Here is a 52,851-nt window from a genome sequence, read left to right as displayed (position 1 = left end):
GTCGGGGTTCTGGAGGATCTCGACCGACGTCTTGTCGATCGGGCTGGCCACGTTGGCGATGTCCAGGTTCTTGTTCGCGCTGACGAAGCCACCGTTGGTAGTGGCCTTGCCCTTCTCGTTGACCCACTCCGGACCGGAGATGTAGGTCATCAGCGCCTGGACGGCGGTGTCGTCGGAGAACGCGGTGACGAACTCACCGCCACCGAGGACCGGGCTGCCGAAGTCCTCGCTGATCGGCGGGAGGTAGAACGCGAACACGTCGCCGTCCTCGCCGACCTTCGTGCCCTCCGGCCAGTTGGCGGCGTAGAAGCTCGCCTGCCGGTGCAGCGCGCACTTGCCGTCGACGATCGGCAGACCACCGTCGGTGAACTCGGTGCTCGCGATCGACTTCGGGTCACCGAAGCCGCCGTTGACGTAGTCGGCGTTCTTGAGGATGCCGCCGACGGTGTCGAGCGCCTCGACCACGGCGGGGTCGTTGAACGGGATCTCGTGGTTGACCCACTGGTCGTAGACGTCCGGGCCGGCGGAGCGCAGCAGCACGTCCTCGAGCCAGTCGGTCGCCGGCCAGCCCGTGGCCTCGCCCGAGCCGATGCCCGCGCACCACGGCTTGATGCCGCTCGCCGCGATGTCGTCGGAGAGCGCGAGCATGTCGTCCCAGGTGGTCGGGATGTCCCAGCCGTTCTCCTGGAACATCTTCGGGGAGTACCAGACGAAGGACTTCACGTTGGCGGTGAGCGGCGGCGCGTAGAACTTGCCGTCGACGGTGCCGTACGCCTTCCAGTCCTCGCCGTAGTACTCGTCGACGTTGTCGGACACCGACTGCGGCGCCTCTACGACCTTGCCGGTGTCCTCCACCAGGGTCTTGAGCAGGCCCGGCTGCGGGACGAACGCGATGTCCGGCGGGTTGCCGCTCTTGACGCGCACGACCAGCTGGGCCTCGAACTCCTTGGAGCCTTCGTACGCGACCTTCGCGCCGGTGCACTCCTCGAAGAGCTTGAACGAGTCGATGTAGGGCTGGTCCTCGGGCGCGACGATGGAGGTGTAGATGCTGACCTCTTCGCCGGTGAGGTCACCGAACTCCGTCAGGTCGGCGCACTCGGCCTTGCCCTCACCCGGGGACGTGCCTCCGGCGCTGCCGCCTTCGTCGTCGTCGCCGCCACAGCCGGCGAGAACGAGTCCCGCAGTCACGAGGGCGGCGGCAGCTGCCATCCCCCTGCGCGTGTTGCGTGATCGCATTCGTGGATTCCTCTCTGGGTTGTCAGCAGGTCCGCTTAGGTCCGCGCGCCTTTGAAACCCGCTCCGTCGAGGAACGATGCAAACGTTTACGCGCGCGTCCGTCAAGGGACCCCGGTCACGATTCTGTAACGCGGGTCACATTTCAATGGGAACGCTCCCACCGCCGGATGATAGCGCCGCGACCAGCGGGTGCGCCGCAGGATCTCCAGCATTTGATCCGGGTTGATGACGCGCGGTCTGCACCACCCGGCGCGCGCGGTCGCTGTCCCGCGTCGGGGCCGGATCCCAGGAGATCTTGCGGCGATCCGGGGTGATTCGACCACATCAAGGGTTATCCCCCTTGGTCTAGACCAGGTCGCGTCGGCAGGGTCGGGAGCGGCGGCCGATCCGCGTGCCGCCCGTCTCCGGCCCGGCGCCGGCGGCGCCGCACGGCCGGGCGGTTCCGGCCAGGACGGAAGGTTCCCGATGTTGCTCGACCTCTCGAAGAAGGCAGCACTCCCCGCCGTGGCCACCATGGTCGTCGGCTCGCTCGGCGCCCTGGCGGCGAGTGCCCCCGCAGACGCCGCGCCCGGGCGGGACGGCCAACGCGCGCCCCTGGTCCGGGCCGCCGACGCCGTGCCCGGCCAGTACGTCGTCGTGCTGGACCCGGGAGCCTCGACCACCGACCTGAGGTCGACCCGGCAGGACGTCCGCGCGGAGGGCGGCGCCGTCACCGACAGCTACCGCCACGTGGGAGCGTTCTCCGCGACGCTCGACTCCGCCGAGCTCGCGGCCGTCCGCTCGGACCCGGACGTCGCCTTCGTCCAGGAGAACGGCGTGCTGTCGATCGAAGACACCCAGACCGACGCCACCTGGGGGCTGGACCGCATCGACCAGGCCGAGCTGCCACTCGACGGCAGCTACACCTACGACGCGACCGGTGCCGGCGTCACGGCGTACATCATCGACACCGGCATCAACTCCTCGCACCGCGACTACGCCGACCGCCTCGCGGGCGGGTACGACGCCGTCGGGGACGGCAACGGGACCGAGGACTGCAACGGACACGGGTCGCACGTCGCGGGCACCGTCGGCGGCACGACGTACGGCGTCGCCAAGGACGTGACGCTCGTGGCGGTGCGGGTGCTCGACTGCAACGGCAGCGGGACCACGGCCGGCGTCGTCGACGGCATGGACTGGGTGGCGGCCCGGGGCGGGCCCGCCGTCGCGAACATGAGCCTCGGCGGCGGCGCCGACTCCGCCATCGACTCCGCGATCGACGCGATGACCGGCGCGGGCGTGACCGTCGCGGTGGCGGCCGGCAACGAGACCTCCGATGCCTGCCTGGGCTCGCCCAGCCGCGCGGCCTCCGCCATCACGGTGGCGGCGTCGAACAGCTCGGACGCGGCGGCGTACTTCTCCAACTACGGCGACTGCGTCGACCTCTACGCACCCGGGGAGGACATCACGTCCGACTGGATCGGCAGCAGCACGGCGACCAACACCATCTCGGGCACCTCGATGGCCACGCCGCACGTGGCCGGCGCCGCCGCGCTCTACCTCGAGGCGCACCCCGGCGCGTCGCCCGCCGCGGTCACCGACGTCCTCCTCGCCGCGGCCACCCCGGGCGTCCTCTCCGGCACGAACGGGTCGCCGAACCTGCTGCTGAACACCGGGTTCTGACTCGCCGGATCCGCCTTGCCCCGGTCCGTCAGGGCCGGGGCGAGGCGGAGGCTCAGGCGAAGTCCTGCGCGGTGAACTCCCGCGGCTCGACGAGCACGATCCAGTTCCCGGAGTTGTCGCGACACAGCGCCTCGACGCCGTACGGGCGCTCCTCGGGCTTCTGGAGGAACTCCACGCCCCTGGCGCTCAGCTCCTCGTAGGTCTTCTGGCAGTCGTCGACGCTCATCCCGAGCCCGTTGAGGCCGCCGCTGGCGCGCTCACGCTGCATCGCGGCGACGAACTCGTCGGAGAAGGGTGGGCCGGGCGTCGTGAGGTGGACGGCGAGCTCTGGCTGGCTGGGGTGGTTGACGGTGCACCAGCGGTAGCCCCCGCCCAGGGTGATGTCGTCCTTGAGCTCGAACCCGAGGACGTCGACGTAGAAGTCGCGGGAGACGTCGACGTCGTCGACGAAGACCGAGGCGATGGAGATGTGGGTGATCATGCGTCCACGCTAGGAGCCCCCGGTGCCGCCCCGCTTCTCCTGGCTTGCGCGTTCGGACGCAGAGCGTTCGGCCAGCCCCCACTGGAAGATGTAGCACCCCGGGATGCGTGGCGCGCCGCCGGCGGCGTACCGCCTCTGGAAGTCGCTCGGCGTCTCGCCGACCAGCTCGCGGAAGCGGCTGCTGAACGACCCGAGGCTGGAGAAGCCGACCGCGTGGCAGACCTCGGTGACCGTGAGGTTGGTGGCGCGCAGCAGGTCCTGGGCGCGCTCGACGCGGCGCTCGGTCAGGTACGTCGCGGGCGTGCGACCGTAGGTCGCCTTGAACAGCCGCTGGAAGTGGAACTTGCTCAGACCGGCGATGCCCGCGAGCGTCTCGAGGTCGAGCGGCTCGGTGTAGTGGCGGTCGACGTGGTCGCGGACGCGGCGCAGGTGGACCAGCACGTCGCCGGGTGCGCGCAGGGTCATCGGCTCGCCAGGCGGCGCCGCAGGTCGGCCTCGCGGGCCAGCCGGCGGGCGTCGCGGTCGCGGCGCTCGGCGACGACGGCGGCGAGATAGGCCTCGGGAGGCGTGCCGGACGGCGGGGGTGGCGAGACGTGCCGCCCCACCGCGGTCGCGAGCCGCTCGCCGAGGTCGGCGCGCGCGTGCGGCTCGATCTGGTGGGAGCGTCCGAGGTACTGCCGCACCGCCATCGCCAGGCCGGTCGGCAGTGCCGTCATGTCGGCGCCGGCGGCCCACGCGGCCAGCGCCGGCGGCATCGGGACGGGAGGGGCGAGGGTCAGCCGGACCCGGTCGCGCACGACGTACGTGCCGGCGGCGTAGTCGCCGAGCCGCTTGCCGCGCGGGCTGAGCAACGCGCAGAAGAAGGCGGGGCTGCCGAGGAACGCGTAGATCTCGACGACTCCGACCAGCGCGCGGACGAACGCGTGGTGGAAGGAGATCGGTCCGGCGTCGTCGCGCACGGCGCGCAGCCCCATCGCGAGCTTGCCGAGGGACCTGCCACGAGTCAGGGTCTCGATGGCGGTCGGGAAGACGACCACCGACACGATGATCGCGGCGAGCATCGCCACCGCAGCCAGCGCCTCGTCGGCCTGCAGCGCCGCGATCGTGAGGCCGAGGACCAGCGCCACGAGCAGCGCGGAGGTGGCCACGACGTCGATGAGGCCCGAGGTGATCCGGGCGCCGAGGCTGGCCGGCGGCAGGTCGAGGGCGACCGCCTCGCCGGTGACGAGGTCGTCGGTCGTGAGCGTCGCGAACTCCGGGGCCGGCATCGCTGGAAAGTCTAGGGTGCTCGCATGGACCTCGACGCGTACGTCGCGGCGCACCTCGCGGAGTGGGGCCGGCTCGAGGAGCTCACGCGACGTCGCCGGCTGTCGGGGGCCGAGGCCGACGAGCTCGTCGAGCGCTACCAGCGGGTGGCGACGCACCTGTCGGTCGTGCGCACGTCGGCGCCGGACGCGACGCTGGTCGCCTACCTCTCCTCGCTGCTCTCGCGGGCGCGCAACCGCGCGAGCTGCGCGCGCACGACCACGTGGGGCGGGGTGCGGCGGTTCTTCGTCGATCGCCTCCCCGCCGCCCTCTACCGCCTGCGCTGGTGGTGGATCGGCACGCTGGTGGCGAACGTCGCCGCGACCGGCGTGATGATCGCCTGGCTGCTCGGCCACCCCGACGTGGAGCAGGGCCTGCTGTCGCAGGCGGACGTCGAGCAGCTGGTCAGCCACGACTTCGAGGACTACTACAGCGAGTACGCCGCGAGTCACTTCGCCGCCCAGGTCTGGGTCAACAACGCCTGGGTCTCCGCGCTCTGCATCGCGTTGGGCGTGCTGGGCCTGCCGGTGGTGTGGCTGCTGTTCCAGAACGTCGCCAACCTGGCGATCATCGGCTCGATCATGATCCGCCACGATCACGGAGCCCACTTCTGGGGCCTGATCCTGCCGCACGGCCTGCTCGAGCTCACGGCCGTCTTCGTCGCCGGTGGCGTCGGCCTGCGGCTCTTCTGGTCGTGGGTGGAGCCGGGTGAGCTGACCCGCACGCAGTCGCTCGCCCGGGAGGGCCGGACCGCCGGGACGGTCGCCCTCGGCCTGGTCGCGGTGCTGCTGGTCAGCGGCGTCATCGAGGCGTTCGTGACCCCCTCCGGGCTGCCGACGTGGGCGCGGGTGGGCATCGGCATCCTCGCCGAGGCGGTCTTCTTCGCCTACGTGTTCGTGCTCGGCCGGCAGGCGTTCGTGCGCGGCCACACCGGCGACCTCGACGCCGCGCTGCTCGAGGACCGGGTCGCCACGCAGGTGTAGCGGTTGAGTCCGGACTTTTTGCCGCTCGAGTCGGGAGTTCTGGCCAGTTGAGTCCGGAGGACCGTGGCCGGAAGTCCCGATTCGACTGGCAGAAAGTCCCGATTCGACGTCAGAGGAGGCCGCGGGCCTTGAGCGACAGGTAGTGGTCGGCGAGCACGGGCGGCAGGTCGCCGGCGTCGAGGACGTCGACGCCGAGCGCGCGCAGCAGCCCGGCCGTGTGCCGACGGCGTGCGATCACCTGCTCCGCGGCCGCGGCGTCGTAGACCTGGTCCAGCCCGTCCCGCGTGGTCGCGAGCCGCTCGAGCTCGGGGTCGCGCACCGACGCCAGCACGACCCGGTGACGGCGGGTCAGCGTCGGCAGGACAGGCAGCAGCCCCTCCTCGACGGCCGCCGGCTCCAGCGGCGTCAGCAGTACGACGAGCGCCCGCTGTCGCCCGAACCCGGTGACGGCCCCCGCCAGCCCGTCCCAGTCGGCCTCCGCGATCACGGGCTCGAGATCGGCCATCGCCTCCTGGAGCCGCGCCGCGATGTCGCGGGCGCCCGCGAAGCGCAGGCGGCCGCGCACGCGGCGGTCGCCGGCGACGAAGTCGACCCGGTCACCGGCCCGCGACGCCAGCGAGGCGAGCAGCAGGGCGGCGTCCATCGCCGAGTCGAGACGCGGCACGTCGCCGATCCGGCCGGCCGACGTACGCGACGTGTCGAGCACCAGCACCACGCGCCGATCGCGCTCCGGCTGCCACGTGCGTACGACGACGTTGCGGCTGCGGGCGCTCGCCCGCCAGTCGATCGAGCGGACGTCGTCGCCGCGGACGTACTCGCGCAGCGAGTCGAACTCCGTGCCCTGGCCTCGGACGCGGACCGCGGCGCGGCCGTCGAGGTCGCGCAGTCGGGCGAGTCGGCTCGGGAGGTGCTTGCGGGCCTCGAAGGGCGGCAGCGCCCGGACCGTCCCGTCGACCCGGCGGGTGCCCTGGCGCGACGCGAGGCCGAGCGGGCCGCGCAGCCGCACGGTGACGCCGACGGCGCGCAGGTCGCCGCGTCGTCGGGGGAGGAGGGGCGTCCGGAGCAGCACCCGGTCGCCCGGCGCGAGCGCGAGGCGGTGCCGGTTGTCGCGGGCGCCGGCGGTCGGCTGCCAGGCGTCCCGGGCGACGCCGGTGAGGCGCCGGCGGGTGCCGTTCGTGGCGACGAGCACGCTGGTGGCCGGGTCGCCGAGCCGGAGCGAGCCGATCGGGCGGCGGTCCACCGACAGCGACGTCGGCGCCGGCGCGAGCAGCACGTCGACGCCGACCAGGATCCCGACGGCGAGGACCCACAGCCACGCCGTGCTCGCCTCCGGGCGCAGCAGCACCGCCACCACTCCGAGCAGAAGCAGCAGCGGGACGCGTCCGGTGATCGCCATCGCCGTGGCCGGGCTACCGGGGGACCGGCACCGAGCCGAGGGCGGAGGCGAGCACCTGGGCGACGTCGACGCCCTCGAGCTCGGCCTCGGGCCTGAGCCCCAGCCGGTGCACGAGCGTCGCGTGCGCGAGCGCCTTGACGTCGTCGGGGGTGACGAAGTCGCGGCCGGTCAGCCAGGCCCAGGCCCGCGCCGACTTCAGCAGCGCGGTGGCGCCGCGCGGGCTGACGCCCAGGCTGAGCGACGGTGACTCGCGCGTCGCGCGGGCGATGTCGACGACGTACCCGGCGACCTCCGGGCCGACCTGCACCTGCCCGACGGCCTCGCGTCCGGCGGCGATGTCGGCCGCGCCGGCGACCGGTCGTACGCCGGCCGCGGCGACGTCGCGCGGGTCGAAGCCGCTCGCGTGCCGGCGCAGGATCTCCAGCTCGGCCGCCCGGTCCGGCACCGGCAGCACCACCTTGAGCAGGAAGCGGTCGAGCTGTGCCTCCGGGAGCGGGTAGGTGCCTTCGTACTCGATCGGGTTCTGGGTCGCCGCCACCAGGAACGGCCTCGGCAGCGGGCGCGAGACGCCGTCGACCGACACCTGGCCCTCCTCCATCGCCTCCAGCAGCGCCGACTGGGTCTTCGGCGGTGTCCGGTTGATCTCGTCGGCGAGCAGCAGGTGGGTGAAGAGGGGACCCTCGCGGAACGACAGCTCGCCCTGCCGGCTGTCGATCACCATCGAGCCCGTGATGTCGCCGGGCATCAGGTCCGGGGTGAACTGCACCCGGCGGGTGTCGACCGCGAGCGCCTCGGCCAAGGTGCGCACGAGCAGCGTCTTCGCCACCCCGGGCACCCCCTCCATCAGCACGTGTCCGCCGCACAGCATCGCGACCAGCAGCCCCGAGACGGCGGCGTCCTGGCCGACGACGGCCTTGGCGACCTCGGTGCGTACGGCGCCGAGCCGCTCGCGCGCCTCGTCCCCGCTCACGTGTGTCTTCATGGACGGCGTACCTCTCTGTCGAGCCCGGCCAGCCGGTCGGCCAGCGTGATCAGGTCGTGGTCGGTGGTCGGCGGCACCGCGTGCGGCCCGAGGAGCGCGTCGATCTCGGCTTCGGGGCGCCCGGTGTGGCGCGCGAGATCGCGGACGAGGCCCGCCGGGTCCGGGTGCGATCCCAGGCGGAGCCGGTCGGCGGCACGCACGCGCGCCGCGGCGCGCAGCACCTCGGCGGCGTGTGCCCGGTCGCCCGCCCTGCGATAGAGCCGGCCGCGACTGCGGGTGGTCTCGATGGCCTTGACGGCGACCGGCAGCGGCTCGACCGCGAGCGGCCCGAGCCGGCGGGCCCGCCACAGCAGCAGGGCGAGCGTCGCGACCGCGGCCAGCAGCAGCGCGGGCCGCAGCCAGTCCGGCAGCAGCGACGACAGGCTCACCCCGTCGCCCGCGCGCAGGTCGTCGAGCGACGGCACGTACCAGATGAGGTGCTCGGACCCGCCGAGCAGCCGCAGCGCCAGCGCCGCGTTGTCGGCCCGCAGCACCTGGTCGTTGGTCAGCGCCTCGCCAGCCCCCAGCAGCGCCAGGCCCGGTCGGGGCTCGGCGAGCAGCGCGGCACCGCCGGCCGTCGTGAAGCAGCCCGTTGTCGGATAGCCGAGGGCTCGGTCGACGTCGACGGACAGGTCGGCGTACCTCGCGTCCGCGCAGTCGGCCGCGATCGGGTCCTCGGGCACCACCTCGTTCGGAGCAGGTACGCCGAGCACGTCGGCCAGCCCGGGCTCCGCCTCGACGAGCACGAGCCGGGCGTCGCCGGTATGGTCGAGCAGCCGCTGGCTCGTGCTGCGGCCGAGCCGCGTGGTCGAGGTGACGACGACCGTCGTGCCGGCCCCGACCTCGGTGCGCTCGAGGTCGTCCGCTCCGCGCACCACCTCGACGTCGACGCCCTCGTCGTCGAGCACCTCCGCGACGGCCCGCGCCCCCTCGGGGTCGGCGTTGTCGGGGTCGAGGTAGCCGGCGCGCCGGTCGTCCGAGGCGGTGAGCAGGACGACCGCCACCGCGGCGAGCAGCCCGAGGGCGACCACCAGCGTCGCGCGGTGGCGGCGCAGGCGGCCCCGCGGCTCGCTCGCGATGGTCGCGCTCATCGGTGGGCTCCCGCGAGCGCGTCGTCGACGGCGAGCACGGCGGCGGCCTGGTCGTGGGTGGCCGGGCGGCCGCCGTAGAGAACGGCGTCGAACACCTCGGCGCTGCCCGCGACCTCGTGGCGCAGGTCGGGGTGCGCCGCCGCCAGCGCGACCGCCACCTCGCGTGCCGTGGCCCCGGGCCGGTCCTCGAGCCACCCACGCTCGATCTGGCGGACGGTCAGGGCACGGAAGCCGTCGACCGCCGCCGCGGCCGCCCGGCCCTCGGCGAGGGCGCGCTCGGCGGCCGCGCGCAGCTCGGCGGCGCTCGCCGTGCGGTCACCGACCACGGGCCCGGGCCCACCTGCCACCCGCGGCGTACGCCGGGCGCGCGAGACCAGCCACGCGAGCGCGAGCCCGAGCAGCAGGAACGCCACGATCGCGAGGAACGTCGAGAGCGGCGGGGCGTCGGCCGCGGCGTCGATCGTGCCGCCGATCATCCGGTCGAGCCAGTCCAGGAGCTGCTCGATCGGGTTGTGCTCGTGGTAGTCCGGGTGGAGGAGCTCGCGGCCGAGCAGCGACCGCGCCTCCTCCCCGGACGGGTCGAGCGGCGGCTCCGCCAACGCCGGCACGAGGCTCACGGGGCGGTGATCCCCGCCTGGGTCATCAGCTCGACGTCGTACGCCTCCTTGCGGATCCGCTGGTCGAGGTACTGCAGGGAGGTCACCGCGGCGGTGAACGGCGCGACGAAGGCGGTCGAGACGACGGTGCCGAGCGCGTTGGCCAGCATCAGCAGCAGGAACGCGACGCCGGCGTCGTCGACGACGAGGCCGAGCACGGAGCCGAGGATGCCGAACGGCACGGTCAGGACCTGCGCGGCGACCGAGGTGACGACGAGCGTGAGCAGCGCGATGCCGAACGTGCGCCAGAACTGCCGCCGGGTCAGCGCGACCGCGCGACCGAGGCCGGCGAGGACACGGGTCCGCTCGACCATCAGCGCCGGCACGGCGAGGTAGGTGAGCCGGATCCACAGCCAGGCCGCCAGCGCGATGCCCACCGGCGCCGTCAGCACGAACCACACGGCAGGCAGCACCCACGAGCTGGTGCTCATGATGACCACGACCGAGGCGACGACGTACGCCGCGAGGAGGACGAGCCAGATCAGCGCGATCAGCAGGGTGAGCCCGACCAGCCGCCAGCGGCAGCCGCGGGTGGCCGCCCACGCCTCACCGAGGGTCAGCCGCCGGCCGATCGCGGCGGCCGCGGTGACGTGGGCGATCATCCCGGTCACGAAGATGAGGCCCACGTACTGCAGGACCGCTCCGGTCCCGAGGGCGGCGAGCGCGGTCAGCCCGCCGACCGCGTCGGCCGTGTCCTCGGACATCTCGGCGGAGAGGTCGACGGTCAGGGTGAGCGCCGCGGTCGCCAGGAGCGGGATCGCCATCGCGACGGCGGCCACCAGCACCGCGGAGCCGACGGTCGCGCGTGGGTTGAACCGGATGATCCGGAACGCCGCGTCGTAGACGTCGCCGAGCCCGAGCGGTCGCAGCGGCATCGCACCGGGCTTGTGGGCGGCGCCGAGCATCCCGGGTGCCCAACCCGGCGGCGCGGGCGGCCCGGCGGTCGGCGACGGCCGCCATCCGGGCGGCGGGGGCCGGCCCGACGGGTCGTGTCCGGGCGGCGGGTACCACTGGCTGCCCGACATGGGCACATCCTGTCAGCCCGACTGCGGAGAGGCCGGGTGGCTGGGCAACACGCAGGCCGCGTCGAGGCCGAGGACGTGGTTGAGGCGTCCGAACGCCAGCCACGAGCCCAGGCACATCGAGAGCTCGACGATCTCGCGGTCGGCGTAGCACGCCTTCATCCGCGCCCAGAACCCGTCGTCGAGGCCGTGGTGGTCGAGGGCGTACCGCTCGGCGTACTCCGCGGCGAGTCGGGTGCGCTCGTCGAAGGCCGACGTCGAGCGCCAGTCGGTGACGGCGTCGGCGAAGGTGTCCTCGACCCGTACGCCGTCGCGCTCGGTGCGCCAGTCCTGGCAGAAGAGACAGCCGTTGATCTGCGCGATCCGCAGCCTGGCCGCCTCGAACTCGCGGAGCCCGAGCGTGGTGTGCTCGTAGACGCTGGTGGCGAAGCGGGAGGCTGCGGTCCCGATGCCGGGCACCATCTCTCCCCAGACGTAGAGGATCGGGTCCTTGTCGTCGGGCAGGTCGACGATCACGAGGTGCTCCTTCCGGGGAGGCGTCCGCTCGCGGGGGCGAGGGGTACGTCGAGCCCGTCGTACAGACCGGGCGGGGCCGCGGTCAACCAGGGGATCGCGTTGACCAGACGGTTCGCGGCGGTCGCGTTGCCGCCGGCGGCGCGGTTGCCGCCCTCGTCGGTGGCCTCGACGCTCACCTCGATGCGCGGGCGCCCCTCGATGACGACCCGGTGGGCGCCCGCGCCACCGTCGGGCGGGATCGGCCAGTCCGGGGCGCAGCCGGGGTCGATCCGGGTGACGTGCTCGACGACGACGCGGGGGACCCCGTCGACGATGCCCTGGACCTCGAAACGCAGCGCGCCCTGGCTGCCCGCCTCGAACAGCCCCATCGCGTTGGTCGTGTCGGCGTCGAGGGGGCGCCGCTCGAGCGTCTCCCGGATCTCGTCGAGGTCGACGCCGAGCGCCCGCGCGATCATCCGGACCTGGCCGCCCCACACCATGGTCGGCACACCGGCCGCCACCATCGGCGGCTCGTAGTCCATCGGCTGCCCCATGCCGACGAGGAAGCGCACCGAGTCGGGCTGGTCGTAGGTGGTGTAGTCGAAGATCTCCTGGCAGCGCACCTCGTCGACGGTGCCGGCCATGGCGCTCACCAGCACCGGCAGCACGTCGTTGCCCCAGCCCGGGTCGACCCCGCTGGCGAAGAGCGCGCTCGACCCCTCCTCGGCGGCGGCCCGCAGCGGGCCGGTCAGCTCCGCCGGGGCATGGCGCGGATCGTAGAGCGCGTAGAGCGCCGGGGTGACGACGACCGCCCCCGAGCGCAGGGAGCGGGCGACGTCGGCGAGGGCGGCGTCGGGCCGGACGTCGCCGGACGCCATGTAGGCGACTGCGCCGCCCGCGCCGAGCGTGGCCAGCGCGGCGTCCACGTCGGAGGTGGCCGGCACGCCGAGCGTGCGGTCGAGCCCGGCCAGCTCCCCGGCGTCGCGGCCGCGCTTCGCGCGGGAGGCGACGACGACGCCGGACAGCACCAGCCCCGGGTGGGCGTCGACGGCGCGGATCGCCGCGCGACCCATGTTCCCCGTCCCCCACACCACGACCGGTACGCTCGTCGCAGCGCCGGAGGCGCCGGGTCCGGCCCCGAAGTGGAACGTGTTCTCGCCGGCCATGATGAGAACCTAGCGGAGTCTCCCCGCGCGATTTTGACTGTCGTGGGATCTCTGCCAAGATAGTCCGGTTGCTTCGGCGGGTTGCCGGGGTGCACCGCACATCTTGACTTCTGAATCGCGTCTCCTGGAGAGCCTCGGTGGTCGGCGTGTGCGGCAGCACCGAACCTGGAGACCCGATCTGCTCGACGAACCGTCGGGCGTCACCAACAGCGAGAGCGAGACCCCGGTCTCGTGTTGCGTCCCAACTGCGCGACACGCCCGACCGCGGGGGTCGGAGCTGGAGCGGTGGGAAGCACGGGCGGGGCCGACTCAAGCCGGAGGACGCCCCGGGACACGCACGCGGTTACAGAACGAGTGAGGACGAGAGAGACCTATGGCGGGACAGAAGATCCGCATCAGGCTCAAGGCCTATGACCACGAGGTGATCGACACCTCGGCGCGCAAGATCGTGGACACGGTCACCCGCACGGGTGCCAAGGTCGCCGGCCCGGTGCCGCTGCCGACCGAGAAGAACGTGTACTGCGTCATCCGCTCGCCCCACAAGTACAAGGACTCCCGCGAGCACTTCGAGATGCGCACCCACAAGCGCCTCATCGACATCATCGACCCCACGCCGAAGACCGTCGACTCGCTCATGCGGCTCGACCTTCCCGCCGGCGTCGACATCGAGATCAAGCTCTGAGGTCGAGGACATGAGTACTTTCGAACGCAACGTGAAGGGCCTGCTGGGCACCAAGCTCGGCATGACCCAGGTCTGGGACGAGAACAACCGCGTCGTCCCCGTGACCGTGATCGACGCCGGTGCGAACGTCGTCACCCTGGTCCGCACGCCCGACAGCGACGGCTACAACGCCATCCAGGTCGGCTACGGCGAGATCGACGGCCGCAAGGTGACCAAGCCGATGGCCGGACAGTTCACGAAGGCCGGCACCACCCCGCGTCGCCACCTCGTCGAGATCCGCACCGCCCTCGCCGCCGAGTTCACGGTCGGCCAGGAACTGCCCGTCGACACCTTCGCCGCGGGCGACGACATCGACGTGACCGGCACCAGCAAGGGCAAGGGCTTCGCGGGCACGATGAAGCGCCACGGCTTCGCGGGCGTCTCCGCCTCGCACGGTGCGCACCGCAACCACCGCAAGCCGGGCTCCATCGGCGCGTGCGCCACCCCGGGTCGCGTGTTCAAGGGTGTGCGGATGGCGGGCCGGATGGGCTCCGACACGGTCACCACCCAGAACGTCACCGTCCACGCCGTCGACGTGGAGAAGGGCCTGATCCTCCTCAAGGGCGCCGTCCCCGGCCCCAAGGGCGGTCTCGTGGTCCTCCGCTCGGCCGCCAAGCAGTCCGTCACTTCCGGCAAGGAGGTCTGAGCATGGCTACCACGAAGAAGGCTGCGGCCGCGAAGGTCGCCAAGGTCGACCTTCCCGCCGAGATCTTCGACGTCGAGGTCAACGTCCCCCTGATCCACCAGGTCGTCGTCGCCCAGCAGGCCGCTGCGCGCCAGGGCACCCACGCCACCAAGACCCGCGGCGAGGTCCGCGGCGGTGGCCGGAAGCCCTACAAGCAGAAGGGCACCGGCCGCGCCCGCCAGGGCTCGACCCGCGCCCCGCAGTTCGCCGGCGGTGGCACCGTGCACGGCCCGCAGCCGCGCAAGTACGACCAGCGCACCCCCAAGAAGATGAAGGCCGCCGCGCTCCGTGGCGCCCTCTCCGACCGGGCGCGCAACGACCGGATCCACGTCGTCGAGTCGCTGATCAGCGCCGAGACCCCGTCGACCAAGGCCGCGCTGGCCGCGCTGGCGAGCGTCTCCGACCGCGGCAACTTCCTCGTCGTGCTCGAGCGCACCGACTCCGTCACCTGGCTCTCGCTGCGCAACGCGCCGCAGGTGCACATCGTGGCGGTCGACCAGCTCAACACCTACGACGTGCTCGCCTCGGACGACATCGTCTTCACGCAGGGGTCCTACGACGCCTTCGTGAACGCGGCCCAGGGCAAGAACGTCGCCGCTGAGGAGGCTGCCAAGTGAGCACCCTGCACAAGGACCACCGCGACATCCTGCTCGCGCCGGTCGTGTCCGAGAAGAGCTACGGCCTCCTCGACGCGAACAAGTACACCTTCCTGGTGCACCCCGACGCGAACAAGACCGAGATCAAGATCGCGGTCGAGAAGGTGTTCAACGTCAAGGTGACCTCGGTCAACACGATCAACCGTCCCGGCAAGACGCGTCGTACGCGCAACGGCCTGGGCAAGCGCAAGGACACCAAGCGCGCGATCGTCAGCCTGGCCGAGGGCCACCGGATCGACATCTTCGGAGGCCCGGTCTCCTGACCGGCGTCGGACTAGAGGACTGAAGACACATGGCAATCCGCAAGTACAAGCCGACCACCCCGGGCCGTCGTGGCTCGTCGGTCGCTGACTTCGTCGAGATCACCCGGACCACGCCGGAGAAGTCGCTGACGCGTCCGCTGCCCAAGAAGGGCGGCCGCAACAACCAGGGTCGGATCACCACCCGGCACCAGGGCGGCGGCCACAAGCGCGCCTACCGCATCGTCGACTTCCGTCGCTACGACAAGGACGGCGTGCCGGCCAAGGTCGCTCACATCGAGTACGACCCCAACCGCACCGCGCGCATCGCGCTGCTGCACTACGTCGACGGCGAGAAGCGCTACATCATCGCGCCGAGGGACCTGGCGCAGGGCACCCGCGTGGAGTCCGGTCCGAACGCCGACATCAAGCCCGGCAACAACCTGCCGCTGCGCAACATCCCGGTCGGTACCACCATCCACTGCGTGGAGCTGCGTCCGGGCGGTGGCGCGAAGATCGCCCGCTCGGCCGGCAACTCCGCCCAGCTCGTCGCTCGCGAGGGAAGTCGCGCGACGCTGCGCATGCCGTCCGGCGAGATGCGCTTCGTCGACGTGCGCTGCCGCGCCACCGTCGGCGAGGTCGGCAACGCCGAGCAGTCGAACATCAACTGGGGCAAGGCCGGCCGCATGCGGTGGAAGGGCAAGCGCCCGACCGTCCGTGGTGTCGTCATGAACCCGGTCGACCACCCGCACGGTGGTGGTGAGGGCAAGACCTCCGGTGGTCGTCACCCGGTCTCGCCCTGGGGCAAGCCCGAGGGTCGCACGCGCAAGCGCAAGGCCTCCGACTCCCAGATCATCCGCCGTCGCAAGTCCGGCAAGGGTAGGAAGTAACCAAAGATGCCTCGCAGCCTGAAGAAGGGTCCCTTCGTCGACGACCACCTGCAGAAGAAGGTGGACGCGGAGAACGAGAAGGGCAGCCACAACGTCATCAAGACCTGGTCGCGCCGCTCGATGATCGTCCCGGACATGATCGGTCACACGATCGCGGTCCACGACGGTCGCAAGCACGTGCCGGTCTTCGTGACCGACGCGATGGTCGGCCACAAGCTCGGGGAGTTCGCTCCCACCCGCACCTACCGCGGGCACGTCAAGGAAGACCGGAAGGGGCGCCGTCGATGAGCGCAGGAGACCGCCAGCGCGTCAGCGCGCGCCGCGAGTCGCTGCTCGGCGACCAGCCGGGTGCGTTCGCCAGCGCCCGCTACACGCGGATCACCCCGATGAAGGCCCGCCGTGTCGTCGACATGGTGCGCGGTCTGCCCGTCGAGGAGGCCTCGGCCCTGCTGCAGTTCGCGCCGCAGGCCGCCTCCGAGACCGTCCTGAAGGTGCTGGAGAGCGCCGTCGCGAACGCCGAGACCACCGAGGGCCTCGACGCGAACGACCTGGTCGTCTCCGTCGCCCAGGTCGACGAGGGTCCGACCATGAAGCGTTGGCGTCCGCGTGCGCAGGGTCGTGCGACCCGGATCAACAAGCGCACCAGCCACATCACGCTGGTCGTCCAGCCGGCCGACGTGGTGGAGAAGAAGGCGACCGCCAAGAAGAGGAAGAGTGCCTGATGGGCCAGAAGATCAACCCGAACGGTTTCCGTCTGGGCATCTCGACGGACCACAAGAGCCGTTGGTACGCCGACAAGCTCTACAAGTCGTACGTCGGCGAGGACGTCGCCATCCGCAAGCTGCTCTCCAAGGGCATGGAGCGGGCCGGCATCGCCAAGGTCGAGATCGAGCGCACCCGTGACCGCGTCCGCGTGGACATCCACACGGCGCGCCCGGGCATCGTCATCGGCCGCCGCGGCGCCGAGGCCGACCGCATCCGCGGCGAGCTCGAGAAGCTCACCGGCAAGCAGGTCCAGCTGAACATCCTCGAGGTCAAGAACCCCGAGATCGACGCGCAGCTGGTCGCCCAGGGCGTCGCCGAGCAGCTTTCGGGCCGGGTGCAGTTCCGTCGCGCGATGCGCAAGGCGATGCAGACCTCGATGCGCTCCGGTGCCAAGGGCATCCGGATCCAGTGCTCCGGCCGCCTCAACGGCGCCGAGATGTCGCGCACCGAGTTCTACCGCGAGGGCCGCGTGCCGCTGCACACCCTCCGCGCCGACATCGACTACGGGTTCTACGAGGCCCGCACGACCTTCGGCCGCATCGGCGTGAAGGTCTGGATCTACAAGGGCGAGGTCGCCGGCACCCGTGCCGAGCGCCAGGCCCAGGCCGCCGCCCGTGCGGGCGTGCCCGGTCGCAGCGGTCGTCCGTCCCGTGGTGGCGACCGTCCGACCCGGGGCTCGCGCGGTGACCGTCCGTCGCGTGCGGACCGTGGCGCCGACGCCCCCGCCGCGACCGAGGCTCCGGCCGGTGGCGACACCGCGCAGGCCACCGCTCCGGCCGAGACCCAGGAGGGCTGACCCATGCTGATGCCCCGTCGTGTCAAGCACCGCAAGCAGCACCACCCGAAGCGGACCGGTGCGGCCAAGGGCGGCACCCGGCTCGCCTTCGGCGACTTCGGCATCCAGGCGGTCGAGGGTCACTACGTGACCAACCGCCAGATCGAGTCGGCCCGTATCGCGATGACCCGCCACATCAAGCGTGGCGGCAAGGTCTGGATCAACATCTACCCCGACCGCCCGCTCACCAAGAAGCCGGCCGAGACCCGCATGGGCTCCGGCAAGGGCTCGCCCGAGTGGTGGGTCGCCAACGTGAAGCCGGGCCGTGTCATGTTCGAACTCTCCGGCGTGGACGAGGGAACCGCTCGCGAGGCCATGCGCCGCGCGATGCACAAGCTCCCGATGAAGTGCCGCTTCGTCTCCCGTGAGGCAGGTGAATTCTGATGGCGACCAAGGCTCACGAGCTCGACGAGCTGAACGCCGTGGACCTCGAGTCGAAGCTGCGCGAGGCCAAGGAGGAGCTCTTCAACCTCCGCTTCCAGGCGGCCACCGGCCAGCTGGAGAGCCACGGCCGGCTCCGCACGGTCAAGAAGGACATCGCCCGGATCTACACCGTGGTGCGCGAGCGCGAGCTCGGCATCCGGCCGACCCCGGGCCAAGACACCGATGAGCAGCACAGCAACGAGGATGGTGACGCCTGATGAGCGAGCAGGCTCAGGCGAGCGCTGGTGAGCGGAACGCCCGGAAGGTCCGCGAGGGCCTGGTCGTCAGCGACAAGATGGACAAGACCGTGGTCGTGTCCGTCGAGGACCGCGTCAAGCACGCGCTCTACGGCAAGGTCTTGCGCCGCACGAGCAAGCTGAAGGCGCACGACGAGAAGAACGAGTGCGGCATCGGCGACCGGGTGCTCCTGATGGAGACCCGCCCGCTGTCGGCCACGAAGCGCTGGCGCGTGGTCGAGATCCTCGAGCGCGCCAAGTAGTTCCCCGATTTCGGCCCAGTTCGGCCAGGCTCACCGCCGCGTGCGGCGTGAGAACCGGCACGACAACCAGGAGAAGAAATGATTCAGCAGGAGTCGCGACTCAAGGTCGCCGACAACACCGGTGCGAAGGAGATCCTCTGCATCCGTGTTCTCGGTGGCTCGGGTCGCCGCTACGCCGGCATCGGCGACGTCATCGTCGCCACCGTGAAGGACGCGATCCCCGGTGGCAACGTGAAGAAGGGTGACGTCGTCAAGGCTGTCGTCGTGCGCACCGTCAAGGAGCGTCGTCGTCCCGACGGCTCGTACATCCGCTTCGACGAGAACGCCGCCGTCATCCTCAAGGCGGACGGCGAGCCGCGAGGCACCCGCATTTTCGGCCCCGTGGGCCGCGAGCTGCGCGAGAAGAAGTTCATGAAGATCATCTCGCTCGCGCCGGAGGTGCTCTGACTCATGGGCAAGAACAGCGTGAACATCAAGAAGGGCGACACCGTCAAGGTGATCGCCGGCAAGGACAAGGGTGCCGAGGGCAAGGTCATCCAGGTGCTCCGCGAGGAGCAGCGGGTGATCGTCGAGGGCGTCAACCGCGTCAAGCGGCACACCAAGGTCGTCAACCAGGGCGGCCGCGCCGGCACCACCGGCGGCATCATCACCACCGAGGCCCCGATCCACGTCTCCAACGTCATGCTCGTCGAGGGCGACGGCGTGACCCGGGTCGGCTTCCGGCGCGACGAGGTCACCAAGCGCCGCCCCGACGGCTCGACCTACCAGGCCGAGCGCAGCGTCCGCATCTCGCGCAAGACCGGCAAGGAAATCTGATGACCGAGACCACCACGACTGCGTCCGCCGCGGTCGCCCCGCGTCTGAAGACCCGCTACCGCGAGGAGATCCTCCCCGCGCTCAAGTCGGAGTTCGAGATCGCCAACGTCATGCAGGTGCCCGGCCTGACCAAGATCGTGGTCAACATGGGCGTCGGCGAGGCGGCACGCGACTCGAAGCTGATCGAGGGTGCGGTCCGCGACCTCACCGCGATCACCGGCCAGAAGCCGCTGGTCACCAAGGCCCGCAAGTCCATCGCACAGTTCAAGCTGCGTGAGGGCATGCCGATCGGTGCGCACACCACGCTGCGCGGCGACCGGATGTGGGAGTTCCTGGACCGTCTGCTGTCGCTGGCGCTGCCCCGGATCCGTGACTTCCGCGGTCTGAACCCGAACCAGTTCGACGGTCGCGGCAACTACACCTTCGGTCTCACCGAGCAGGTCATGTTCCACGAGATCGACCAGGACCGGATCGACCGGTCCCGCGGCATGGACATCACGATCGTCACGACCGCCACCAACGACGAGCAGGGCCGCGCGCTGCTCAAGCAGCTCGGGTTCCCGTTCAAGGAGGGCAACTGACATGGCGAAGACCGCTCTGAAGGTCAAGGCCGCTCGCAAGCCGAAGTTCGCGGTGCGGGGCTACACCCGCTGCCAGCGCTGCGGGCGTCCGAAGGCCGTCTACCGCAAGTTCGGCCTCTGCCGCATCTGCCTGCGGGAGATGGCGCACCGCGGCGAGCTGCCCGGCGTCACCAAGTCCTCCTGGTAACCACCTCAACACGTTGAAGGTCGTCTCGGCCGCCGGAGAACCGGGCGCAGCGGGCGAAACCACGACGAGAAAGAACTTCCATCATGACGATGACTGACCCGATCGCAGACATGCTCACCCGTCTGCGCAACGCCAACCAGGCGTACCACGACGCGGTGTCGATGCCCTACAGCAAGCTGAAGGCCGGCGTCGCGGAGATCCTCCGACAGGAGGGCTACATCACGTCGTACGACGTGCAGGAGCCGGCCGAGGGCGAGGTCGGCAAGACGCTGACCATCACCCTCAAGTACGGCCGCAACCGGGAGCGCTCGATCGCGGGCGTCCGCCGGATCAGCAAGCCCGGCCTCCGGGTCTACGCCAAGCACACGGGTCTCCCGAAGGTGCTCGGCGGCCTGGGCGTCGCGATCATCTCGACGAGCCAGGGTCTGCTGACCGACCGCCAGGCCAACCAGAAGGGCGTGGGTGGGGAAGTCCTCGCCTACGTCTGGTGACGACGAGTACTGCGAAGGAGTAGAAGAGCATGTCGCGCATTGGCAAGCTTCCGATCGCGGTCCCGTCGGGGGTCGACGTCGCGATCGACGGCCCCGTGGTGACGGTGAAGGGCCCGAAGGGCACCCTCTCGCACACGGTGGCGACCCCGATCACGATCGAGAAGACCGACGGCGTCCTCGACGTCCGGCGACCCGACGACGAGCGTGAGAGCAAGGCCCTGCACGGCCTGACGCGCACGCTGGTCAACAACATGGTCGTCGGCGTGACCGAGGGCTACGAGAAGAAGCTCGAGATCGTGGGCGTCGGCTACCGCGTCCTGTCCAAGGGCCCGACCCAGCTGGAGTTCCAGCTCGGGTACTCGCACCCGATCACGTTCAACGCCCCCGAGGGCATCACCTTCACCGTCGACGGCCCGACCAAGCTCGGTGTCCAGGGCATCGACAAGCAGCTCGTCGGCGAGGTTGCCGCCAACATCCGCAAGCTGCGCAAGCCGGAGCCCTACAAGGGCAAGGGCGTTCGCTACGCGGGTGAGCACATCCGCCGCAAGGTCGGAAAGGCTGGTAAGTGACCATGGCGATCTCGCTGTCGAACAACAAGCACACCGCAGCGCGCACGAAGTCGCGCCTGCGCCGCCAGGTCCGCGGTCGCAAGAAGGTCCACGGCACCGCCGAGCGTCCGCGCCTGGTGGTCACCCGCTCGTCGAAGCACATCACCGTCCAGGTCGTCGACGACCTGGTGGGCAAGACCCTCGCGTCGGCGTCCACCATGGAGGCGGACCTGCGCGGCTTCGAGGGCGACAAGACCGCGAAGGCCAAGAAGGTCGGCGAGCTCGTCGCCGAGCGGGCCAAGTCGGCCGGCGTCTCCGACGTCGTGTTCGACCGTGCCGGTAACAAGTACCACGGCCGCGTCGCGGCCCTGGCCGATGGCGCCCGCAGCGGCGGCCTGACCTTCTGATCGCGAAGACCTGAGAGAGAAGAGGAACAGTCTCATGAGCGGAGCCCAGCGCGGACAGCGCGGTGGCGAGCGCCGGGGCGGACGGGACGACCGTCGCGGCCAGGGCGCTGACAAGACCGCCTACATCGAGCGCGTCGTCGCGATCAACCGTGTCGCCAAGGTCGTGAAGGGTGGTCGTCGCTTCAGCTTCACCGCCCTCGTGGTCGTCGGCGACGGCGACGGTCTGGTCGGTGTCGGCTACGGCAAGGCCAAGGAGGTCCCGGCCGCGATCGCCAAGGGTGTCGAGGAGGCGAAGAAGCACTTCTTCCGCGTTCCCCGTATCCAGGGCACGATCCCGCACCCGGTCCAGGGCGAGAAGGCGGCCGGTGTCGTCCTCCTGCGTCCGGCCGCGCCCGGTACCGGCGTGATCGCCGGTGGTCCGGTGCGTGCGGTGCTGGAGTGCGCCGGCATCCACGACGTGCTGAGCAAGTCGCTCGGCTCGTCGAACCAGATCAACATCGTGCACGCGACGGTCGAGGCGCTCCGGATGCTGGAGCAGCCCGAGGCCGTGGCCGCCCGTCGCGGCCTGCCGGTCGAGCAGGTGACGCCGGCGGCGCTGCTGAAGGCTCGGGTCGAGGTCCCCGCGGGGGTCTCCGAGGAGGTGTCCTCCTGATGGCCCAGCTGAAGGTCCAGCAGAAGAAGTCCACGATCGGCTGCAAGGCCAACCAGCGCGAGACGCTGCGCACGCTCGGTCTCAAGCGGATCGGCGACGTGGTCGTCAAGGAGGACCGTCCGGAGATCCGCGGCATGGTCCACACCGTCCGTCACCTCGTGACGGTCGAGGAGGTCGACTGACATGACGCTCAAGCTGCACCACCTGCGTCCTGCCCCCGGCGCGAAGACCGCCAAGACCCGCGTGGGTCGCGGTGAGGGCTCCAAGGGCAAGACCGCGGGCCGCGGTACCAAGGGCACCAAGGCTCGCTACCAGGTCCCGGCCTCCTTCGAGGGTGGCCAGATGCCGATCCACATGCGGCTGCCGAAGCTCAAGGGCTTCAAGAACCCGTTCAAGGTGGAGTTCCAGGTCGTCAACCTCGACCGCATCAACGCGCTCTTCCCCGAGGGTGGCGCCATCGGGGTCGACGACCTCGTGGCCAAGGGTGCCGTCCGCGACGGCCACCCGGTCAAGGTCCTCGGCCAGGGCCAGCTGTCCGTGGCCGTCCAGGTGAGCGCCCAGGCGTTCTCCGCCTCGGCCAAGGAGAAGATCGAGGCCGCCGGCGGCACCGCGACGGTCCTGTGACTCCGGCTTGACCGCCACCAGCGTTCCGGGCGCGGTGATCCTGTCGTACGACAGGATCACCGCCCCCCCCCCCCCCCCCCCCCCCCCCCCCCCGACGCGCATCCAGCCTGCACCCGCCGATTTCCGCGCGCTGCGCGTCGCCGCGAGTCGGCGGATCCAGGCTCTGGCCCGTCCTGGTCGCCTGTTAGGCTTCCCCGGGTCCTTGCGAGGCGATCGCAGGGGCCGCTTCACGCTTGGAGAAAGAGGATCCCGTGCTGAGCGCGTTCGCGAACGCTTTCCGGACCCCGGACCTGCGGCGCAAGCTGCTGTTCGTCCTGCTGATCATCGCGATCTTCCGGCTCGGGTCCCAGATCCCGACTCCCGGGGTCGACGTCGCCAACGTCCGCGCCTGCGTGGACATCGCGCAGGAAGGTGACAGCGCCGGGCTCTACAACCTGGTGAACCTGTTCTCCGGCGGAGCGCTGCTCCAGCTGACGATCTTCGCGCTCGGCATCATGCCGTACATCACCGCGAGCATCATCCTGCAGCTCCTCGTGGTCGTCATCCCGCGTCTCGAGGCCCTCAAGAAGGAGGGCCAGTCCGGCCAGACCAAGATCACCCAGTACACCCGGTACCTGACGCTGGGCCTCGCGGTCCTCCAGGCGACCGGCATCGTGGCGCTGGCCCGCTCCGGCAACCTGCTCCAGGGCTGCGACCCCGAGACGTTCCCGCTGCTGCACGACGACGGCACCGCGACGTTCCTCGTCATGGTCGTCACGATGACCGCCGGCACCGCGATCATCATGTGGCTCGGCGAGCTGATCACCGAGCGCGGCGTCGGCAACGGCATGTCGCTGCTGATCTTCACCCAGATCATCTCGGGCTTCCCGGCGTCGCTGTGGGCCGTCCAGCAGTCCAAGGGCTGGTGGGTCTTCGGCGTCGTGATGGTCATCGGGCTGGTCGTCGTCGCCGCCGTCATCTTCGTCGAGCAGGCGCAGCGCCGGATCCCGGTGCAGTACGCCCGCCGCATGGTCGGCCGCAAGATGTTCGGCGGCAGCTCGACGTACATCCCCCTCAAGGTCAACCAGGCCGGCGTCATCCCGGTCATCTTCGCCTCGTCGCTGCTGTACCTCCCGGCGATGGTCGTGCAGTTCAACCAGACCTCCGACTCGGCGGTCCTGGACTGGATCAACGCCCACCTGGTGCGCGGGGACCACCCGATCTACATGATCGTGTTCTTCCTGCTCATCATGTTCTTCACCTACTTCTACGTCTCGATCACCTTCAACCCGCAGGAGGTCGCAGACAACATGAAGAAGTACGGCGGCTTCATCCCCGGGATCCGGGCGGGCAAGCCGACCGAGGAGTACCTCTCCTACGTCCTGTCCCGCATCACGCTGCCCGGTTCTCTCTACCTGGGCCTGGTCGCCCTCATCCCGCTCATCGCGTTCGCGCTGATCGAGGCCAACCAGAACTTCCCGTTCGGCGGCACCAGCATCCTGATCATGGTCGGTGTCGGCCTGGACACGGTGAAGCAGATCGAGAGCCAGCTCCAGCAGCGCAACTACGAAGGGTTCCTGCGGTAACTCAACATGCGTCTGATCATCATGGGCCCCCCTGGCGCCGGGAAGGGCACGCAGGCTCGCTTCATCGCCGAGCACTTCAAGATCCCCGCCATCTCGACCGGGGACATCTTCCGCGCCAACGTCTCGGAGGGCACCGAGCTCGGCCTCGAGGCCAAGCGCTACATGGACGCCGGTGAGTACGTCCCCGACGAAGTCACCAACCTGATGGTCCGCAACCGGATCGACGAGCCCGACGCCGTCTCCGGGTTCCTGCTCGACGGCTACCCGCGCACGCTCGCGCAGGTCGAGGAGCTCGACGGGATGATCCGGTTCACCGGGCACCGGCTCGACGCCGTCGTCTGCCTCACCGTCGACCAGGACGAGATCGTCGACCGCCTGCTGCAGCGCGCCCAGGTCGAGGGTCGCGCCGACGACACCGAGGACGTCGTCCGGCGCCGCCAGGAGGTCTACCTCGAGCAGACCGCCCCCCTGATCGAGGTCTACAAGAAGCGCGGCATCGTCCACGAGATCGACGGCCTCGGTGAGGTCGCCGACGTCACCCAGCGCATTTTCTCCGCTCTCGACGTCATCCCCGAGTCCTGAACCGTCATGGCGCACGCTGCCGGCGTTGTCGTCGCTCGACGGCCCGCTCCGCTTGAAGGCCGCCTTCGCTCCTCCGCCTGGGCATCGCACGCCCTGACGGTCCAGGAGCGCTGATGGGGCTCCTCGACCGCGGCGTCGAGATCAAGTCGCCGGAGCAGATCGACGGCATGCGGAAGGCCGGCATCGTGGTCGGCCGCACCCTCGAGCTGCTGCGCGGCCACGCGCGCGCGGGCATCTCAACCGCCGAGCTCGACGGCATCGCCGAGGACAGCATCCGATCGGCCGGCGCGACCCCGTCGTTCCTCGGCTACCACGGCTTCCCGGCCTCGATCTGCACGTCGGTCAACGACGAGGTCGTCCACGGCATCCCGGGCGACCGGGTGCTCGCCGACGGTGACGTGGTCTCGATCGACTGCGGCGCGATCGTCGAAGGCTGGCACGGCGACGCGGCGATCACCGTGCCGGTCGGCGAGGTGGCCGCCGAGCTGACGAACCTGATGCGGATCACCGAGGAGGCGATGTGGCGGGGCATCGCCGCAGCCCACCTCGGGGGCCGCGTCACCGACATCTCGCACGCCGTCGAGCGCCACGTCCGCTCGCAGGGACGCTACGGCATCGTCGAGGACTACACCGGGCACGGCATCGGCTCCGCGATGCACCAGCCGCCCAACGTCCCCAACTACGGGCGTCCCGGCAAGGGGCCCCGGCTGGTCGAGGGCTTGGCGCTCGCGGTCGAGCCGATGATCACCGGCGGGACCAAGGAGACCGACGTCCTCGAGGACGACTGGACCGTGGTCACGACCGACGGCAGCCGCGCCGCGCACTTCGAGCACACCTTCACCCTCACGTCCACCGGCACCTGGGTGCTCACCGCGCCGGACGGAGGCGAGGCGGCACTCACCGCGCTCGGTGTCCCGTTCGGCGGCCGCTGAGCGGGGTACTGCATCCGGTGTGACAGGATGGCCCCGCAGTGGGGAGTATCCCGTCGCTGCGGGTTCGTCAGCACGAGACGGGGACGTCTCCGGGCCCGCAGGCCGTCGTACGGCGGTGGGAGAGACCTCTGACGGTTTCTCGTCCCTACATTGCAGGAGAGTTCGTTGGAGATCACGACCCTCGAGTGGGCCATCACCATCATCGCGACCTGCGCGGTGCTCTTGTTCGACGTCGTCGTCATCGCGCGCAACCCGCACGAGCCGTCGTTCCGCGAGTGCGCGGTCGCGCTGAGCATCTACATCGGCGCCGCGGTCGCCTTCGGCGCCTGGATCTGGATCTCCCACGGGCACGACCTCGGCATCCAGTTCTACACCGGCTGGCTGACCGAGTACTCGCTCTCGATCGACAACCTCTTCGTCTTCATCATCCTGATGGCCGCACTCCGCGTCCCGCGCGAGTACCAGCAGGAAGCCCTGATGGTCGGCATCATCCTCGCGCTGGTCTTCCGCGGCGTCTTCATCGCGCTCGGCTACCAGCTGATCAACAACTTCAGCTGGGTCTTCTACATCTTCGGCGCATTCCTGGTCTACACCGCCTACGGCCTGATCAAGAGCTACCGCACCCACGAGGACGAGCACCCGGAGGAGAACCGCATCGTCCGGTTCGCCCAGACCCACCTCAACGTCGGCGACGAGTACCACGGCCTCAAGCTCTGGTACCGCAAGAACGGCACCCGCCTGGTCTCCCCGATGCTGATCGTGATCATCGCGCTCGGGACCACGGACCTGCTCTTCGCGCTCGACTCGATCCCGGCCATCTTCGGCATCACGCAGGAGCCCTACCTGGTCTTCACCGCCAACGTGTTCGCCCTGATGGGCCTGCGACAGCTCTACTTCCTGCTCGGCGGACTGCTCAAGAAGCTCGTCTACCTCTCGCTCGGCCTCGCGTTCATCCTCGCCTTCATCGGCGTCAAGCTCGTGCTGCACGCCCTCCACGAGAACGAGCTGTCCTTCATCAACGGCGGCGAGCACGTCGACGTCCCGGACATCTCCTCGCTGTTCAGCCTGGCCGTGATCATCGTGGCGCTGGTCGTCACCGGCGTGGCCAGCATCCTCGCGGCGCGCAAAATGTCGCCGCAGGAGATCGACGAGCGCACGAGCAACCTCGAGACGCCGGAGACGGGCGCCTCGGAATAGGCGACACCGCCGGACGGGTTCTGTGGAGGTGAACCAGCGTCATCCCGTCCTGTCGGTCCTCGACCTGGTGCCGGTGCGCACCGACCAGGCGACGGCGGACGCCGTGGCCGCCTCGCTCTCCCTAGCGCGGGTCGCCGACCGCCTCGGCTACGAGCGCTACTGGCTCGCCGAGCACCACAACATGCCGGCCGTCGCGGCCACCAACCCGCCGGTGCTGATGGCCCTGGTCGCCGGCGCGACCGAGCGGATCCGGGTCGGTTCAGGCGGGGTGATGCTCCCCAACCACGCGCCCCTCGTCGTGGCCGAGCAGTTCGCGCTGCTCGAGGCCGCGTACCCGGGTCGCATCGACCTCGGCATCGGCCGGGCGCCGGGCAGCGACCCGGTGACGTCGTACGCCCTGCGCCACGGCGCCGGGGGAGTCAGCGACGAGGCGGTCACCCGGTTCCCGGAGTACGTCGACAACGTCCTGGCGATGATGGAGCCGGACGGCGTCGGCCTGGGCATCCAGGGCCGCACCTATCCGCTGAAGGCGACGCCGGTGGCGCGCGGCGTGCCGACGATCTGGCTGCTCGGCTCCTCGGACTACTCGGCACGGCTGGCGGCCGAGAAGGGCATGCCCTACGTCTTCGCGCACCACTTCTCCGGCAGCGGTACCGCCGAGGCCCTCGCTCTCTACCGCGACGGCTTCCGGCCGTCGCCGGAGCTCGCGGAGCCCCGCACGTTCCTGACGGTCAACGCCGTCGTCGCCGACACCGACGAGGAGGCGCGGCGACTGGCGTTGCCCCAGCTCCAGGCGATGCTGACCCTGCGCACCGGCGGCGAGCTCGCGCCGCAGCGGCTCGTCGAGGAGGCCGAGAAGGTCGAGCTGCCCCAGCCGCACGTCGACCTCATCGACGCGATGGCGCGGCGGTGGGTGATCGGCTCCGTGGAGACCGCGCGGGCGCGGATCGAGGAGCTGGCCGCGACGTACGACGTGGACGAGGTGATGGTCCACCCGGTCGCCGGGGCCCACACCGGCACCGAGCCCGGGAGCAGTCCGGCCCGCGAGGAGACCCTCCGCCTCCTCAGTTCGTGTTTCGAGCCGGTTTCCTACTAGACTGGCGTGTCGGCCCAACGTGGGTCTGCTTTGTGGTGCCTCGCGGCTGCCCGAATCACCTGAGTGGATCGCTCTCCGAGCGCGTCGCTCCTGTGCGCGGGATGAGGTGCTCGAGCGGCCGCACGAGGTCCACCGTCGCGCTGAGCTCACAGTTCAGGGGCGGAGGTTCCCGGGCCACCCGGATCCGGCTCGCCGGGCCCGGTGCACGACACGGTAGACAACCGACCAACAGATTGTGGAGGACATGCCGAAGAAAGAAGGCGTGATCGAGATCGAGGGCACCGTCGTGGAGGCCCTGCCGAATGCCATGTTCCGCGTCGAGCTGAGCAACGGGCACAAGGTTCTCGCCCACATCAGCGGCAAGATGCGCCAGCACTACATCCGGATCCTCCCCGAGGACCGCGTGGTGGTGGAGCTCTCGCCGTACGACCTCACCCGAGGTCGGATCGTCTACCGGTACAAGTGAGCGATCCGCTCATCCAGCCGATACCGGAAAGGGCCTGACAGTGAAGGTCAAGCCGAGCGTCAAGCCGATCTGCGACAAGTGCAAGGTGATCCGTCGCCACGGCCGCGTCATGGTCATCTGCGAGAACCCGCGCCACAAGCAGCGCCAGGGCTGAGTCCCTGCTCGTAGAGCAACACAACTCAACATCTACAACGTGATCGCTTAGCCCGTCAGGGCGAACCACCTCCGGAGCAGCAGGCCGGAGCCCGGACAGCTAGAGGCGCCGGGGTGCGACACGACCGAAACCGCTGCGAACGAACAGAAGGACAAGCCACATGGCACGCCTCGTTGGTGTGGACCTCCCGCGCGACAAGCGCATCGAGGTCGCACTCACCTATATCTACGGCATCGGCCGTACCCGCGCCCAGCAGCTCCTGGCCGCCACCGGGGTCAACCCCGACCTGCGCGTCCACCAGCTGGGTGACGAGGAGCTGGTCAAGCTCCGTGACGAGATCGAAGCCAACTTCAAGATCGAGGGTGACCTCCGTCGCGAGGTCCAGGCCGACATCCGTCGCAAGATCGAGATCGGCAGCTACCAGGGTCGCCGTCACCGCCAGGGCCTCCCGGTCCGCGGTCAGCGCACCAAGACCAACGCCCGCACCCGCAAGGGTCCGAAGCGCACGGTTGCCGGCAAGAAGAAGGCGAAGTGATCCAGCGCTGACGCGCTGATCCTCGTCACACACGAGCTTCCAGACCAGAAACCTCAGGAGTTACTGCATGCCTCCCAAGAGCCGCAGCGCGGCCGGCGCCAAGAAGGTGCGCCGCAAGGAGAAGAAGAACGTCGCCGTGGGCGAGGCCCACATCAAGAGCACGTTCAACAACACGATCGTCACGATCACCGACCCGACCGGTGCGGTGATCTCGTGGGCCTCGGCCGGCACCGTCGGCTTCAAGGGTTCCCGCAAGTCCACCCCGTTCGCCGCGCAGATGGCCGCCGAGGCGGCCGGTCGCCGGGCGATGGAGCACGGCATGAAGAAGATCGACGTCTTCGTGAAGGGCCCGGGCTCGGGCCGCGAGACGGCGATCCGTTCCCTGGGTGCGATCGGCCTCGAGGTCGGCACCATCCAGGACGTCACGCCCACGCCCCACAACGGCTGCCGCCCGCCCAAGCGCCGCCGCGTCTGACCGCGCGACCGAGAACAGGAGACTTGTAGAAAATGGCCCGTTACACCGGCCCCATGACCCGGAAGTCGCGCCGTCTCGGCGTCGACCTCGTCGGTGGCGACTCGTCCTTCGAGCGTCGCCCCTACCCTCCCGGCCAGCACGGCCGCGGCCGCATCAAGGAGAGCGAGTACCTCCTCCAGCTTCGCGAGAAGCAGAAGGCGCGCTTCACCTACGGCGTGATGGAGAAGCAGTTCCACAACTACTACACCGAGGCGTCGCGCCGCGCCGGCAAGACCGGTGACAACCTGCTCCAGCTGCTCGAGTGCCGCCTGGACAACGTCGTCTACCGCGCCGGCTTCGCCCGGACCCGCCGCCACGCCCGCCAGCTGGTCGTGCACGGTCACTTCAAGGTGAACGGCAAGAAGGTCGACATCCCGTCGTACCAGGTCGCCGCGCACGACGTCATCGACGTCCGCGAGAAGTCGCTCGAGACGACCCCGTTCATCGTGGCTCGGGAGACCCACGGCGAACGCGTCGTGCCCGCGTGGCTCGAGGCGATCCCGTCGCGGATGCGGGTCCTCGTCCATCAGCTCCCGGTCCGGGCCCAGATCGACATCCCGGTCCAGGAGCAGCTCATCGTCGAGTACTACTCGAAGAAGTGACACCGGCCGGCGCCGCGGAGACCGCCAGGAGCCGCGGCGCCGACCACACCTTCCGTCAACCCTGAAGTTCGGGCCCGTCAAATAGCGGGTGGGCCCGGAAAGGAAAGAACAAGTGCTCATCGCACAGCGCCCCACCCTGTCGGAAGAGACCGTCGACGAGTTCCGTTCGCGGTTCGTGATCGAGCCGCTCGAGCCGGGCTTCGGCTACACGCTCGGCAACTCGCTGCGGCGTACCCTGCTCAGCTCGATCCCCGGTGCCTCGGTCACGAGCATCAAGATCGACAGCGTCCTCCACGAGTTCTCGACCATCGAGGGCGTCAAGGAGGACGTCACCGAGGTCATCCTCAACCTCAAGGGCCTGGTCGTCTCCTCGGAGCACGACGAGCCCGTCACCATGTACCTGCGCAAGTCCGGTGCCGGTGACGTCACCGCCGCGGACATCGCGCCGCCGGCCGGTGTCGAGGTGCACAACCCCGACCTGAAGATCGCCACCCTGTCCGACAAGGGCAAGCTGGAGATGGAGCTGGTCGTCGAGCGTGGGCGTGGCTACGTGTCCGCCGTGCAGAACAAGGGCGCGGACAACGAGATCGGCCGGATGCCCGTCGACTCGATCTACAGCCCCGTCCTGAAGGTGACCTACAAGGTCGAGGCCACCCGTGTCGAGCAGCGCACGGACTTCGACAAGCTCGTCATCGACGTCGAGACCAAGCCGTCGATCCGTCCCCGCGACGCGATCGCCTCGGCCGGCAAGACCCTGGTCGAGCTCTTCGGCCTGGCCCGTGAGCTGAACGTCGAGGCCGAGGGCATCGACATCGGCCCGTCGCCGGTCGACGAGCAGCTGGCCGCCGACCTCGCCCTCCCGGTCGAGGACCTGCAGCTGACCGTCCGCTCCTACAACTGCCTCAAGCGCGAGGGCATCCACACCGTGGGTGAGCTCATCAGCCGCTCGGAGCAGGACCTGCTCGACATCCGCAACTTCGGTGCGAAGTCGATCGACGAGGTCAAGGCCAAGCTGGTCGAGATGGGCCTGTCCCTCAAGGACAGCGCGCCCGGCTTCGACCCGCAGGCCGCGCTGGCGGCGTACGGCGACGACGACGACGACGCGTTCGTCGAGGACGAGCAGTACTGATACGGCTTCGAGGATGGCGCTGGCGCGCCTTCCTCGACCACCGAAAACCGTCCGCCGCCCGGCGGGCGTCTACCCCGGTACCTGACACGGCCGGAGAGAGAAGAGAGACACGATGCCCAAGCCCACGAAGGGTCCCCGCCTCGGCGGCAGCCCGTCCCACCAGCGCCTGATCCTGTCGAACCTGGCCACCCAGCTCTTCGAGCACGGCCGGATCACGACGACGGAGTCGCGCGCCCGCGCGCTGCGTCCGTTCGCGGAGAAGCTCATCACCAAGGCGAAGAAGGGCGACCTGCACAACCGTCGCGAGGTCCTCAAGGTCGTCCGCGACAAGTCCGTCGTGCACGTCCTCTTCACCGAGATCGCACCGACGTTCAGCGAGCGTCCGGGCGGCTACACCCGGATCACCAAGGTCGGTCCGCGCAAGGGCGACAACGCCCCGATGGCGGTCATCGAGCTGGTGACCGAGGCGTACAGCCCGAAGCCGGCCACCTCGCAGAAGTCGACCGCGAAGAAGGCCACGCCGGCTGCCGCGGCTGCTCCGGAGTCGACGGTCGCCGAGGACGCCCTCGTCGCGGACGTCGCCGAGGAGACCGCCGCGGAGGAGACCGCGACCGAGGAGGCTCCGACCGAGCTCGCCGAGGAGGCGTCGCCCGAGGAGAGCGTCGTCGCCGAGGAGGAGGTCGCCGACGAGGCGCCCGCCGAGGAGGGCACCGAGGACGAGAAGGCCTGAGCCCGACCGTCACCTGACGCCCGAAGGCCCGTCACCCGTGAGGGTGGCGGGCCTTCGTCGTGTCCGGCGAGGGTCGAGATCCGTGAGATGGCTCCCGAACGGGCGGAATCAGAGCCATCTCACGGGTCTCGACGTGCCCGCGCGGAGCGCCTCGGGGGCGGACGGCGCGAGCGGCAGGTGGGGGAGCACCGTGGCCTGGAAGGCGTGGTAGACGTCCGGCTTGCCGGTCCACACGGTCGCGGCCGGGCGGTTGGCGGCGTCGAGCTCGTGGTGCCAGCTGCCGTGCTCGAGGTCGAGCAGGTGCTCGCGCGCGTAGGCCCACCACGTGTCCGACCAGTGCCGGAAGACCCGCTCGCCGGTGCGCAGATGGAGGGCGCCGGCCGCTCCGATGGCCTCGGCGACCACCCAGTGCATCCGGCTGCGGACGACCGGCGTGCCGTCCCAGTCGACGGTGTAGACGAAACCGGGTGCCCCATCGGCCTCCCAGCCGACCCGGATCGCCGTCTCGAAGAGGTGACGGGCGTCGTCGGGCAGCCAGGCGGGGGCCTGCGGCAGCGCGGCCTCCAGCTGGAGCAGCAGTCGCGACCACTCGAGCAGGTGGCCGGGCGTGCAGCCGTAGGGCCGGAACGGGTCATCGGGGCGCTCGCGGTGGTAGTCCGGGAGCGGCTCCCAGTCGGGCGAGTAGTGCTCGGGCAGCAGGAAGTCGTGGTGCCGCGCGACCCCGTGGATGAGATGCTCGGCGATGCCCAGCGCGGTCTGGTGCCATCGTGGCTCGTCGAGCACGTCGCCGACGACGAGCAGCGCCTCGACCATGTGCATGCTCGCGTTGGCGCCGCGGTAGGACTCCTGCGTCGTGAAGGCGCGGTCGTAGGCCTCGACGACCCGCCCGTCGGCGTCGAGGAAGTGGGCCTCGAGCACGCTGGCCGCCTCCGCCAGCAGCTCGCGGGCGCCCGGGACTCCCGCCGCTGCGGCCGAGGCGGCGGCGAGGGCCACGAACGCGTGCGGGTAGGCGCGCTTCCCCGGGTCGGTGGGCTCGTCCCCGCGGGCATCGAGCGCGTCGTACCAGCCGCCGTGCACGGGGTCGCGGTGGTCCGTCGCGAGGGCGCGTACGCCGTGCTCGGCGAGGGCGCTCGCGCCGGCGACGCCCAGCTGCGAGGCCAGCGACCAGACGTAGGTCATCCGCGCCGCGACCCAGGTCGGCCGGCCGCCCCCGGGGGTCGGCCGGCCGCGGTCGTCCAGCCACGCGAACCCACGCTCGACCCGGGCGGCGCGGGCGAAGTCGAGCAGCCGGACGCCCTCCGGTGTCAGCGCGGGTACGGCGGTCGCCTCGGGCCGTTCGTGAGCGCTCACCCCTTCACCGAGCCGGCCATCAGTCCGCCGACGAACCAGCGACCGAGGATGATGTAGACGACGAGGGTGGGCAGCGACGCGATGAGCGCCCCGGCCATGCTCGCCGAGTAGTCCTGGAGCTGGCCGCTCGCGAGGAAGTTGAGCGCGATGGTGACCGGCCCGTTGCGGGCGTTGGAGAAGAACAGCGCGAAGAGGTAGTCGTTCCACGCCGACGTGAACTGCCAGATCAGCACGACCACGAACGCCGGCATCGAGATCGGCAGGATGATCGAGAGATAGGTGCGGAAGAGCCCCGCACCGTCGACGCGGGCCGCCTCGATCAGCTCGTCGGGCACCCCGGCGTAGTAGTTGCGGAAGATCAGCGTGGTGATCGGGATGCCGTAGACGACGTGCAGCACGATCAGGCTCGGGATGCCGCTGGGCACCTGGAGGTCCTGCATCAGCTGCACGAGCGGGATCATCACCGCCTGGTAGGGGATGAACATGCCGAAGAGCAGCAGCGTGAAGACGATGTCGGCGCCGGGGAAGCGCCAGCGGGCGAGGACGAACCCGTTGAGCGAGCCGAGGATCGCCGAGATCAGCGCGGCCGGGATCACCATCGAGAAGGTGCGGCCCAGGGCCGGCGCGAGCTGCTCCCAGGCGCGGGACCAGCCGGCCGTCTCCCAGGACGTAGGCAGGTTCCACGCCCGTGCGGGCGTGGCGTCGCCGAGGCCCTTGAAGCTCGTCACGAAGAGCACGTACGCCGGGATCAGCACGATCAGCAGGAAGAGCACCAGCGTCAGGTAGCGCAGCGACCGGCCGAGCAGGCTGCCGCCGCGGCGGCCGCGTCCGATGGGCGCGACGGTCGGCGCCGGCGGCGGGAGGGTGTCCGTGGTCATCGCTGGCGCTCCTGGCGGAAGGTGTAGACGAGGTAGGGGACGACCAGCACGGCGACGATCGCCAACAGCACGGTGGCGATGGCCGCTGAGGTGGCGTAGTCGCCCGCGGAGAACTCGACCCACATGTCGATGGCCGGGACCTTGGTCGTGTAGTTGGTCTGACCGGAGATCGACATGATCAGGTCGAAGACCTTCAGCGACATGTGGCCGACGATGATCACGGCCGAGAGGGCCACCGGCGAGAGCTGCGGGAAGATCACGTGGCGGTAGAGCTGCCACTCGCTGGCGCCGTCGATGCGGGCCGCTTCGCGGAGCTCGTCGGGGATGCCGCGGAACCCGGCCAGGAAGAGCGCCATCACGTAGCCGGAGAGCTGCCAGATGGCCGGCACCGCGATCGCGAGGATGCCCCAGTCGGGATCGGTCCACCAGGGGTTCTGGAGGAACCCGAGGCCGATGCCCTCGAAGAGCCGGTTGAGGCCGCTGGCGCGATCGCCCTCGGCGCTGTTGAGCAGCCAGCGCCACACGACGCCGGAGGCCACGAAGGAGACGGCCATCGGGAAGAGGTAGACGGCGCGGAAGAAGCCTTCGCCCTTGAGCCGGCGCTCCAGCAGCCAGGCCCACATGAAGCCGATCGCGAGGGTGCCGACCAGGAACGTGACCGTGTAGAGGACGAGGTTGCGCAGGGAGTAGCGGAAGTCCTCGTCACCGAACAGGTCGCGGTAGTTCTGCAGCCCGACGAACCCGCCCTCCTCGACCCGGGTGTGCTGGTCGGTCATCGAGGTGTGGATGTTGGAGGCGATCAGCCCGTAGACGAAGATGCCGACCAGGACCAGCGACGGCAGCACGAGCAGCAGGCCGGGCAGCCAACGACGCCAGTGACGCATGAGTTCTCACTCCGGGGGTGTCGGGACGGGGGACGGAAGCCGGGGCAGGTCCGCGCACGGACCTGCCCCGGGGGTTCGTCAGGACGGGGACGTCACTGCGCGTTCTTCTCCGCGGCCTCGGCGAGGCCGTCCTGGAGCTCGTCGACGTCCTGGTTGGCGCCGAACTTCGCCACCGCGCTGGTGATGTCGGTCAGCCACGCGATCGGCGCCGCGGCACCGTGCGCCAGGGACGACACGATCTCGTCCTGGGCGTAGTCCTCGATCGCGGTCTGCTGGTAGGGACCGAACGACGAGGTGTCGGCCTCGGTGTTCGCCGGGATCGAGCCCTTGGCGGCGTTGAACGCCTCCTGGCCCTCGGCGCTGGCGACGGTCTGCAGCCAGGCCTCGGTGCCGTCGGGGTTCGGGGCGCCCACCGGGAGCACGAACGAGTCGGCCAGGAAGTCGAAGATCCCGTCGTTGCCCGGCACCGGGAACGCGACGTAGTCCTTGTCGAGGACCTTCTTCTGCTCGTCGAAGGCGGCCACGGCCCAGTCGCCCATCACGTTGAACGCGGCGTCGCCGTCGATCACGAGCTGGGTGGCGTCGGGCCAGTCGAGCGACTGACGGTCCTTGTTGGTGTAGGAGAAGAGCTTGGCGTAGTCGTCGAGCGCGTCGCCCACCTCGGAGCCCGCCCAGTCGGTGCTGCCGTCCCACAGGCCGTTGTAGCCCTCGGCGCCGAGGTCGGCGATCAGCACGGTCTCGAGCAGGTTGACCTGCGTCCAGTCGGTCGCGATGGACAGCGGGATCTTGCCGGCCGCCTCGACCTTGTCGAGGGCCGCGAACCAGTCGTCCATCGAGTCGTAGGTGGCCTTCGGGTCCAGGCCGGCGTCCTCGAGGACCTGGGTGTTCGCCCAGACCACGTTGGCACGGTGGATGTTCGACGGGACCGAGTAGATCTTGCCGTCGGAGGTCAGGCGGTCGAGCAGCGCCTGCGGGAACACGTCGTTCCAGCCCTCGTCCTCGTACATCGAGCTCAGGTCCTCGATCTGACCGTTGTTGATGTAGTCGGTGAGCTCGGCGCCGGCGTGGGCCTGGAAGGTGTCCGGCGGGTCGTTGGTCTGGAGGCGGCTGGCCAGCACGTTCTTGGCGTCGCTGCCGGCACCGCCGGCGACCGCGCCGTTGACGAACTTCTGGTCGGGGTGCTGCTCGTCGAAGACCTTGACCAGCGCGTCGAGCCCGGCCTTCTCGCTGCCCTCGGCCCACCAGGTGAAGACCTCGACCTCACCCCCGCCGCTGCCGCTGCTGCTGCCGCCCTCGTCGTCACTGCCGCACGCGGTCAGCGTGAGCATCGCGCAGGCCGCGATCGCGGCACCGATCCTCAGTGTGTTCACACGCATCGGAACTCCCGTTCTCGTTGTGGTTGTCGTCCGGGCCCGGGCATGCGCCGCGTCGGTGTCCGTGACCCAGCCACTCTGGTGCTCGGGAGCCGTTGACGTCAACCTATGAAGACAATTCGCCGGTGAGATGCAGAATATTGTGATCACTTTGAAACACGGCCGCGAGCGCCCCGAGGACCTGTGCCCGGGCCCCGAGCTCGGAGACCGCCAGCCTCACGTGCTCGACCGCACTGGGCACCGCGACCTGCCGCAGGACCCCGCGCATGCTGTCGAGCAGCGGGGTGTTCGCGCGCGCCAGGTCGCCGCCGACGATGATCATCGAGGGGTTGAGCAGGTTGCAGAGGCCGGCGACGGCCACGCCCAGGGCGTGGCCCGCGCCGTCGAGCACCCGGCGGGCCGGGACGTCGCCCGCGTCGAGCAGGTCGAGCACCCGGTCGATCGTGAGGTCGGCTCCGTGGCTGGCCGCCAGCCGCTCGAGGATCACCGGTACGGCGGCCTCGAGCTCGAGACAGCCGCGGTTGCCGCACCGGCAGACGGGGCCCATGGTGTTGACCGTGGTGTGCCCGATCTCGCCGGCGGTGCCGCTGGCGCCCCGGTAGAGCCGGCCGTCGACCACCAGCCCGGCGCCGATGCCGGTGGAGATCTTGATGTAGACGAGGTCGTCGACACCGCGGGCCGCGCCCCAGGTGCGCTCGGCCAGCGCGCCGAGGTTGGCGTCGTTCTCGATGAGCGCCGGCATCCCGAAGCTGCCGTCGACGAGCTCCTCGAGCGGCGCGCCGACCCACTCCGGCAGGATCGAGCCCGACCCGACCAGGCCGGTGCGGGTGTCGATCGGCCCGGGGATGCCGACGCCGAGCGCCACGACGTCGGCCCGGGTCGCTCCGGTGGACTCGACGAGCTCGTCGAAGACCTCGCGCGCGACCGCCACGCCCTCGGCGGCGGGATAGCCGCGCCGGACCCGCACCTCGCGCTCGGCCACGATCTCCTGGGAGAGGGCGGCGATGGCGATCCGCACGTGGCTGCGGCCGAAGTCCACCCCCGCCGCGAGGCCGGTGGAGCGACTGATCCGCACCGCCTGCGCGCGCCGACCGCTGCTCACGGTCGCCGTCAGCTCGACGAGGCCCTCCTCGGTCAGGGCGCGCACGATGTTGGACACGGTGGCGGCGGACAGGCCCGTCTGGCGGGCGATCTCGGCCTGGGTCGGCGACCCCGCGCGCACGACGTGCTCGAGCACGCGCCGGCGGTTCGTCGCGCGGAGCGCCGATTGTGAGCCGGGTGTCGTCATCGCTGGCCTGCCCAGGGTCGCTGCCTACAAGGCTTGAACGGTGGAGCAGACGGTAGCAGCCGCCGGCTACCAGGTCTGCTCGACCAGACGGACCGCCTCGGGGAGCGTCAGGCCGAGCCGCCGGACCGCGGAGGCGTACGCCGCGGCGGCGTCGCGCGCGTCGGCCCCGGTGCCGGCAGCGCTGGCCGCCACGAACGTGCCGCGCCGTCCCTCGGTGGCGACGACTCCGTCGGTCTCGAGTGCGCGGTAGGCCTTGGCGACGGTGTTGGCGGCGAGCCCGAGGTCGGCGGCGAGGGCGCGGACGGTCGGCAGGCGGGTGCCGGCGGGCAGGTCGCCCGCCGCGGCGCGGGTGGCGATCTGCGCCCGCAGCTGCTCGAACGGAGGCACGGGCGAGCTCGCATCGAGCGGGTGGACGACCGGGGCGGGCATGGAGGCATGGTAGATACGTCGCCATGCACACCGATGCCCTCGTCGTGGGTGAAGCGCTCGTCGACATCGTCCGCGCCGCCGGCGGCGCCACCGTCGAGCACCCCGGCGGGAGCGCGGCGAACGTCGCGGTCGCGCTGGCCCGGCTCGGCCGGCCGGTGCGGTTCGCGACCGCCTGGGCCGACGACGAGCGTGGCGCGGTGCTGGCCCGGCACCTGGCCGCGGCGCAGGTGGAGCTCGCGGCCGACCCGCACGTGCTGGCCCGGACGTCGACGGCCACCGCGACGCTGGGGGCCGACGGCTCCGCGACATACGAGTTCGACCTCGAGTGGCGGCTCGGACCGGTGCCGACCGAGCCGCCGCCCCTGGTCGTGCACGCCTGCTCGCTCGGCGCGGTCCTCGAGCCGGGGGCCGACGCGGTGCTGGGCCTGGTCGAGCGGCTGCGCGACGTCGCGACGATCAGCTACGACGTCAACGTGCGGCCCGCCGTCACCGGCACCGGGACCGACGTGGTCGACCTCGTCGAGCGGATGGCGTCGCGCAGCGACCTCGTGAAGGCCTCCGACGAGGACCTCCGGCACCTCTACCCGGGAGTGCCGCTGGCCGAGGCGGCGGCCGCGCTGCGCGCCCTCGGCCCGGCCGCGGTCGTGGTGACGCGCGGCGGGGAGGGCGCGACGTGGTTCGGGTCGGGGGACCCGGTCGACGTCGCCTCGCTGCCCGTGACCGTGGCCGACACGATCGGCGCGGGCGACACCTTCGGCGCGGCCGTGGTCGACGCCCTCTGGGAGCGCGGCCGTCTCGGCGCAGAGATGCGCGGCCCGCTGCGCGACCTCCCCGCCCACGAGGTCGCCGAGGTGCTCGCCCACGCGGCCCGCGCGGCGGCGGTGACGGTGTCACGCCCGGGCGCGGACCCGCCGTACCTCCGCGAGCTCCGGCTCGGTTAGGCCTCGGGCGCCGGCGCGAGGAACGAATGCACGAGCGGCACCGCCGAGGCACCCTCGCCGCTCGCCGAGGCGACCCTCTTCATCGAGCCGGACCGCACGTCGCCGGCCGCGAAGATGCCGGGCGCCGTGGTCGCGAGGCTCTCCGGCGGCAGGTCGTCGACCCACAGCTCCCGGGGCACGTCGCGTCCGGTGAGCACGAAGCCCCGGTCGTCGCGGGCGACCTCGCGCGGCAGCCAGTCGCAGTGCGGCTCGGCGCCCAGCAGCAGGAAGAGGCCGTACGCCGCGACGCGCTCCCGCGCCCCGTCGCGGACGTCCTCGAGACCCAGCCACTCCAGGCGGCCGTCGCCGCCGCCGTCGACCACGCGGCAGCAGGTGCGCACGGTGATGCGGGGGTTGTACTCGATCTCGCCGATCAGGTACGACGACATCGTCTCGGCCAGGTCGGACCGGCGGACCAGGATCGTGACCGATCGCGCGAACCGCGCCAGATGCACGGCCGCCTGCCCGGCGGAGTTTCCGCCGCCCACGACGTAGACGTCCTGGCCCTCCATCTCGCGGGCGGCGGTCATCGCGGCGCCGTAGTAGACGCCGGAGCCGACGAGGTCCTCGACGGGCTCGACCCGCAGCTTGCGGTAGGCGACCCCGCTCGCGATCACGACCGAGCGGGCGCGCACCTCGCCGCTGTCGGTGCTGAGCACGTGCGGCTCGCCGTCGAGGCCCGGCCGCAGCTTGTCGACGACCTGCCCGGTGTAGAACCGCGCACCGAACCGCAGCGCCTGGTTGCGGGCGCGCTGGGCGAGCCGCATGCCGGAGATGCCGCGCGGGAAGCCGAGGTAGTTGCGGATCATCGAGCTGGTGCCGGCCTGGCCGCCGATCGCCTCGGCCTCGAGGATCACCGTCGACAGGCCCTCGGAGGCGGCGTACACCGCGGACGCGAGCCCGGCCGGGCCGCCGCCGACGACCGCCAGGTCGACGACGTGGTCGACGTCGAGGTCCGTGGGCGCGCCGTACAGGGTGATCGCGACGTCGCGGACGCTGGTCGCGTGGACCACCGGCCGGTTGGGTGCGTAGACGAGGGGGTACGCGGGCTCGCCCTCCCACAGGTCGAGCACGAACCGGCCGCCGTCCGAGTCGGGCTCGTAGACCCGGCTGGGCATGCCCATCCGGTCGAGGAAGTCGCGGATCGACAGGGTCAGCCCGTCGCGGGCCGGCGAGACGATCTTGACCGAGACGACCTCCGGATCGGGCACGGTGGAGCCCCAGTCGGAGAGCAGGTCGGTGATCGCGTGGTGGAACTCCTCGTCGCGGTCACCGCGCGGCATCAGCAGGTAGGCGTCGTACTTGCCCTTGGCCATGCCGGCGCGCAGGCCGGGCGCGTCGGAGAGGAAGCGGTCCCAGTGGGCGGCGATCACGCGGCGCCCGGTCGGCACCTTCTCGCGGAGCTTGTGGAAGCAGTGCAGGACCTCGGCGTCGGGCAGCACCGACTCGCTGGCGAACATCGCGACGGTGCCGCCGGACGCCACGATGTCGTGGGTCGTCTCGAGGGCCTCACGGCACGACCGCGCGACTCGCACGTCGTACTCGCTGCCGTAGCGAGCGAAGCCCACCTGCATCTCGTCGGGATGGTCCGGAGATATCAGCACGATGGCCGGTGCGCTCACGCTCACCAGCCTACGAACGCTCGCAATAGGATTGCCTGTCGTGCGCCTCCGCCTCGACCTCGCCTACGACGGCACCGAGTTCCACGGCTGGGCTGCCCAGCCGCGGCTGCGGACCGTGCAGGGCGAGCTGACGACGGCGCTGGCGACCGTGCTGCGGGTGGCCTCGGTCGACGTGGTCTGCGCCGGCCGCACCGACGCCGGCGTGCACGCGCGCGGCCAGGTCGTGCACGCCGACCTCGACGATCCGCCCGCGCTCGACTCGCTGGTGCGGCGGCTCAACGGCGTGCTCCCGGCCGACGTGCGCGTACGCCGTGCCGCCGAGGCGCCGCCCGGGTTCGACGCGCGCTTCGGCGCGCTCTGGCGGCGCTACGCCTACCGGATCGCCGACGCACCCGGCGCGGTGGATCCCCTCGCCAGGCAGCACGTGCTCGCGTGGCCGCGACCGCTCGACGAGCGCGCCATGAACGCCGCGGCCGTGCTGCTGGTGGGACGCCACGACTTCGCGGCGTTCTGCAAGCAGCGCGAGGGCGCGACGACGATCCGCACGCTGGAGCGGCTGTCGTGGGCGCGTGACGAGGCCGGAGTGCTGGTCGGGACGGTCGTCGCCGACGCGTTCTGCCACAGCATGGTGCGCGCGCTGGTCGGATGCCTGATCGTGATCGGCGAGGGCCGCAAGCCCGCCGACTGGGCCGACGAGGTCCTGCGCGCGGCCGTGCGGAGCCCGTCGGTGCCGGTCGTGCAGGCCCACGGGCTGACCCTGGAGGAGGTCGGCTACCCGGCCGACGACGAGCTGGCCGCGCGGGTGCGGACGACGATGGCGCGGCGACGGGTGGAGGAGGTCGACCGGTGAGCGACCACTACTTCAGTGCCGACCCTTCGGTGCCCTTCGAGCGCGAGACCTTCACGTGCTCGGTGTGGGGCCACGACCTCAGCCTGGTCAGCGGGGCCGGCGTCTTCTCCCGCGGCCACCTCGACCACGCGACGGCGGTGCTCCTCCGCGAGACCGAGCCGCCGGTGCAGGGCCGCTTCCTCGACCTGGGCTGCGGCTACGGCGTGATCGGTCTGGCGATCGCGTCCGCCGTGCCCCTGGCCTCCGTCACGGCCGTCGACGTCAACGAGCGGGCGATCGCGCTCGCCAACGAGAACGCCCGCGCCCTCGGCGTGGCCGGACGCCTCGTCGCCTGCCGCCCCGAGCAGGTGCCGACCGGCGAGGTCTACGACGAGATCTGGTCGAACCCGCCCATCCGGATCGGCAAGCAGGCGCTCCACGACCTGCTGCTCACCTGGCTGCCCAGGCTCGCCCCCGGCGGCCGCGCGGTGATGGTGGTCGGCAAGAACCTCGGCGCCGACTCGCTGCAGCGCTGGCTGGGCGAGCAGGGCTGGCCGACGTCGCGCCTCGCGAGCTCGAAGGGCTTCCGCGTCCTCGAGGCGCGACGTGTGCCGTAGGCGCCCGCGGGACGTCATACGGCGCGAGCACGCGGATGCTCCGTCCGTATGACGTCCCGGGGGCGACGCTGCTAGTCGTTCGCCTCGACGTCCGGGATGCCGCCCTCCGGCGGGGCGTCGTCGAACTGGCCGGAGTCGTCCTCGGTGATCTCGGCGTCGCCGATGTCGGTGGTGAGGACCTCGCTGAGCGGCTCGCCCTTGCCGTCCTTCAGCTCCACCAGCTGCAGGCCGGAGATGCCGAGGTGGCTGTCCTCGCTGTAGCGGTACGGCGCGTAGTTGGGTCCCTCGAAGTCGCCACCCGCTTGCTCGAGGGCGTCGACGAGACCCTCGCGGGTCAGGTCCTCGCCGGCGGCCTGCAGCGCCTGAACGAACGTGTAGGCCCAGGACATCCCGTAGATCCGGTAGTTGGTCAGCTCGCCCTTGGTGCCGTGCTCGTCCCAGACCTGCTGCCAGAGCTGGACCCACGGGTTGTCGGGCGCGTCGACGCCGGGGATGTACTCCGACGACATGATCCCGTTGAGCGCCGACGCGTTGCCGGCCACCGCGCCCTCGGAGAACTGCTCCAGCAGGGAGCCGACGAGTGCGGGGTCGGAGCCGACGTTGGAGACGTACCACTGCGGCTTGAAGCCGAGCTTGAGCGAGACCAGCTGGGCGAGCGCGGTGTACGACGGGGTCGTGAACGCCAGCACGATGTCGGGCTTGCTCGCCTGGAGCGCCGCGATCTGCGGGCCGACGTCGGTGTTGCCGGAGGTGTAGCGCTGGACCTCGACGACCTGCTCGTCGAGGAACTGCCGCACGCCCTTCTCCGCGTCCGCGCCGAAGTCGTCGTCCTGGAGGAAGAGGCCGACCTTGGCGTCGGGCATGTTGTCGGCGACGTACTGACCGATGATCTTGCCCTCGATCTCGTAGTCGGGCTGCCAGCCGAAGGTCATCGGCCGCTCCTCGGGGTTGTCGCCCCAGCCGAGCGAGCCCGAGGACACGAAGAGGTCGGGCACCTCCTCGTCGTTGAGGAAGTCGACGACGGCGCTGTGGGTGGGCGTCCCGAGCGAGCCGACCGTCGCGAAGACCTCGTCCTTGAGGACCAGCTCGTTGGTGAGGCTGCTGGTCTTGGTGGGGTCGTAGCCGTCGTCCTTGACCTCGAAGTCGATCGTGCGGCCGTTGACGCCGCCGTCCGCGTTGACCCAGTCGAAGTAGGCCTGGGCGCCGGTCGGGATCTCGCTGTAGCCGGGGGCGGCCACGCCGGTCAGCGGGAAGGTGCCGCCGACCCTGATCGAGTCCTCGGTGACGCCGACGTCGGACGCGCCGCCGCCACCGTCCCCGTCGTCCTCGTCCCGCCCCCCGGCGCCGCACGCGGCGACGAGGACCAGCGAGGTGAGGATGCTGGCCGCGCCGGCCAGCCTCCTCCGCCCCGTGCGGTGTAGAGCGTTCATGACGGTTCTCCCTTCGAGGTGGTGTGGCCGAGCCGGTGCCAGGCGGTGCGCAGGCTGCCGACGAGACCGGAGGGGGCGAGCAGGATGACCGCGACCATGACGAGCCCGTAGAGGAGCGGTGCGAGCTCGGCGGCGCGGATGTCGTCGAGACCGGCGGAGACGCCCGCGTCGGTGATGACGTCGGGGAGGAAGGTGAGCAGCGCCGCGCCGGCGAGCGCGCCGGTGAGGGTGCCGAGGCCGCCGAGCACCACGGCCGTCAGCAGGGTCAGGCTGAGGGTGAGGGAGAAGCCGCTCGGTGCGGCCAGCCGCACCGACACCGCCATCACGAAGCCGGCGGCGCCCGCCGCGGCCGCGCTGACGACGAACGCCGACACGCGGGCCCGGCCCAGGCCGATGCCGGCGACCTCGGCCGCGACCTCGTCGTCGCGTACGGCGCGCCACCGGCGGCCGACGCGGCTGCGGGAGAGGTTGGCGAGCCCGACGTACGCGACGACCAGCGTGAACCAGCCGAGGTAGGCGACGTACTTGCTCGGCGTGAGGTCCTGCCCCGTCACGAAGAACGCGAGGTCGAGCACCCAGTCGGGCGCGTCGGGCACGCGGACGCGCAGCCCCTGCTCGCCGCCCAGGGTGTCGCCGAAGTAGAGCGCGATGCCCGGGACCGCCACGGCCAGGGCGAGGGTCGCGCCGGCGAGGTAGGGGCCGTGCAGGCGGGCGGCGGCGACACCGATGGCCGCGCCGACGACGAGCGTCACCAGCGTGGCGGCCACGAGCACGCCGAGCAGCGGGAGCATCGGCTCGTCGTCCTGCAGCAGCAGCGCGGTGGTGTAGGCCCCGACCGCCATCAGGGCTCCGTGGCCGAGCGAGATCTGGCCGTTGAGGCCGGTGAGGACCGTGAGGCCGCCGGCGGCGATGCCGAGGTAGGCCATCTGGGTGAGCTGGACGGCCCGGAAGTCCCCGACGGCGGTGAGCACGGCGACGATGACGACCACGCCGAGGACGGCGAGGACGAGGTGGCTGCGCAGCACCGCGCCGGCACGACTCAGGGCCCGGGTCATACGCGTCGCTCCCTGCCCTGGGCGAAGAGGCCCTGCGGTCGCAGCAGCAGCACCACCATCAGGATGGCGAGCGCCGCGAGGGCGACCAGCTGCGACCCGACGTACCCGGAGACCAGGCTCAGCGACAGGCCGAGCAGCAGCCCGCCGACGACGGCGCCGCCCGGGCTGTCGAGACCGCCGAGGACGGCCGCGACGAAGCCGTAGACCACGACGCTGTCCATGTAGCCCGGGTGCACGAGGCTGCCGCCGGCGATGAGGAGACCGGCCAGCGACCCGACGAGGGACGCCAGCGCCCAGCCGAGGGTGAGCATCCGGCCGACGCGCACGCCGAGCAGCCGGGCGACCTCCTGGTTGAACGCCGCGGCGCGCATCCGCAGGCCCACGTCGGTGAAGCGGAAGAGCAGCACCAGCAGGCCCATGACCACGAGCACCGCGACGATCGTGAAGATCCCGAAGCCGGTCAGGGCGATGGTCGTGTCGCCGACCTCGATGCCGCGGATGCCGAAGGCCGCCGGGAAGGACCGGTAGCGGTTGCCGAAGATCACCGCCGCGAGCGCGTGGATCACGATGAAGAGGCCGAGGGTGAGGATGACGGCGTTGATCTCGGCCTTGCCCTCGACCGGCCGGATGAGCACCCGCTCGACGACGGCACCGAGCACGAGACCGGCGAGGAGAGCGGCGGCGAAGCCGAGCCAGTAGGAGTGGCCCGCCTCGATGATCTGGAGGGCGATGAACGTCGTGACCATCGCCATCGGCGCCTGGGCGAAGTTGACGATGCGCGTGGAGCGCCAGATCAGCACCAGGGCGAGGGCGAATGCGGCGTACACCATGCCGAGCGTCAGGCCGCCGAGGACGGTGTTGACGAACTGCTGCACGGTCTCCTCCCGTCAGAAGCCGAGGTAGGCGTGGCGGAGCTGGTCGTCGCCGGCCAGCACGTCGGCGCGCTCGTCGACGACGACCTCGCCGAGGCTGAGGACGACGCCACGGTGGGCGATGGACAGGGCGCTGCGGGCGTTCTGCTCGACGAGCACCACGGTGAGGCCGTGGCCGACGACCAGCGACTGCACGAGCTCGAAGAGCTGCGCGACAATGCGCGGCGCGAGGCCGAGCGACGGCTCGTCCAGGAGCAGCACCTTGGGGTCCGCCATCAGCGCGCGGCCGAGCACGAGCATCTGGCGCTCGCCGCCGGACAGCGTGTGGGCGAGGGCGTTGCGCCGGTCGGCGAGGGCGGGGAAGAGGTCGTAGACGCGCTCCAGCTCCTCGGCGCGGACCCGGCCGCGGCGTCGGCCGAGCCCGCCGAGGCGGAGGTTCTCCTCGACGGTGAGCTCGGTGATCACGCCTCGGCCCTCGGGCACGTGCGCGATGCCCAGGCCGGGCATCAGCTCGGGCGCGGTGCGGGTCAGCTCGCGCCCGTCGTACGTCGCGCCGCCGGACTGCGCCTTCACGAGCCCGGTGATCGTGCGCAGCAGCGTCGTCTTGCCCGCCCCGTTGGCGCCGAGGACCGCGGTCACCTCGCCCGTGGGCGCGGTGAAGGTGACCTCGCGCAGCGCCCGCACCGCGCCGTACGACGCCGAGAGCTCGCGGACCTCGAGCACGTCAGGCGCCCTTGCCCCGGGAGGGCTCGGCCTCGACCGCCTCGCCCAGGTAGGCGGCGCGCACAGCCGGGTCGTCGCGGACGTCGGCCGGGCTGCCGGTCGCGATCACCCGGCCGAAGTCGAGCACGACGAGGTCGTCGCAGACCGACATCACCAGGTCCATGTGGTGCTCCACGAGCATCACGGCCATCCGGTCGGTGAGCCCGCGCAGCCGCTCGCCGAGGTCGGCCATCTCCTCGTCGGAGAGCCCGCTGGCCGGCTCGTCCAGGAGTAGCAGCGCCGGCTCGGCGACCAGCGCGCGGGCCAGGGAGACCTTCTTGCGCAGGGCGTACGGGAGGCTGGCGGGGGAGCGGTCGGCGTACGCCGCGACGCCGAGCTCGTCGAGCGCGGCGAGCGCGCGCTCGCGCAGCCGTGCCTCGTCGCGGGTAGCGCGGGGCGCGCCGAGCAGGCCGGACCAGAAGCCCGCGCGGCCGATGTGGTCGGCACCGACCAGCACGTTGTCGAGCACGGTCATCCGGTCGAAGAGCCCCAGGCCCTGCAGGGTGCGCGCGATGCCGAGACCGGCGAGGTCGTGGGGGCGCAGACGCTGCAGCTGCCGCCCGCGCCAGGTGAGGGCGCCGGAGTCGGGGGTGACGAAGCCGCACGCGACGTTGAAGAGGGTGGTCTTGCCGGCGCCGTTGGGTCCGATCACGCCGAGCACCTGCCGCGGCCGCGCGGTCAGCGAGACCTCGGAGAGCGCGGTCAGACCGCCGAAGGTGACGGTCACGTCCCGCATGGTGAAGCCGGCCGGCTCCTCCATCGCACCTCCTACGCCCGGACTGTGACGGGGACCACCTTGGTCCGAGCGCACAGGATGCGCATTGGGCGCCGGGCACAGTGACTGTCGGGCGGAGCGCCACGCACTGCCCCGGGTGGTGGCGCATTTTGTGCTCCGGGTGCGAAGGTGCGTGCATGCGTCCGTTCGCCGGGGAGGTGACGCCTGCGCTCGAGGCCCAGGTCGCGGAGGCGTGGATGTCCGTGCTCGGGCAGGCCGACGCCGTCGCCGACGACATCTGCCTGTCGCTGCTGGAGAAGGACGCGGAGTTCTACGAGCGCACGGGGCCGGAGTTCCAGGTCGACGTGCGGGCCAGCACCCGCGAGCACATCCGGCGTGGCATCGAGGCGATGGCCGGCGTCGCCAACGCCACCCACCTGACCGCGGAGCTGTGGCGCGAGACCGGACGCAGGCGCGCCCGCCAGGGCATCCCGATGGAGCTCGTCCTCAACGCCTACACACTCGGCACCCGCGTGCTGTGGGAGGCGCTGCTCGCCCAGGGGGCGCGCGACAACGTCGAGGAGCAGGTCCTGCTCGTCGCCGGGCAGCAGGTGTGGTCGGCCCTCGACGTGCAGAACGCCGTCTTCATCGAGGCCTACCGGCGCGAGAGCGTCCGCCTCCACCGCCGCGACCTGCACCGGCAGCAGAGCACGCTCGACGCGCTGGCCGAGGGTCGTGGTGCCAACCCGGACTTCGCGACCGAGGCCCGCGAGGTGCTCGGCATCGGCTCCGAGATGGCGGTCGCGTGCGTGGTCGCGCCGTACGACGGCTCGCTCGACGAACCGCTGATCGCTCCGACCGACCGCCTCGAGCGGCACGGGCTCATTTCCCACTGGCACGTCCGCGGCGGCCTCTACTTCGGCCTGCTCGCCGGCGACCACCTCCCGCGCGACGCCGACCTGGTCGCGCTGCTGGCGCCGTTCGCCACGGGCCGCGCCGCGGTCGCCTCGTCGCCCGACGGCGTGGCCGGTTTCGCCACCGCCTTCCAGCTCGCCGCCCGCGCCACCGACACCCTCCCGATCGGCTCTCCCGCCGTGGCCGCCGTCAGCCAGCGCCTGCCCGAGGTCTTGCTCGCCGGACATCCCGAGGTCGCCGCGCTGCTCGTCCGCGAGACCGTCGCGCCGATCCTCGCCCAGCCGGCGCACGTCGCCGACACCCTCCGGCAGACCCTCGCCGCCCTGCTCGAACACGACGGCTCCGCCAAGCACGCGGCCGAGGCGCTCTACTGCCACCGCAACACGGTCATCTACCGCGCGAAGCAGATCGAGGAGCTCACCGGCCGCTCGCTCTCCGACCCACGGGACAAGCTGTTGCTGAGCCTGGGCCTGCTGGCCGCGCCCGGATAATTATTTGACTGCGTCAGGCAATTAAACCAGCATGGGGTGATGCCACGCCTGGAGAACCTGCTCGGAGCCTGGTCGCTCGCCGTCGCCGACCGGATGACGGCCGCGGGCCGAGAGGCGGGGTTGTCCGCCTCCGACCAGGCCGCCGTGACGACCCTGCTGGCCCGCCCGGACCGGACCGTGTCGTGGCTGGGTGAGGTGCTGGCGCTCACGAGCTCGGGGTCCACCAGGCTGGTCGACAGGTTGGTCGCCGCCGGGTGGGTGGTCCGGTCGCCCGGCAGCGACACCCGGCAGCGCCGCCTGCGGCTCACCGCGGACGGGGAGGCCCTCGCGCGGCGGGTGGTGCGCGACCGCGCCGAGGTGCTGGCCGCATGCGTGGCGCCGCTGGACGACCGGGCGCGGGACCACCTCGAACGCGCCTTGGAACGCATGGTCGAGGCGTCGACGGACGCCTTCCCCGAGGCCATGCGCACGTGTCGCCTCTGCGACCGCGGCGCGTGTCGCGCCGGGGGACGAGCCTGCCCGCTGGACCACACCAAGCACCGGGGGGACAGCCATGACTGACACCAGTGCGACCACTCGGGTCGTCGCCACCGCGACCGTCCTGCTCCCGGGCACGTCGATGATCGCGGTGACCTTCGGGCTGGCGCGCTACGGCTACGGTCTGCTGCTGCCCGACATGAAGTCCGACCTCGGCATCGGTCCCGGCACCGCCGGCCTGATCTCGTCACTCGGCTACCTCGCCTACCTGGTCGCCAATGCGGCCGTGGTGCCGCTGGCGTCCCGGCTCGGCACGCGGGTGGCGGTGGCGGGAGCCGCGGCGTCGGCCGCGGCGGGCATGGGGGTGATCGCCGTCGCCCACCACACCTGGGCGGTCGCCGCCGGCGTCCTGGTCGCCGGCGCCGCGGCCGGGATGGCCTTCCCGCCGTACGCCGACATCGTGGATCGCCACGTCGACGCGCCGCGCCGCGCGGTGGTGTGGTCGACGATCAGCTCCGGCACCGGGTGGGGCGTGGCACTCGCGGGGCCGGTGGCGATCCTCGCCGGCGACCAGTGGCGGGTCGCCTGGGCGAGCTTCGTGGTGATCGCCGTGGTCGCCGGCGTCGCCGCGACCCGGCTGGCGCCGCCGAAGGACGACGTACCGCTGCGCCGGCCGCAGCTGAGCCCCAGCTGGTTCCTCTGCCCGCGCTCGCGGCCGCTCCTGCTCTCGGCCGTGCTCGTGGGCGCGGGCAGCTCCGTGTGGTGGGTCTTCAGCGTCGACGCCATGCAGGACGCCGGGATCGCGGCCACGCCGGCCCGGGTGGTGTACGCCGTCTGCGGCGCGGCCATGCTGCTGGGCTCGGCGAGCGGGATCGCGTTCGACCGCCTGGGGCTGCGGCCGAGCTACCTCGGGTCGATCGTGCTGCTCGCCGTCTCGCTGGGTCTGCTCGGCGTGGCCACCGCCGACGTCGCCGCCGCGCTCGTGGCGGCCGCGCTGTTCGGCGGCTTCTACGCGGCGGTCATCGCCGCCCACGGTGTCTGGAGCGCCAAGGTCTTCGACGAGCATCCCGCGGCCGGCCTCGCGGCGGTGAGCACGGCCCTGACGCTCGGCACCCTCGCCGGGCCGGTGCTCGCCGGCCTCGCCATCGACCGCAGCGGCTACCCGCTGGCGCTCGCCGGGGCGGCGGTGATCAGTGGCCTCGCCCTGCCCTTCTGCCCACCGGACGATCGCCGCCGCGTCGTCCTCGACGCGCACGCGGACGAGTGCACGGCTGCCCCCGTGCGGGCCTGAGCGGCGCGGTGCTCGGGGTGCCGCCCGGTGCGTCAGTGGGTCAGCTTCAGACCCACGACACAGCCGACGAGACCGAGCAGGAGCAGCACCTTGACGGTGCTGACCGCCTCGTCGCCGGTGGCCATGCCGAAGGCAACCGTCAGTGCTGCGCCGATGCCGACCCAGACGGCGTACGCCGTGCCGACGGGCAGGGTCCGCATCGCGAACGCCAGCCCGCCCATGCTCGCGACGATCGCGACCGCGAAGACCAGCGACGGCACCAGCCGCGTGAACCCCTCGGTCCTGGCCAGGGCGATCGCCCAGACCGCCTCGAGCACGCCGGAGAGAACCAGCACGAGCCACGTCATGACCACTCCTCGGTGGCCGTCTTGTCGCGCTCCGGGTACGGCTCCCTCGTCCGGCGGTCGATCGCCGACCGTCACCCCGAGAATAGCGCCGTCGACCCCGACGGACTCGGCGGGAGATCCACAGAGTGCCGGCGGCTGTCTGACTAGAACGGACTATTGCCTCGTCGGGTGAGCGGGGGAAGAGTGGGTGCGTTCTGGACAACCGCGGGCGCGCACGGGCGCCGCCTTGTCCGCACGGGGAGACCTGACGACGCGCCAGGTGCGGCGCGCCACGTCCCGGTGCGCTGTCAGCGCAGCCGGGTCTCGCACCACGCCACCGACCAGTTCTACCGGAGGAGCACGCATGGCTCCCACGAAGGCCGCCGCGAAGACGGCCGCCAAGAAGACGACCAGACGGAAGACGACCACGCGCAAGGCGCCCGGAGCGCGCCGCGACGTCGACGGTCGACCGACCGAGGAGCTGGTGAACCAGGCCGCGTCCTCTCGCGGGTTCGGCTCACCCCACCGCCCGGCCCGAGGACACGGCTACGAGCAGCGCGGCCTGGCCTACCTGCCGGTCTCCCAGCTGTTCGAGGGCCGGTTCGGCCGGATGTTCCGGCTGCCGCCCTACGTCCCGACGAAGGAGAGGATCGCCGAGATCGCGGCGGTCATGACCGAGGACGCCGCCGGCGGTGACCCCGCGCTCAGCAACCCCACGATCCCGGCCGGCTACACCTACCTGGGCCAGTTCATCGACCACGACCTGACCTTCGACCCGGTCTCGAGCCTGACCCGCCAGAACGATCCGGACGCGTTGACCAACTTCCGGTCGCCCCGATTCGACCTCGACAGCCTGTACGGCCGCGGACCGGCCGACGACGCGTTCATGTACGACAAGCGGCCCGGCTTCGAGGGCATGATGCTGATCGGGGAGCACGACAACGAGCACGACCTGCCGCGCAACTCCCAGCACACGGCGCTGATCGGCGACCCCCGCAACGACGAGAACACCTTCGTCGGCCAGCTCCAGCTGACGATGCTCAAGTTCCACAACAAGATGGTCGAGAAGGTACGCGCGGAGCCCGACCTGCGCCGGGGCAGCGAGAGCACCTTCGAGACCGCCCAGCGCATCGTCCGCTGGCACTACCAGTGGGTCGTCGTCCACGACTTCCTCCGTCGCACGGTCGGCCAGGAGATGCTCGACTCGGTGCTCGACGAGACCGGGGACGTCCCCCGGGTGCACCTGAGGCACTACGACGCGAAGTCGGCGGCGCCGTACCTGCCCGTGGAGTTCGCCGTGGCCGCCTACCGCTTCGGCCACTCCCAGGTCCGCGGTCGGTACTCCCTGAACTCGCTGGTCCAGGGCCTCTCGACGTTCCTGCCCGGGTCGTCGTCGGACCCCGCCAACCTGCTCCGGCAGTTCGGTGGGTTCCGCATCCTCCCGCCGCTCTGGACGATCGAGTGGCGACGGTTCTTCGAGGTCGACGGCGCCGGCGACAGCGTGCTCCAGATGACGCGGCTGATCGACACGAAGCTGGCCAATCCGCTGGCGAACCTGCCGGTCGAGATCGGCGGCGACCGGCCGTCGCTCATCGACCGCAACCTCACCCGCGGTGCGCGGTTGGCGCTCCCGTCCGGTCAGGACGTGGCCGCCGCGATGGGAGTCGCGCCCCTCACGACCGCCGAGCTCGCGCTGCCCGGCGGTGGCCCTGCCCCGCTGTGGTACTACATCCTCCGCGAGGCGCGGGTGCGGGCGAACGGCCACCACCTCGGGCCGGTCGGCGGTCGCATCGTCGCCGAGGTCTTCCTCGGGATCCTGTCGCGCGACCCGTCGTCCTACCACCGCCTGGACCCGACCTGGCGGCCCATCCTGCCGTCGACGGGTCCGACCTTCTCGATGCCCGACCTGGTCAGGGCCTCCGGCCACGGTCTCGACGTGATCGCGGGTCCGCCCGGGAGTGGTCCGGGGGCGTGACCCGACGCACGCCGCGCCGAATCCCCCGATGACTGGCGCGGTGGCGGCCCGGCACCCTCCAGGTGCCGGGCTCGTCGTCGCCGGCGACGCCTCGGGCGATCCGGACTCCGGGGGCCGGCGAGAGGTGCTCGAGGTGCTACCGGGGCGCACCGTGACGGTGGTTGAGGAGGGACGAAGCCCCGTCTCGAAACCACCGAGACCTGCACGACTGGGGTGGTTTCGAGCTGGGTGGCGGCTTCGCTCGCCGATGCGTGGGG

66 protein-coding genes and 1 riboswitch (1 of these 67 only partly in view) are annotated in these 52,851 nt (G+C 71.2%); of the genes, 42 read left to right on the top strand and 24 right to left on the bottom strand.

The genetic code is table 11. The features are described 5' to 3' along the window. Positions 1-1,209, bottom strand: partial view of an ABC transporter substrate-binding protein gene (locus tag PZ894_RS14640; RefSeq protein ID WP_275745878.1) — the 5' portion only. Its footprint begins 141 nt before the window's first position; 1,209 of the gene's 1,350 nt are visible here — the first part of the coding sequence; its start codon is at positions 1,207-1,209; the stop codon falls past the left edge of the window. Between the two features lie 492 nt (positions 1,210-1,701). On the opposite strand from PZ894_RS14640, the gene PZ894_RS14635 reads away from it, so the two are divergent. Then, positions 1,702-2,898 (top strand): S8 family peptidase, encoded by a 1,197-nt coding sequence (locus PZ894_RS14635; protein WP_275745877.1) that lies wholly within the window; start codon positions 1,702-1,704, stop codon positions 2,896-2,898. 52 nt (positions 2,899-2,950) lie between these two features. Here the strand turns inward: PZ894_RS14635 and PZ894_RS14630 are convergent, their stop codons facing one another. The 3 genes from PZ894_RS14630 to PZ894_RS14620 are packed head-to-tail and all read right to left on the bottom strand — an operon-like array spanning position 2,951 to position 4,647. Continuing rightward, on the bottom strand, positions 2,951-3,379 hold the full coding sequence (locus PZ894_RS14630) for a VOC family protein (RefSeq protein WP_275745876.1): 429 nt from the start codon (positions 3,377-3,379) through the stop codon (positions 2,951-2,953). 9 nt (positions 3,380-3,388) lie between these two features. After that, positions 3,389-3,844, bottom strand: a complete 456-nt coding sequence (locus tag PZ894_RS14625; RefSeq protein WP_275745875.1) for an AraC family transcriptional regulator — start codon at positions 3,842-3,844, stop codon at positions 3,389-3,391. Beyond that, a complete protein-coding gene (locus PZ894_RS14620; protein ID WP_275745874.1) occupies positions 3,841-4,647 on the bottom strand; it encodes an RDD family protein in 807 nt (268 codons plus the stop codon). Before PZ894_RS14620 ends, PZ894_RS14625 begins: the two co-directional genes overlap by 4 nt. A 24-nt stretch (positions 4,648-4,671) precedes the next feature. Between PZ894_RS14620 and PZ894_RS14615 the strand changes: the two genes are divergently transcribed. Further along, positions 4,672-5,667, top strand: coding sequence for a stage II sporulation protein M (locus PZ894_RS14615; RefSeq protein WP_275745873.1), 996 nt, complete (start codon positions 4,672-4,674; stop codon positions 5,665-5,667). Positions 5,668-5,776: 109 nt separating this feature from the next. Here PZ894_RS14615 and PZ894_RS14610 read toward each other — a convergent pair whose 3' ends face one another. The 7 genes from PZ894_RS14610 to PZ894_RS14580 are packed head-to-tail and all read right to left on the bottom strand — an operon-like array spanning position 5,777 to position 12,514. Beyond that, on the bottom strand, positions 5,777-7,063 hold the full coding sequence (locus PZ894_RS14610; RefSeq protein ID WP_275745871.1) for a DUF58 domain-containing protein: 1,287 nt from the start codon (positions 7,061-7,063) through the stop codon (positions 5,777-5,779). A 13-nt stretch (positions 7,064-7,076) separates the two neighbouring features. Further along, positions 7,077-8,045, bottom strand: a complete 969-nt coding sequence (locus PZ894_RS14605) for a MoxR family ATPase (protein ID WP_275745870.1) — start codon at positions 8,043-8,045, stop codon at positions 7,077-7,079. Continuing rightward, positions 8,042-9,175, bottom strand: a complete 1,134-nt coding sequence (locus tag PZ894_RS14600) for a DUF4350 domain-containing protein (protein WP_275745869.1) — start codon at positions 9,173-9,175, stop codon at positions 8,042-8,044. Before PZ894_RS14600 ends, PZ894_RS14605 begins: the two co-directional genes overlap by 4 nt. Further along, positions 9,172-9,792, bottom strand: coding sequence for a DUF4129 domain-containing protein (locus PZ894_RS14595; protein WP_275745868.1), 621 nt, complete (start codon positions 9,790-9,792; stop codon positions 9,172-9,174). The genes PZ894_RS14600 and PZ894_RS14595 overlap by 4 nt, the downstream gene beginning before the upstream one ends. Next, positions 9,789-10,856 carry a hypothetical protein gene (locus PZ894_RS14590; RefSeq protein ID WP_275745867.1) on the bottom strand — a complete coding sequence of 356 codons (1,068 nt, stop codon included), beginning with the start codon at positions 10,854-10,856 and terminating at the stop codon, positions 9,789-9,791. The genes PZ894_RS14595 and PZ894_RS14590 overlap by 4 nt, the downstream gene beginning before the upstream one ends. A gap of 12 nt (positions 10,857-10,868) precedes the next feature. Beyond that, positions 10,869-11,369 carry a carboxymuconolactone decarboxylase family protein gene (locus tag PZ894_RS14585; RefSeq protein WP_275745865.1) on the bottom strand — a complete coding sequence of 167 codons (501 nt, stop codon included), beginning with the start codon at positions 11,367-11,369 and terminating at the stop codon, positions 10,869-10,871. Further along, on the bottom strand, positions 11,366-12,514 hold the full coding sequence (locus PZ894_RS14580) for a dihydrodipicolinate reductase (RefSeq protein ID WP_275745863.1): 1,149 nt from the start codon (positions 12,512-12,514) through the stop codon (positions 11,366-11,368). The genes PZ894_RS14585 and PZ894_RS14580 overlap by 4 nt, the downstream gene beginning before the upstream one ends. A 373-nt stretch (positions 12,515-12,887) precedes the next feature. Here PZ894_RS14580 and rpsJ point away from each other — a divergent pair, with 373 nt between their 5' ends. The 33 genes from rpsJ to rplQ all read left to right on the top strand — a co-directional run bounded on the left by rpsJ (position 12,888) and on the right by rplQ (position 32,035). Continuing rightward, positions 12,888-13,196, top strand: coding sequence for a 30S ribosomal protein S10 (gene rpsJ, locus PZ894_RS14575; RefSeq protein ID WP_008360994.1), 309 nt, complete (start codon positions 12,888-12,890; stop codon positions 13,194-13,196). A 10-nt stretch (positions 13,197-13,206) separates the two neighbouring features. Continuing rightward, positions 13,207-13,881, top strand: a complete 675-nt coding sequence (gene rplC / locus PZ894_RS14570) for a 50S ribosomal protein L3 (RefSeq protein ID WP_275745855.1) — start codon at positions 13,207-13,209, stop codon at positions 13,879-13,881. A gap of 2 nt (positions 13,882-13,883) precedes the next feature. Continuing rightward, entirely contained in the window at positions 13,884-14,537 is a 654-nt protein-coding gene (rplD, locus tag PZ894_RS14565; RefSeq protein ID WP_275745853.1) for a 50S ribosomal protein L4, read from the top strand. Then, positions 14,534-14,839, top strand: coding sequence for a 50S ribosomal protein L23 (rplW, locus tag PZ894_RS14560; RefSeq protein ID WP_275745851.1), 306 nt, complete (start codon positions 14,534-14,536; stop codon positions 14,837-14,839). Before rplD ends, rplW begins: the two co-directional genes overlap by 4 nt. Before the next feature lie 29 nt (positions 14,840-14,868). After that, complete coding sequence (gene rplB, locus PZ894_RS14555) at positions 14,869-15,705, top strand: 50S ribosomal protein L2 (protein WP_275745849.1); 837 nt, start codon at positions 14,869-14,871, stop codon at positions 15,703-15,705. Positions 15,706-15,711: 6 nt separating this feature from the next. After that, positions 15,712-15,993 (top strand): 30S ribosomal protein S19, encoded by a 282-nt coding sequence (gene rpsS / locus PZ894_RS14550; RefSeq protein ID WP_028636408.1) that lies wholly within the window; start codon positions 15,712-15,714, stop codon positions 15,991-15,993. Next, on the top strand, positions 15,990-16,427 hold the full coding sequence (gene rplV, locus PZ894_RS14545; protein WP_275745848.1) for a 50S ribosomal protein L22: 438 nt from the start codon (positions 15,990-15,992) through the stop codon (positions 16,425-16,427). Before rpsS ends, rplV begins: the two co-directional genes overlap by 4 nt. Then, positions 16,427-17,266, top strand: coding sequence for a 30S ribosomal protein S3 (gene rpsC / locus PZ894_RS14540; RefSeq protein ID WP_275745847.1), 840 nt, complete (start codon positions 16,427-16,429; stop codon positions 17,264-17,266). Before rplV ends, rpsC begins: the two co-directional genes overlap by 1 nt. 3 nt (positions 17,267-17,269) lie before the next feature. Further along, entirely contained in the window at positions 17,270-17,689 is a 420-nt protein-coding gene (rplP, locus tag PZ894_RS14535) for a 50S ribosomal protein L16 (protein ID WP_183591871.1), read from the top strand. Continuing rightward, complete coding sequence (rpmC, locus tag PZ894_RS14530) at positions 17,683-17,946, top strand: 50S ribosomal protein L29 (RefSeq protein WP_345799159.1); 264 nt, start codon at positions 17,683-17,685, stop codon at positions 17,944-17,946. Before rplP ends, rpmC begins: the two co-directional genes overlap by 7 nt. After that, positions 17,946-18,227 (top strand): 30S ribosomal protein S17, encoded by a 282-nt coding sequence (rpsQ, locus tag PZ894_RS14525; RefSeq protein WP_275745844.1) that lies wholly within the window; start codon positions 17,946-17,948, stop codon positions 18,225-18,227. Before rpmC ends, rpsQ begins: the two co-directional genes overlap by 1 nt. 78 nt (positions 18,228-18,305) lie before the next feature. Beyond that, a complete protein-coding gene (rplN, locus tag PZ894_RS14520; RefSeq protein WP_205473917.1) occupies positions 18,306-18,674 on the top strand; it encodes a 50S ribosomal protein L14 in 369 nt (122 codons plus the stop codon). A 3-nt stretch (positions 18,675-18,677) separates the two neighbouring features. Continuing rightward, complete coding sequence (gene rplX / locus PZ894_RS14515; protein ID WP_275745841.1) at positions 18,678-19,043, top strand: 50S ribosomal protein L24; 366 nt, start codon at positions 18,678-18,680, stop codon at positions 19,041-19,043. Further along, on the top strand, positions 19,043-19,624 hold the full coding sequence (gene rplE, locus PZ894_RS14510; RefSeq protein WP_275745840.1) for a 50S ribosomal protein L5: 582 nt from the start codon (positions 19,043-19,045) through the stop codon (positions 19,622-19,624). The genes rplX and rplE overlap by 1 nt, the downstream gene beginning before the upstream one ends. Position 19,625: 1 nt before the next feature. Then, on the top strand, positions 19,626-19,811 hold the full coding sequence (locus tag PZ894_RS14505) for a type Z 30S ribosomal protein S14 (protein ID WP_011757321.1): 186 nt from the start codon (positions 19,626-19,628) through the stop codon (positions 19,809-19,811). Positions 19,812-19,894: 83 nt separating this feature from the next. Further along, the gene (gene rpsH / locus PZ894_RS14500) at positions 19,895-20,302 is read left to right on the top strand and encodes a 30S ribosomal protein S8 (RefSeq protein WP_275745839.1); all 408 of its coding nucleotides are present in this window, start codon (positions 19,895-19,897) and stop codon (positions 20,300-20,302) included. 29 nt (positions 20,303-20,331) lie between these two features. Further along, positions 20,332-20,871 (top strand): 50S ribosomal protein L6, encoded by a 540-nt coding sequence (gene rplF, locus PZ894_RS14495; protein WP_275745838.1) that lies wholly within the window; start codon positions 20,332-20,334, stop codon positions 20,869-20,871. 2 nt (positions 20,872-20,873) lie between these two features. Next, positions 20,874-21,257, top strand: coding sequence for a 50S ribosomal protein L18 (rplR, locus tag PZ894_RS14490; RefSeq protein WP_275745837.1), 384 nt, complete (start codon positions 20,874-20,876; stop codon positions 21,255-21,257). A gap of 34 nt (positions 21,258-21,291) precedes the next feature. Next, the gene (gene rpsE, locus PZ894_RS14485; protein WP_275745835.1) at positions 21,292-21,909 is read left to right on the top strand and encodes a 30S ribosomal protein S5; all 618 of its coding nucleotides are present in this window, start codon (positions 21,292-21,294) and stop codon (positions 21,907-21,909) included. Further along, positions 21,909-22,091 carry a 50S ribosomal protein L30 gene (gene rpmD / locus PZ894_RS14480; RefSeq protein WP_165228353.1) on the top strand — a complete coding sequence of 61 codons (183 nt, stop codon included), beginning with the start codon at positions 21,909-21,911 and terminating at the stop codon, positions 22,089-22,091. Before rpsE ends, rpmD begins: the two co-directional genes overlap by 1 nt. A 1-nt stretch (position 22,092) precedes the next feature. After that, positions 22,093-22,533 (top strand): 50S ribosomal protein L15, encoded by a 441-nt coding sequence (rplO, locus tag PZ894_RS14475; RefSeq protein ID WP_275745832.1) that lies wholly within the window; start codon positions 22,093-22,095, stop codon positions 22,531-22,533. Positions 22,534-22,784: 251 nt separating this feature from the next. Then, the gene (gene secY, locus PZ894_RS14470) at positions 22,785-24,098 is read left to right on the top strand and encodes a preprotein translocase subunit SecY (RefSeq protein ID WP_275745831.1); all 1,314 of its coding nucleotides are present in this window, start codon (positions 22,785-22,787) and stop codon (positions 24,096-24,098) included. A gap of 6 nt (positions 24,099-24,104) precedes the next feature. After that, positions 24,105-24,680, top strand: a complete 576-nt coding sequence (locus PZ894_RS14465) for an adenylate kinase (RefSeq protein ID WP_275745830.1) — start codon at positions 24,105-24,107, stop codon at positions 24,678-24,680. Between the two features lie 113 nt (positions 24,681-24,793). After that, the gene (map, locus tag PZ894_RS14460) at positions 24,794-25,612 is read left to right on the top strand and encodes a type I methionyl aminopeptidase (protein ID WP_275745828.1); all 819 of its coding nucleotides are present in this window, start codon (positions 24,794-24,796) and stop codon (positions 25,610-25,612) included. A 165-nt stretch (positions 25,613-25,777) separates the two neighbouring features. Then, a complete protein-coding gene (locus PZ894_RS14455; RefSeq protein ID WP_275745826.1) occupies positions 25,778-26,809 on the top strand; it encodes a TerC family protein in 1,032 nt (343 codons plus the stop codon). 28 nt (positions 26,810-26,837) lie between these two features. Further along, positions 26,838-27,905: an LLM class flavin-dependent oxidoreductase gene (locus tag PZ894_RS14450; protein ID WP_275745824.1), complete on the top strand. Its 1,068-nt coding sequence runs from the start codon at positions 26,838-26,840 to the stop codon at positions 27,903-27,905. Positions 27,906-28,149: 244 nt separating this feature from the next. After that, positions 28,150-28,371, top strand: a complete 222-nt coding sequence (gene infA, locus PZ894_RS14445) for a translation initiation factor IF-1 (RefSeq protein WP_011757309.1) — start codon at positions 28,150-28,152, stop codon at positions 28,369-28,371. Between the two features lie 40 nt (positions 28,372-28,411). Beyond that, complete coding sequence (gene rpmJ, locus PZ894_RS14440; protein ID WP_011757308.1) at positions 28,412-28,525, top strand: 50S ribosomal protein L36; 114 nt, start codon at positions 28,412-28,414, stop codon at positions 28,523-28,525. A gap of 160 nt (positions 28,526-28,685) precedes the next feature. Next, positions 28,686-29,060 (top strand): 30S ribosomal protein S13, encoded by a 375-nt coding sequence (rpsM, locus tag PZ894_RS14435; protein WP_157341721.1) that lies wholly within the window; start codon positions 28,686-28,688, stop codon positions 29,058-29,060. 67 nt (positions 29,061-29,127) lie between these two features. Further along, positions 29,128-29,535 carry a 30S ribosomal protein S11 gene (rpsK, locus tag PZ894_RS14430; protein WP_157341719.1) on the top strand — a complete coding sequence of 136 codons (408 nt, stop codon included), beginning with the start codon at positions 29,128-29,130 and terminating at the stop codon, positions 29,533-29,535. A gap of 32 nt (positions 29,536-29,567) precedes the next feature. Continuing rightward, positions 29,568-30,176 carry a 30S ribosomal protein S4 gene (rpsD, locus tag PZ894_RS14425; RefSeq protein ID WP_275745816.1) on the top strand — a complete coding sequence of 203 codons (609 nt, stop codon included), beginning with the start codon at positions 29,568-29,570 and terminating at the stop codon, positions 30,174-30,176. Between the two features lie 112 nt (positions 30,177-30,288). Then, positions 30,289-31,305, top strand: a complete 1,017-nt coding sequence (locus tag PZ894_RS14420; protein ID WP_275745815.1) for a DNA-directed RNA polymerase subunit alpha — start codon at positions 30,289-30,291, stop codon at positions 31,303-31,305. 112 nt (positions 31,306-31,417) lie between these two features. Further along, positions 31,418-32,035, top strand: a complete 618-nt coding sequence (rplQ, locus tag PZ894_RS14415) for a 50S ribosomal protein L17 (protein ID WP_275745813.1) — start codon at positions 31,418-31,420, stop codon at positions 32,033-32,035. A 108-nt stretch (positions 32,036-32,143) separates the two neighbouring features. Here the strand turns inward: rplQ and PZ894_RS14410 are convergent, their stop codons facing one another. The 6 genes from PZ894_RS14410 to PZ894_RS14385 all read right to left on the bottom strand — a co-directional run bounded on the left by PZ894_RS14410 (position 32,144) and on the right by PZ894_RS14385 (position 38,237). Next, positions 32,144-33,385, bottom strand: a complete 1,242-nt coding sequence (locus PZ894_RS14410) for an AGE family epimerase/isomerase (RefSeq protein WP_275745811.1) — start codon at positions 33,383-33,385, stop codon at positions 32,144-32,146. After that, on the bottom strand, positions 33,382-34,263 hold the full coding sequence (locus PZ894_RS14405; RefSeq protein ID WP_275745809.1) for a carbohydrate ABC transporter permease: 882 nt from the start codon (positions 34,261-34,263) through the stop codon (positions 33,382-33,384). The genes PZ894_RS14410 and PZ894_RS14405 overlap by 4 nt, the downstream gene beginning before the upstream one ends. Then, entirely contained in the window at positions 34,260-35,147 is an 888-nt protein-coding gene (locus PZ894_RS14400; RefSeq protein WP_275745807.1) for a sugar ABC transporter permease, read from the bottom strand. The genes PZ894_RS14405 and PZ894_RS14400 overlap by 4 nt, the downstream gene beginning before the upstream one ends. Positions 35,148-35,239: 92 nt before the next feature. Beyond that, positions 35,240-36,517: an ABC transporter substrate-binding protein gene (locus tag PZ894_RS14395; protein WP_275746411.1), complete on the bottom strand. Its 1,278-nt coding sequence runs from the start codon at positions 36,515-36,517 to the stop codon at positions 35,240-35,242. 109 nt (positions 36,518-36,626) lie between these two features. Then, complete coding sequence (locus PZ894_RS14390; protein WP_345799157.1) at positions 36,627-37,757, bottom strand: ROK family transcriptional regulator; 1,131 nt, start codon at positions 37,755-37,757, stop codon at positions 36,627-36,629. Between the two features lie 117 nt (positions 37,758-37,874). Continuing rightward, positions 37,875-38,237 carry a GntR family transcriptional regulator gene (locus tag PZ894_RS14385; RefSeq protein WP_275745803.1) on the bottom strand — a complete coding sequence of 121 codons (363 nt, stop codon included), beginning with the start codon at positions 38,235-38,237 and terminating at the stop codon, positions 37,875-37,877. A gap of 23 nt (positions 38,238-38,260) precedes the next feature. On the opposite strand from PZ894_RS14385, the gene PZ894_RS14380 reads away from it, so the two are divergent. Then, positions 38,261-39,178 carry a carbohydrate kinase gene (locus PZ894_RS14380; protein ID WP_275745801.1) on the top strand — a complete coding sequence of 306 codons (918 nt, stop codon included), beginning with the start codon at positions 38,261-38,263 and terminating at the stop codon, positions 39,176-39,178. On the opposite strand, the gene PZ894_RS14375 is transcribed toward PZ894_RS14380, so the two are convergent. Beyond that, positions 39,175-40,839 carry an FAD-dependent oxidoreductase gene (locus PZ894_RS14375; RefSeq protein WP_275745799.1) on the bottom strand — a complete coding sequence of 555 codons (1,665 nt, stop codon included), beginning with the start codon at positions 40,837-40,839 and terminating at the stop codon, positions 39,175-39,177. The genes PZ894_RS14380 and PZ894_RS14375 overlap by 4 nt on opposite strands. Before the next feature lie 40 nt (positions 40,840-40,879). Here PZ894_RS14375 and truA point away from each other — a divergent pair, with 40 nt between their 5' ends. Further along, the gene (gene truA, locus PZ894_RS14370) at positions 40,880-41,689 is read left to right on the top strand and encodes a tRNA pseudouridine(38-40) synthase TruA (protein ID WP_275745797.1); all 810 of its coding nucleotides are present in this window, start codon (positions 40,880-40,882) and stop codon (positions 41,687-41,689) included. Next, entirely contained in the window at positions 41,686-42,285 is a 600-nt protein-coding gene (locus PZ894_RS14365) for a methyltransferase (protein ID WP_275745795.1), read from the top strand. Before truA ends, PZ894_RS14365 begins: the two co-directional genes overlap by 4 nt. 71 nt (positions 42,286-42,356) lie before the next feature. Here PZ894_RS14365 and PZ894_RS14360 read toward each other — a convergent pair whose 3' ends face one another. From PZ894_RS14360 to PZ894_RS14340, 5 genes are read right to left on the bottom strand one after another with little or no spacing between them, the layout of a single operon-like run. Further along, positions 42,357-43,715, bottom strand: coding sequence for an ABC transporter substrate-binding protein (locus tag PZ894_RS14360; RefSeq protein WP_275745793.1), 1,359 nt, complete (start codon positions 43,713-43,715; stop codon positions 42,357-42,359). Continuing rightward, the gene (locus tag PZ894_RS14355; protein WP_275745791.1) at positions 43,712-44,770 is read right to left on the bottom strand and encodes a branched-chain amino acid ABC transporter permease; all 1,059 of its coding nucleotides are present in this window, start codon (positions 44,768-44,770) and stop codon (positions 43,712-43,714) included. The genes PZ894_RS14360 and PZ894_RS14355 overlap by 4 nt, the downstream gene beginning before the upstream one ends. Continuing rightward, a complete protein-coding gene (locus tag PZ894_RS14350; protein WP_275745789.1) occupies positions 44,767-45,645 on the bottom strand; it encodes a branched-chain amino acid ABC transporter permease in 879 nt (292 codons plus the stop codon). Before PZ894_RS14350 ends, PZ894_RS14355 begins: the two co-directional genes overlap by 4 nt. A 12-nt stretch (positions 45,646-45,657) precedes the next feature. Continuing rightward, positions 45,658-46,365: an ABC transporter ATP-binding protein gene (locus tag PZ894_RS14345; protein ID WP_275745788.1), complete on the bottom strand. Its 708-nt coding sequence runs from the start codon at positions 46,363-46,365 to the stop codon at positions 45,658-45,660. Position 46,366: 1 nt separating this feature from the next. Then, on the bottom strand, positions 46,367-47,164 hold the full coding sequence (locus tag PZ894_RS14340) for an ABC transporter ATP-binding protein (RefSeq protein WP_275745786.1): 798 nt from the start codon (positions 47,162-47,164) through the stop codon (positions 46,367-46,369). 152 nt (positions 47,165-47,316) lie between these two features. On the opposite strand from PZ894_RS14340, the gene PZ894_RS14335 reads away from it, so the two are divergent. From PZ894_RS14335 to PZ894_RS14325, 3 genes are read left to right on the top strand one after another with little or no spacing between them, the layout of a single operon-like run. Then, positions 47,317-48,525, top strand: coding sequence for a helix-turn-helix domain-containing protein (locus PZ894_RS14335; protein ID WP_275745784.1), 1,209 nt, complete (start codon positions 47,317-47,319; stop codon positions 48,523-48,525). A 39-nt stretch (positions 48,526-48,564) separates the two neighbouring features. Then, positions 48,565-49,086, top strand: coding sequence for a MarR family winged helix-turn-helix transcriptional regulator (locus tag PZ894_RS14330; RefSeq protein ID WP_275745782.1), 522 nt, complete (start codon positions 48,565-48,567; stop codon positions 49,084-49,086). Then, positions 49,079-50,293 carry an MFS transporter gene (locus PZ894_RS14325; RefSeq protein WP_275745781.1) on the top strand — a complete coding sequence of 405 codons (1,215 nt, stop codon included), beginning with the start codon at positions 49,079-49,081 and terminating at the stop codon, positions 50,291-50,293. Before PZ894_RS14330 ends, PZ894_RS14325 begins: the two co-directional genes overlap by 8 nt. A 32-nt stretch (positions 50,294-50,325) precedes the next feature. On the opposite strand, the gene PZ894_RS14320 is transcribed toward PZ894_RS14325, so the two are convergent. Continuing rightward, complete coding sequence (locus PZ894_RS14320; RefSeq protein ID WP_275745780.1) at positions 50,326-50,640, bottom strand: SMR family transporter; 315 nt, start codon at positions 50,638-50,640, stop codon at positions 50,326-50,328. A gap of 11 nt (positions 50,641-50,651) precedes the next feature. Continuing rightward, positions 50,652-50,715, bottom strand: a riboswitch (guanidine-III (ykkC-III) riboswitch). Between the two features lie 268 nt (positions 50,716-50,983). Here PZ894_RS14320 and PZ894_RS14315 point away from each other — a divergent pair. Beyond that, positions 50,984-52,594, top strand: coding sequence for a heme peroxidase family protein (locus tag PZ894_RS14315; RefSeq protein ID WP_275745779.1), 1,611 nt, complete (start codon positions 50,984-50,986; stop codon positions 52,592-52,594). Positions 52,595-52,851 lie beyond the last annotated feature (257 nt).

This window comes from Nocardioides sp. YIM 152315, from assembly GCF_029210375.1.
GTDB lineage: Bacteria > Actinomycetota > Actinomycetes > Propionibacteriales > Nocardioidaceae > Nocardioides.
This window is presented reverse-complemented; position numbering and strand designations above follow the sequence as displayed.

Excerpts from the sequence above, each read along its gene's own strand:
- PZ894_RS14635 (WP_275745877.1), top strand. The coding sequence starts at position 1,702 with ATGTTGCTCGACCTCTCGAAGAAGGCAGCACTCCCCGCCGTGGCCACC.
- PZ894_RS14630 (WP_275745876.1), bottom strand. The coding sequence starts at position 3,379 with ATGATCACCCACATCTCCATCGCCTCGGTCTTCGTCGACGACGTCGAC.
- PZ894_RS14625 (WP_275745875.1), bottom strand. The coding sequence starts at position 3,844 with ATGACCCTGCGCGCACCCGGCGACGTGCTGGTCCACCTGCGCCGCGTC.
- PZ894_RS14620 (WP_275745874.1), bottom strand. The coding sequence starts at position 4,647 with ATGCCGGCCCCGGAGTTCGCGACGCTCACGACCGACGACCTCGTCACC.
- PZ894_RS14615 (WP_275745873.1), top strand. The coding sequence starts at position 4,672 with ATGGACCTCGACGCGTACGTCGCGGCGCACCTCGCGGAGTGGGGCCGG.
- PZ894_RS14610 (WP_275745871.1), bottom strand. The coding sequence starts at position 7,063 with ATGGCGATCACCGGACGCGTCCCGCTGCTGCTTCTGCTCGGAGTGGTG.
- PZ894_RS14605 (WP_275745870.1), bottom strand. The coding sequence starts at position 8,045 with ATGAAGACACACGTGAGCGGGGACGAGGCGCGCGAGCGGCTCGGCGCC.
- PZ894_RS14600 (WP_275745869.1), bottom strand. The coding sequence starts at position 9,175 with ATGAGCGCGACCATCGCGAGCGAGCCGCGGGGCCGCCTGCGCCGCCAC.
- PZ894_RS14590 (WP_275745867.1), bottom strand. The coding sequence starts at position 10,856 with ATGTCGGGCAGCCAGTGGTACCCGCCGCCCGGACACGACCCGTCGGGC.
- PZ894_RS14580 (WP_275745863.1), bottom strand. The coding sequence starts at position 12,514 with ATGGCCGGCGAGAACACGTTCCACTTCGGGGCCGGACCCGGCGCCTCC.
- rpsJ (WP_008360994.1), top strand. The coding sequence starts at position 12,888 with ATGGCGGGACAGAAGATCCGCATCAGGCTCAAGGCCTATGACCACGAG.
- rplC (WP_275745855.1), top strand. The coding sequence starts at position 13,207 with ATGAGTACTTTCGAACGCAACGTGAAGGGCCTGCTGGGCACCAAGCTC.
- rplD (WP_275745853.1), top strand. The coding sequence starts at position 13,884 with ATGGCTACCACGAAGAAGGCTGCGGCCGCGAAGGTCGCCAAGGTCGAC.
- rplB (WP_275745849.1), top strand. The coding sequence starts at position 14,869 with ATGGCAATCCGCAAGTACAAGCCGACCACCCCGGGCCGTCGTGGCTCG.
- rpsS (WP_028636408.1), top strand. The coding sequence starts at position 15,712 with ATGCCTCGCAGCCTGAAGAAGGGTCCCTTCGTCGACGACCACCTGCAG.
- rplV (WP_275745848.1), top strand. The coding sequence starts at position 15,990 with ATGAGCGCAGGAGACCGCCAGCGCGTCAGCGCGCGCCGCGAGTCGCTG.
- rpsC (WP_275745847.1), top strand. The coding sequence starts at position 16,427 with ATGGGCCAGAAGATCAACCCGAACGGTTTCCGTCTGGGCATCTCGACG.
- rplP (WP_183591871.1), top strand. The coding sequence starts at position 17,270 with ATGCTGATGCCCCGTCGTGTCAAGCACCGCAAGCAGCACCACCCGAAG.
- rpsQ (WP_275745844.1), top strand. The coding sequence starts at position 17,946 with ATGAGCGAGCAGGCTCAGGCGAGCGCTGGTGAGCGGAACGCCCGGAAG.
- rplN (WP_205473917.1), top strand. The coding sequence starts at position 18,306 with ATGATTCAGCAGGAGTCGCGACTCAAGGTCGCCGACAACACCGGTGCG.
- rplX (WP_275745841.1), top strand. The coding sequence starts at position 18,678 with ATGGGCAAGAACAGCGTGAACATCAAGAAGGGCGACACCGTCAAGGTG.
- rplE (WP_275745840.1), top strand. The coding sequence starts at position 19,043 with ATGACCGAGACCACCACGACTGCGTCCGCCGCGGTCGCCCCGCGTCTG.
- PZ894_RS14505 (WP_011757321.1), top strand. The coding sequence starts at position 19,626 with ATGGCGAAGACCGCTCTGAAGGTCAAGGCCGCTCGCAAGCCGAAGTTC.
- rpsH (WP_275745839.1), top strand. The coding sequence starts at position 19,895 with ATGACGATGACTGACCCGATCGCAGACATGCTCACCCGTCTGCGCAAC.
- rplF (WP_275745838.1), top strand. The coding sequence starts at position 20,332 with ATGTCGCGCATTGGCAAGCTTCCGATCGCGGTCCCGTCGGGGGTCGAC.
- rplR (WP_275745837.1), top strand. The coding sequence starts at position 20,874 with ATGGCGATCTCGCTGTCGAACAACAAGCACACCGCAGCGCGCACGAAG.
- rpsE (WP_275745835.1), top strand. The coding sequence starts at position 21,292 with ATGAGCGGAGCCCAGCGCGGACAGCGCGGTGGCGAGCGCCGGGGCGGA.
- rpmD (WP_165228353.1), top strand. The coding sequence starts at position 21,909 with ATGGCCCAGCTGAAGGTCCAGCAGAAGAAGTCCACGATCGGCTGCAAG.
- rplO (WP_275745832.1), top strand. The coding sequence starts at position 22,093 with ATGACGCTCAAGCTGCACCACCTGCGTCCTGCCCCCGGCGCGAAGACC.
- PZ894_RS14465 (WP_275745830.1), top strand. The coding sequence starts at position 24,105 with ATGCGTCTGATCATCATGGGCCCCCCTGGCGCCGGGAAGGGCACGCAG.
- map (WP_275745828.1), top strand. The coding sequence starts at position 24,794 with ATGGGGCTCCTCGACCGCGGCGTCGAGATCAAGTCGCCGGAGCAGATC.
- infA (WP_011757309.1), top strand. The coding sequence starts at position 28,150 with ATGCCGAAGAAAGAAGGCGTGATCGAGATCGAGGGCACCGTCGTGGAG.
- rpsM (WP_157341721.1), top strand. The coding sequence starts at position 28,686 with ATGGCACGCCTCGTTGGTGTGGACCTCCCGCGCGACAAGCGCATCGAG.
- rpsK (WP_157341719.1), top strand. The coding sequence starts at position 29,128 with ATGCCTCCCAAGAGCCGCAGCGCGGCCGGCGCCAAGAAGGTGCGCCGC.
- rpsD (WP_275745816.1), top strand. The coding sequence starts at position 29,568 with ATGGCCCGTTACACCGGCCCCATGACCCGGAAGTCGCGCCGTCTCGGC.
- rplQ (WP_275745813.1), top strand. The coding sequence starts at position 31,418 with ATGCCCAAGCCCACGAAGGGTCCCCGCCTCGGCGGCAGCCCGTCCCAC.
- PZ894_RS14405 (WP_275745809.1), bottom strand. The coding sequence starts at position 34,263 with ATGACCACGGACACCCTCCCGCCGCCGGCGCCGACCGTCGCGCCCATC.
- PZ894_RS14400 (WP_275745807.1), bottom strand. The coding sequence starts at position 35,147 with ATGCGTCACTGGCGTCGTTGGCTGCCCGGCCTGCTGCTCGTGCTGCCG.
- PZ894_RS14385 (WP_275745803.1), bottom strand. The coding sequence starts at position 38,237 with ATGCCCGCCCCGGTCGTCCACCCGCTCGATGCGAGCTCGCCCGTGCCT.
- PZ894_RS14380 (WP_275745801.1), top strand. The coding sequence starts at position 38,261 with ATGCACACCGATGCCCTCGTCGTGGGTGAAGCGCTCGTCGACATCGTC.
- PZ894_RS14360 (WP_275745793.1), bottom strand. The coding sequence starts at position 43,715 with ATGAACGCTCTACACCGCACGGGGCGGAGGAGGCTGGCCGGCGCGGCC.
- PZ894_RS14355 (WP_275745791.1), bottom strand. The coding sequence starts at position 44,770 with ATGACCCGGGCCCTGAGTCGTGCCGGCGCGGTGCTGCGCAGCCACCTC.
- PZ894_RS14340 (WP_275745786.1), bottom strand. The coding sequence starts at position 47,164 with ATGGAGGAGCCGGCCGGCTTCACCATGCGGGACGTGACCGTCACCTTC.
- PZ894_RS14335 (WP_275745784.1), top strand. The coding sequence starts at position 47,317 with ATGCGTCCGTTCGCCGGGGAGGTGACGCCTGCGCTCGAGGCCCAGGTC.
- PZ894_RS14330 (WP_275745782.1), top strand. The coding sequence starts at position 48,565 with ATGCCACGCCTGGAGAACCTGCTCGGAGCCTGGTCGCTCGCCGTCGCC.
- PZ894_RS14325 (WP_275745781.1), top strand. The coding sequence starts at position 49,079 with ATGACTGACACCAGTGCGACCACTCGGGTCGTCGCCACCGCGACCGTC.
- PZ894_RS14320 (WP_275745780.1), bottom strand. The coding sequence starts at position 50,640 with ATGACGTGGCTCGTGCTGGTTCTCTCCGGCGTGCTCGAGGCGGTCTGG.
- PZ894_RS14315 (WP_275745779.1), top strand. The coding sequence starts at position 50,984 with ATGGCTCCCACGAAGGCCGCCGCGAAGACGGCCGCCAAGAAGACGACC.